The sequence below is a fragment of the Paenibacillus sp. Y5S-9 genome (assembly GCF_036894235.1).
GTDB lineage: Bacteria > Bacillota > Bacilli > Paenibacillales > Paenibacillaceae > Paenibacillus.
Genome location: NZ_CP145887.1, coordinates 6,401,530 through 6,459,200 on the forward strand (window position 1 = coordinate 6,401,530; position 57,671 = coordinate 6,459,200).

A 57,671-nucleotide genomic window follows, 5' to 3' on the forward strand; every position below is an offset into this window, starting at 1 on the left:
AACTGCCCTGGCAGACCAATGACACTTTCGGCCATATCGGCCGCACTTCGGAACAACCGATTCTTGATTCTTCCAGCGCTAAAACGTTCCTTGATCAGCTTCCGCCCAAAGGGTTCGGCCATATCTACAATGCTCAATGAAGGATCGAGATGTTCGATTACACCTTCCATCGTCAGCAACGATTTACCGAGCAGCAGAATATCGGCAGGCATGACAACCCGGTGCCTCTGGGCTACGCCGAACAAGTCATTTAACGCCTGACCCACACTAATCTTGGAAAAGGGAATATCGTAATATTTGCTACGCAACTTGTCCAAATCCACATGAAGACCACGCAGGTCCATGTCATCTGGCATCATGCCAAGTTTCTCAATTGCCCGGATCATACTGTCCGTATCTTTGCGCATTAACCCAATAATAAGCGAGGCAAGCTGCTGTTTCATCTCATCGCTCAGACTGCCCACCATACCAAAGTCTATAAAGGCAAGACGTCCATCCTTCAATACCATCAGGTTACCCGGATGTGGGTCAGCGTGAAAGAATCCATGAATAAAGATCTGATTCAATAATGAGTCCACTAGCCGCTCAGCAATATTGTTCAGATCATGGCCGCGTCTGACCAGTTCTTCACGATCATTGAGTTTGATACCTTCGATATACTCCATAGTGAGCACACGTGACGACGTCTGGTCCCAGTAAATTGTCGGGATTTTCACCTTGTTGTCCTGTTGGTATTGCTGTGCAATCTTTTCCGTATTCCGGCCTTCGACCGTATAATCCAGCTCAGCCATCAATGCCTGGGCATATTCTTCTACCATTTGCGGAATTTGATATTGCTTCACCCAATCCCAGCGCTTCTCGGCCATGGCTGTCAGTTCACGCAAAATATCCAGGTCACGCTGCACAATACGCGATATACCCGGCCGCTGAATCTTGATGGCTACCGATTCACCGCTTCGAAGTTTGCCCAGATGCACCTGTCCAATGCTGGCCGCAGCTACAGGGGTATCCTCGAACCGGGAAAAGATCTCCTCCAGCGGTGTATCCAATTCCTGTTCCAAAATACCCCGTGCCGTCTCGGAAGAGAACGGCGGGACCTGATCCTGCAACTTCACCAATTCACGAATGACAGACTCAGGCAATAGATCTGCCCTTGTGCTTGCGAGTTGCCCCAGCTTGACGAAAGCTGGCCCCAGCTCCTGCAGCACAAGCCTGATGCGTTCACTCAGCGTTTTGGTGGTATGTGCTTCACGCGACATCCACCGTCTGGGCAGAGCCAGCAACTGGAACAATCCCAGCTCCTCGACCATATAACCGAAGCCATGACGCACAAGCGCCATGGCAATTTCACGGTATCTGCCGACATGTTTGATTCGCACTGCCATCTACTCGATCTCGTTTCCTTTGAGAGGAGGAGGAACTTCAAGTGGAGCTGGGGATTCATCAGGTTGAAGCTGTGGTGAGTGGCCCAGTTCGGCAAGTTTTTTCTCCAGAACGGCAACGCGCTGTTCCAGACTGGTTACATCGCTTTCGGATGCCACACCAGCTTCCTGAAGCACACGCTTGACCTGTTCCTGAATCATTCTCTTGAACTGGCCTTGCTCTTCATCGCCCCGTTCCAACAGGCGTTCAACCAAAGCTTTGGATTCACCGGGCGCAAGTTCCCCGCGCTTGACCAAATCATCCACGGTTTTCTCAATTTTTTCTTTGCTTACGACAGTAAGACCAAGCCCTAACGAGATCGCCTTTTTGAACAAATCGCTCATTTTTGTCATCCTCCTCTTCGTTGATCTCTATATTATACCCCTTACACTCCGCATGCAAAAATGTCAGTCCGATCAGACGTAACGTGCAGCCCATTTGCCTGCTTGCAGGAGTAACTTGCGGTATGTTTCGTGTGCAAAAGACGGTACATGGTGACCCGGCATCAAATAAACAATACGTCCAACACCATATCGATGAGCCCATACCGCAGGCTTTGGTCCATCTTCGGATTGATATTCCAGCAATATTTTCGTTTCGGCAAAAGAACCAAATTCGAACTGATACGGCTCTTCTTCCATTGTGAAATTCGAAATGCCCTCCGTCACGGGATGGCTTTCCTCCGTTACAGTGAATTCAAGTGGTGCATACGCCGGATGATGCAGGAACTTGGCACCGATCATCTGTTTGAGTTCATAACGATTTTGAAGCGAAATGCCGTTATGTATAATGACCAGTCCACCTCCATTACTTACATAGGACAACAAACCTGCTGTCTGCTGTGGAGAGACTTTCCCCTTCCAATCGTCCATGTATGAGATACATACATCAAACCCGGTTATATTTTCTTGCAGCAGCATATTCCGATTCTCACTGCACTGCACAGTCATAGTATCATGGAAAATTCGGCTAATCTCCGCATCCACACCTTGAAGCGGGTGCCAATCCGGATGTGTATAATCGCCAAGTAGTAATGCTTTTTTACGATGATCCATTCAATCAATCTCCTTTCTTGTTCACCTCACTGTATCAATCAACTACCAGGGGAGCTTCTCGCCCTTGTAGTCTACATATGCGGGTTGATCTCCTTTAAACTGTTCATGGCGGTCGATAAGTACTGCGATATGCTGTGCAGATTGCTCGGGCGTGAGATCCGCAGCAACATCCAATTCACCCCGCATATAACTCTGTACCCAACCGGGATGCACAAGCATCACTTGTCCGCCTTCATCCTTCAGACCATTGTGCACAAGACGGGCCTGCATGTTCAAAGCAGCTTTGGACATACAATAGGCAAACCACCCATCCCGACTGCATTGCTCTATACTTCCAGCCTCGGAAGAGATATCAACAATTAGCTTGACCTGTCCTTGAAGAAGGAGGGGTAACAGGGAATGAGTCACACGCAGTGTACCTAAGGTGTTCACATTAAATACTTCAGCCATCTCCGCCATATTCAACGGCCCGCGGATATGATCCGTAATACTTCCTAGTATAGCCGCATTATTGATCAGCATATCCAAATGATTCGTATCCAGCTTCAATGTCTCCGTGAACAGAGCTACCGACAGGTCGTCCGCAATATCCAGTTCGATGGCGCGCAGATGGTCCGGATATCCTTCTGCAAGCATACGAATTCCCTCGGAATCTTCCACGTCCAGACCGGCCGCATACACAAGGTACCCTCTCTTCAGCATCTGTGCCGTCAAAGCCAATCCCAATCCTCGGGCAGCTCCCGTTACACATACGGTTCTCATCATGATGTCCCTCCCTCGCATAATGATTCTGTCTTTTATTCATTCCACATATTCATCTGAAAACCTTTAATTCAGAATGGGATCGCCAACTTCACGACCAAAGACTCAGGAGGTAAAAGTGAGATTAGAGCCATTTTGCTTATTGAATTCAGCTATCTATTCAAGCTATAAATAGCTGCTATTATCTCTGTATATATCGCTCCTGCCGATAGGCTAAACAATGTTCCACCCATCTTCGAGCGGCTGCTGGGTAAGAGCCCAGATGAACGTGCGTATACCCCGCCACGATGCTTCCTGCGGCATATCCCTCTTGCTTCAAGCCACGTAACCCCTTGGTCTCATACGCATAAGGGATCGTTTCTTCATCACGATAGGTCATTGTCGAATAATGAAATTCATGACCCCTAAGTACTTCACCCTTTTTCAGCAAAAAGGAATCCCGAACGCTACTTGCTTCACGGTAGCCAAGCGCAGCGCGCTTCTTCTGCATCTGCACCTGTGCGGGGATAATGCCCGCCATGTCGAAAGTAGCGCCCTCACGGTCGGTCAACGTTTCCCCGAGCACCATGTAACCACCACACTCGGCAAATAAAGGCATGTTGGATTGTGCCGCCTGTCGAATTCCTTCCAAGAACCCTTGGTTATCGGCAATCTCCGCTGCAAACTCCTCGGGAAACCCACCGCCCAAATAGACGCCATCCACATCTGTTGGAATGCTTTCGCCAGCGAGCGGACTGAAGTAATGTAATCGAGCCCCGGCCGCTTCGAGCAATTCCAGATTATCGGGATAATAGAAATTAAATGCCGCATCGCGCGCAACGGCTATAACAGGCTGTACCGCATATGATACATGTCGATTATTAACGTGGATCACTGAATTGGAATGTGGATCGTAATTCGAACCTGGTTCAGTATTAGCTGAATCTATGTGGGTAGTAGTCGCAGGACTCACTTTTTCTGCATTCAAAGGCGGGGCGCTTGCTGCCAGCTCCAGCAGAAGATCCAGATCGGTGCCTTCCATTAACACATCGGCAGCCCGCTGAAATAATGGTTCCAGTTCACCGCGCTCAATAGCAGGCACTAGTCCCAGATGTCTCTCCGGGATGGACATGTCCTCGTCACGCTTCAGCCAGCCAACCACCGGAATGCCGCACATCTGCTCAATGGCTTTTTTCACAATGGTATAATGACCCGCACTTCCACACCGGTTAACGATCACTCCGGCAATATTTAATTCAGGCTCCAATTGTTGAAACCCCAGTACAATTGCGGCCGCACTGCGAGCCATGCTGCGTACATCCACAACCAGGATGACAGGGGTCTGCGTGACCAGAGCAATCTCTGCAGTTGAGCCTGTATTGCTGAGTGGATCTTTGCCATCATAGAGGCCCATAACGCCTTCTAGAATGGAAATATCATGCCCCGCCGATGCCTTCTCGAACGTATCTCTCACATACTCAGGCGATGTCATCCATGCATCCAGATTACGTGACGGTCTGCCTGTGACAGCGGTATGGTATGTCGGATCAATATAGTCCGGGCCGCATTTGAACCCTTGTACACTTAAACCACGCTGGGCAAGTGCTCTCATCAGCCCCAGGGTTACTGTCGTTTTCCCTGCACCACTTCCGGTGCCTGCAATGATCAGTCGGGGTCTGGTGTTACGATTTGCAATGGTCATCGTCATTTCCACCTTTACTTCGAGATAAGAAAAGCTTCTGATCGAAGCACTATCAAGGATGTACATTCGTGTTTTAGTTGTAACGTATAAATTCTATAATCTAAACAAAACCGCATCATATAGCGATGCGGTTAAGCTTAATGCACACTCTTTATTCATGAAGCGACGCCAAAAGCTTTTTGTCGAACTGATCTAAAAGCAGGCCACTAATCTCTAATCTTGGCCGCACGCCCTGCTGCAAAGTAACGTCCAAGCTCAACGATGAGTGCGCCCATCTTTTCTTCCTCCGGAATGACCAGCGCCTCAATGCCTTCTTCACGCATGGAGTTTGCTGTAACTTTACCTACAGACGCAGGAATTACACCTTGTCTGAAGGCTGCAAGCATCGGCTCAAGCTTGTCCTGAGAGGCCGCATATTGGGTCAGAAATCTGACCTGCGGTCCACTCGTGAACGCAACAGCATCTACCTCGAACTTTAGAATTTCATTCAATAACTGTTCCAGCTCTGCCTCTTCTGGCGGGACATGGCGGTAAGGAAGCACTTGTCTGACGATTGCACCTTGTTCTTCCAACCATGCAACGAGTTTGGGAGTTGTCTCCCCATGAAGCTGCAATATAACCTTTTTCCCTGCGAGATCATGTGGGGCGAATTCTCGAATGAGCCCATCCGTGCTACCGTCATCATCTCGTACCAGAGGTGTTAACTTGCGCTTTTTGAGTGCATTCACCGTCTTGTATCCCCTCGCTGCAATTGAGGATTCCGATAATACATCCAACAATTGGCCTGCGACATCCATATCCTCAGCCATTTCAAACAATGCATCCAATCCCATACCTGTCGTTAACACCGCCCAGTCTGGCGGGTCTGAGATCCAGGATACCAGCCCGTCCCTGATATTCCGATCATCCAGAAATACCGTTCCCTGTGCCGGTCGCACAAGCGGAATACCGCCCATTTTTTCAACCAGTATGGACATTTCTTTCGATTTTCGCGGTCCTGTCAATGCTACACGTACACCTGCCAAATGTTGAGCCATTCATGTTCCCCCCGTTAGTTCAGCCGAATGTTCATCAGTCTGACTACAGTATACAGGGTACTCCTGTGAAGGGAAACTGCGCTTACCCTCTTTTTGCCCATTTCATCTATAACGATTTTTGATGGAATGTATCAGGAAGGCTGGAGTTCTCCACCATGAGAATCCTGCCTTTTTTTCTCTCCATTCTTCTCCGAATCAGAGGCTTCTTGCTTCTCTTTCTTGGACTGGTCTCCCGATCTCTGTTGGGTAGATTCTTTTTTATCCTTTTTGCGAGGACGAAGGAAAAGAAACAGCACCATAGGGAACAGCACTTCAAAAACAATGGCGATCCATGTCCATTCCCGGGTAAAACGATAAAGCTGAATGGCGTTTCTGAAAAACCAGAATGCACAAACAAAGCCTAACAGTGCCACCGGACCTGTCATGACCTTTCCCGAAACGTTCGGGATCATTCGCTTCAGTCCCCAACAGACAAAGTACAGATCAAATGCAATTTTGGTAATCATGGCAGGCAAGGTCGCCGCTGCCAGTGCCAGGTCAAACCGATCCAGAAAATCACTAATTTGCAGCTGCCTTGCCAGTTCATATGAAGGGTATACCAGTCTGGAAGCAATAGGCACACCAATCGACGTGATGGTTTCCACAAGAATCAGCATCATCAGCAATCCCGAGATGATGATGCCCCATAACACAGGCTTGAAGCGAAAATCACTGCCTTTGACGACAAAAGGCAAGGCGATCATCTCTCCATAAAAAGAAAATATGTACCAACTTCCTTTGCCTACACCTGCCACATCGACATGAAAATAGGGCATCAGATTATCCATATTCAACTGCTGGATAAGCATGAAAGGCACAATGATAGAGTTCAACAGGAACAGAGTAACATATAGTTCTGACATTCCGATCAACGAACCCAGCCCACCTCTGACGATAAATACCGCCATAATCATGAGTGACAATACCACAATGGATATCGGCGTTGTCTCTAGCAAAGTTATACTTACATAATCACCAATTAATCGGATATCTCTAGCGAATATGAAGAAAAAAAACAAAATGTACATTACGCCTGCGAGTCTCCCCATAAAGGGAAACCGCTCAACAAGCGCCTCAAATAGATCCTGATTCGGAAATCTTCGCTGAATTCGGCTTACCATCAACATGGATATAATCATCACGAGAACAACTGGCACATACGAGAGATAAGCGTGCTGCTCCGCATAAAATATGGCCTGTGCATGGGGTTGAATCAACGTGCCCGTCATACTGAGCAGCATCACGAGCAGTGCAATCTGTCGAGAAGTCACACTTTGATTCATACCATACCTCCTTTCTATCATTTAATTGGTACTCCGCACCATTTCTGGTCCGTATCTATGGAAGCGGTAAGAATCGCTGGATGACATGGCTGATCCATACCGCTACAAAAAAGGTTTTACTTAAATGGGTTACATAGAACCAAAGGCCAGTTCCTAATGCAATCAAGCCATAGGATAACCAGCGATTAATGACCGCCGCCTGCTTCAGATGTCTGAAATCCATCACAATGACGATGATGACCATCCCCAGATAGGTGAACAACAGTGGTTTAATCATGTACGATATCCTCCTCCATGACACCGATCGGTTTATTGACTACCCCTACATTTTCAATAATGACGTGGGGGACAACATTCACCTCAACATCAGGATAGATAACATCCCATCGATCCTTAAGTTTGTCCCATTCTTTAGGCAATTGTTGATGGATCGACCGACCAATCCCGAGAATATCGGCATGATATTTTTGCTGTATTAATCGAACCCCTTCAACGATATCCTCTTTTATTTTTTTGTGGATCGCGTCATTTAATTTTAAAATCTCTTTTTCACGCAGATCACCGTAATTGGATTCGTTATCTACAACCACACCTTTGGCATACAATTGAACGGTCACAGTAACCTTGTCATTCTTGACACTGGGGTGCAGTGAAGAATTGTTCTCGTTCAATTTGATGAATATATCTCCATCTCCGCGCGGAGCCTTGACCATAACTTCTGGTGCATTGGCTTCCCCCATGGCGAGAATCAGGGCATCAGCGGGAGCCTTGTCAATCATGCCAACCAGTTTATCCTTCTTGAAAATGGCCAATCCATCCAACTTGATGTTGGTTTTGGTGTCCTTCCAACTTTTCGGAACATTGTCCACTTTCGAAGCAACCGGCAGGAATGGATCTACGCCTTCACTAAGAATGGAATCGGTGAACGTTTTAAGAGAACGTGGATTACGCATATTTAGAAAGCACAACTCTCTCACCATCTCGGATGGAAACTTCTCTATAGGTGCATCCGTATCCATGACTTCATATGCCGCACCTTTCGTAACAACAGGTAATGCAGAGAATCGGTTGAGTGGGTACCGCGTAAACAAATCGAGCATCGGAGCCACGCCATCCCGGGCAAGGTCCTCTCCAATAAGCAGGGTACGACGATGCGCATAATAAATCGTTCGTGAGAGTGCTTTTTGGCCTTCAAGTGTAGTCCCCCTCAGTGTCTTCGCGGTGTTGGACAACATGAACCATGATTTGTCCCCGCTTGTACCACCGCCACCTCCCGAACTGCCGGTAGTACCGGATTGACCGGGAAGTGCAATCTGGAGACTGGATCTGTAATTGTCGTCCTCCTTATCAACAGCTACGCCAATCACAAAGGCAATATCATTAATTTCCTTACGATCCCAACATCCTGCTATGAAAAGGGTACACAGCAGTAACATCAATGCAGCGCGGAATTTACGAATAAGAAACATGTGTTCACCATCCTTCCTCAGCTTCAGGCGAACCATTGATCTTGTCTTTCATCCGTTTCTGGTTATCCTGAACCGTAGAAGGACGATTGATCATTTTCCACCACGGCACACGAATAAGAATATCCTTGGTATCTGTTTTACTGTACGGGCTAAGACCTGACAGATAAGGCACACCAAACGAAGTCATCTGTGTCAGATGCACCGAGATCAGGACCAAACCGATGACGATGCCATATAGTCCAAGCATACCTGCCAGTAACATGATCGGAAATCGGAGCAAACGCACGGTAATCGCAAAGTTAAACCGCGGAATTGTAAATGAAGCTATACCTGTCATGGATACGATAATAACCATTGGTGCGGACACAATCCCTGCCTGAACTGCGGCCTGCCCAATCACGAGCGCACCGAGAATACTTACTGCCTGACCGACTGTTTTTGGTAACCTGACCCCCGCTTCGCGGAGGGCTTCGAACGACAGCTCCATGATGAGAGCTTCAACCAGTGCCGGAAAAGGAATAGCTTCCCGTGCCCCGGCAATACTCAGTATCAATGTGGTTGGCAGCATGTCCTGGTGAAATGTCGTAATAGCGATGTACAGCGCTGGTAGAAATAGAGCAATGGCTACGAATAAAAAGCGAATCCAGCGTACCAGATTACTGATGAAGAATCGTTCATAGTAGTCCTCACTGGCCTGAAGCATCTGCCAGATCGTGACTGGAGCAATTAACGCGAAGGGCGTGCCGTCTACCATAATGGCAAACCGCCCTTCCAATAGGTTGCCTGCTACTGTATCCGGACGCTCGGAATAGTGCATCTGCGGGAATGGAGAGTACGGGTGGTCTTCAATCAGTTCCTCGATATACCCCGTCTCCAGAATGCCGTCGATCTTTATTTTTTCCAGACGTTTCTTCACGTCCCGGATCAACTTCGGATCAGCAATATCGTCCAGATAAGTCAGAACGATATCGGTCTTGGTTTCTGTGCCTAGTGTCATACTCACCATCTTGAGAGAGGGAGTTTTCAGCTTGAACCGCAGTAAAGCCGTATTCACACGGAGCGTTTCGGTAAATCCCTCCCGCGGTCCCCGAATCACGGATTCTGTCTGCGGCTCCTCCACACCACGTCTGACGCCGCCTTTGACATTGAACATCCAGGCTTTACTATTTCCATCGATCACCAGAAGGGCTGAGGATGCCAGTACCCCTTCTGTCGCAGCAGCCCAAGTGTCCACTCGCTTCACCTGTGTCAGCTCAACGGTTGTATCATCCAGTGGAACATCAGGTTCATCTGTACGTTGCTGCACCAGCCCTCGAATAATCGGACGCAGCATATGCTCCTGGATATCAGCCGAATTGACAATGCCTTCGATATAGACCAGAAGTCCTTTCACTTCAGGCGTAATCATAACGTTGCGAAAAACCACATCCGAGCAATCGGAGAATATCTCCTTTACCGCTTGAATCTGAGTTTCATGTACTGCACTAATCGGCTGCCGTAGAAAAGGCGGGGACGGCAGTCCCAAAGGGATATGTTTTTTCTCTTCTGAAGCTCGTCCCGGTTGTCGGGACTTGTCTTTCCCAGATGTTTTGTTCGCCATATGCCGCCCCTCCGTTCTTGTTTTTTATACAAGGTAGCTTGTGCCAGACAGCCGGGAATTATGTGGTCTTTTTTGCAAAATTACGATTAAATCCTCTGAGTTTTCAGACAGCAAAAAGGCCTCTGTATTTAACAGAGACCTTCCTGACACCCAACGCATACATTGTTACTTCACTTTAGTTGATACTTGCGTCCACTTCTTTAATCATTTCTTGAATGGATTCCAATCCACCACCAGACAAGTACCAGTAATTCGGATCCAGATAGACAATATGTCCTTCTTTATATGCTGTTGTATTCTTCACCAAATCGTTCTCGATCACTTGTTTTGCCGGAGATGCCTCACCGTTACCTGCAACCACTGCACTGCGATCAACGACAAAGAGGTAATCCGGATTCTGCTCCATGACATATTCAAATGAAACGCTCTGCCCATGTGTGGATACTTCAATGTTCGCATCTGACGGAGTAAAACCAAATACGTCATGAATAACGCCAAAACGGGAACCGGCACCATAGGCGCTCAATTTGCCTTCATTTGTCAGGACTATTAGCGCATTTTTACCTGCAGCCGTTACTTTGTCACGTAGTGCCTTAACCGATGTTTCAATCGATGCAATGGCTTCTTCTGCTTCTTTTTCTTTACCAAAGATGTCCCCGAGGGTCTTCACGTTACTGGTCAGAGAATTCATATAATCTGCCGTATCTACCGCCATATATATGGTTGGTGCAATCTCACTCAGTTCTTCATACGAATCCTGGAGTCGTCCCGAGATTATGATCAGATCTGGTTTCATCGCATTGACTTTCTCAAAATCAGCTTCTTTCAGACCACCAACATTGGTGTACTTCGCATCATTATACTTGTCCAGATAAGGAGGTACACCTTCCTGCGGAACACCTGCAACTTCTACGCCCAGCTGATCCAGTGAATCCAGTACACCGTAGTCAAAAACAACGACCTTCTCTGGATTTTTCTTTACTGTTGTTTCACCCAGTTTATGTTTGATAACCACTTCTTCACTTGCTTGATCTGCGGGTGCAGCAGCTTCTGATCCTGTGCCACTGCTTGCACCTGTTTGATCTGACGCCTTATTCCCACCACAAGCTGCCAGTACAACCGACAACACCACGAATAACGTAAACAACCAACCCTTTTTCATGAATAAACACCTCTCGCTCTCTATATTGGACTCCCTTTTCACTCACGCAAAATACACACAAATCTTACGTCCATCAATCCATTGCACAGGAATGTGCATGTCATAGACACTCTGCAATACATCCGTATCGATGATGTCTTCCGTCTTGCCTTCTTTCACTACGCGTCCATCCTTAAGCGCAACAATATAGTCGGAGTAACAGGAGGCAAAATTGATGTCGTGAATGACAATGACAATCGTTTTGCCGAGTTCATCCACCATTCTGCGCAGCACTTTCATAATCTGAACAGAATGTTTCATATCCAGGTTATTCAAAGGTTCATCGAGCAAAATATACTCGGTGTTCTGGGCAATCACCATGGCGATATATGCCCGCTGCCGCTGTCCGCCACTCAGTTCATCCAGATACTTCTTGCGGAATGGGGCCAGTTCCATATAGTCGATGGCCTCCTGAATCCACTGTTGATCCTCTGGTGTGAGCCTTCCTTGTGAGTACGGGAACCGGCCAAAAGCCACAAGATCCTCCACAGTTAACCGAATATTGATGTGATTGGACTGTTTGAGGACTGATATTTTGCGCGACAAGTCCTTGTTCTTCCAGCTTTCAATCTCGCGTCCTTCAATCAGGACTTGTCCTGTATCCTTGCTGATTAGCCTGGTAATCATGGATAACAAGGTACTTTTCCCAGCTCCATTTGGACCAATAAATGATGTAATCTTTCCTTTGGCAATGTTCAGTGATACGTCATCCACTACCCGGACGCCGCTGTATTGTTTGGTAACATTTCTGACTTCTACCACGACTTATTCTCCTTTAGCAGTAAATAGATGAAGTACACGCCGCCTATAAAGTTAATAATGACACTTACTGTAGTTGCAAATGTAAACACTCGCTCTACAATGAGTTGTCCGCCAACCAATGCTACGACTGCGATCATGACCGAACCCCAGATCAGCACTTTATGCCGATGTGTCCGGAATACCTGATGCGCCAGATTCACGACCAGCAGCCCCAAAAACATAATTGGACCCACCAGCGCTGTGGAGATCGAAACCAGAACCATCACCACCAGCAGCAGCCTCTTCACAATGTAATCGTAATCCACCCCGAGATTCACTGCGTGATCTTTGCCGAGAGACAATACGTCGAGATATTTGGTAAACTTCTGCGCGTACAGCAGGATCAGAATAATCGCAGCGATTGAGATAATCAGCAGATCCGTATTTACATTGTTAAAGCTCGCAAACATTTTGCCCTGCAGCACAAGGAACTCATTGGGGTCAATCAGTACCTCCATGAAGGAAGACATGCTCTGGAACAGCGTACCCAGGATAAGACCCACCAGCAGCAACAGATAAATATTACGCCCCTGTTCCCTGCGAAACATGAACTGATGCAGTAGTAGAGCAAACAACGTCATGAGCAGGACAGATATTGCAAAATTAAGATTTTTGTTCACAAAGCTGATATGTGTGCTTCCAAAGACAAACACGGCAAACGTCTGAAACAGCATATATAAGGAATCGAGGCCCATGATGCCAGGTGTCAGAATTCGGTTGTTGGTTATCGTTTGGAAAATAGCTGTAGAGTACGCAATGCAGGCACCTGTCAGTACAATGGCGAGAATCTTTTTTCCTCTTCGAGGCAATATGTAATCCCAGTTCCCTCCGGATTGAATGACCAGAAATATGCCGATCAATACTACTGCCGCTGCAATTAACAAGACCAACTTCCATGTATTCGCCGTATATTTCATTCTCATGATCCATAAGCCTTTCTTCGAAGCAGTAAATACAGGAATAATACACTTCCCACAACTCCCACCGTCAGACTGATCGAAAGTTGATAAGGATAAATAATTAATTGACCCAGAATATCGCAGACCAGAACGAAGATCGCACCAAGCACTGCCGTATGAGGCAATGTATCACGTAAGTTATCCCCTTTGTACAGTGTTACGATATTGGGCACGACTAGGCCCAGAAACGGAATTGTACCTACCGTAATAATCACTACCGCTGAAACCATCGCCACCAGGATCAGTCCGATATTCACAACTCGTCGATACGCCAGTCCAAGGTTGGTTGAGAAATCTTCGCCCATCCCTGCGAGTGTAAAACGATTAGCAAACAGGTACACGATAATGAGCAACGGAATACTGATATAGATCAGTTCATAACGTCCCTTCATGATGGTGGAGAAGTCACCCTGTAACCAAGAAGAAATGTTCTGGATCAGGTCGTTTTTGTAAGCAAAAAATGTTGTCACGGAGCTTACAATGTTGCCAAACATAAGACCTAGCAAAGCGATATATATCGTATCCTTGAACTTGACTTTCTCCAGAATTCGCATGAAAATCAGTGTTCCCGCCAGAGCAAAGGCAAAAGCGACCAACATTTTTTGCAGAGGGGATGCTCCCGGGAACCACATTAACGTCACAAGAATACCCAATCTGGCGGAATCCATCGTTCCAGCTGTTGTTGGGGAAACGAATCGGTTGCGTGTCAGCTGCTGCATAATCAGTCCGATTACACTCATGCTGATCCCGGCGACAAGGATGCTGATCAAGCGGGGAAACCGGCTAACTTGTAATACCTGTAGCTGGACAGAGGACAAATGAAATATATCCAATGGTGAAATGTCTGAATTGCCAATAAATATGTATACGATAGACAATACAGCCAATACGATCAACATATAACGTAACTTCATCTCTCTACTAATCCCCTTACCGATCGCCGTAAAACATTTGTAGTTGCTCTACCTCGCATCATTTGATATTGATACTCATTATCAATTAAACAAATTATATCGATATTAAATTCATCATGTCAACCTTCGATTGCTTCTTTTTTCTTAAATTTCATGAAACAACCTGAAATACATATACTATAAGATTAATAATATATAAGGAAAAAAGCCTTCCAAGTGGAAGGCTTAATATTTATATAACGTGTAGTTAATCCGCAAAATAATCTTCAGGCACATAACGAATCTCCGACTTCGCATAGATGCTTAACGTGTGACTCTCCCTGTCGTATACTACCCGTTCACCATCTACGTAGTACCAGTGTTTCAAAAGGGGCTGATCCTTGCGTTGGACGAAGCGAAATACGTTTAGCTCCTGTCTAAGCTCCATAATCTGTTCCACAATCTGCTTGTCCAGGCCCGTCACGGTAAATATGAAACCAGTACCCTCCTGTTGGAATCGGTAGGACAGGGAATCTGTTTTGCTATTAGCCAATCCTCGCCCGGTCACCGCATGTTTGACCATAAACCATTCCTGTTGCGCCATATGTGTATATCCTCCTTCATCTTGGAGTTCATTTCATCAGCCATCTACGGCAAATCAATAATCATATAGAACGTATCTTCGTTTCCTTGCAGTTCGATTGAATCCCGCTGTTCCACACGAGCCGTGTCGCCTTCGTTCAACAGGTACTCTCCATCCAATCCCAGCTTGCCTTCGATGGAGAAAATGTACATTCGGCGGCCTGCATCCTGATTAAAGGTTAACGTTTCGTCTTTGGCTAATCGGCCAAGGTAGATCGTCATATCCTGATGAATGGTCGCAACTCTTGGTCCCCCATCTGGCGATACAATCGGCACGAGTGCTCCTGCCAATGCCGCTGGATCAAATGATGTCGTCTCATAGGAGGGCTCCAACCCTTTTGTCTGTGGCATGAACCAGAGCTGAAGCAAACGTACTTCTTCGGTATCGGATGCATTATGTTCGGTATGAATCATGCCGCTGCCTGCTGACATCCGCTGGATACCGCCAAAGCCTGTAACGGCTACATTGCCCAGATTATCTTCATGTCGCAACTTGCCGCTGAGTACGATCGATACAATCTCCATGTCACTATGCGGGTGAGCCCCAAAACCGCGACCAGGCGCAATCACATCGTCGTTCGCTACCCTCATCGGTCCAAACGCCGTATTCTCCGGGTCTTGATATTCTCCGAAAGAAAAGCTGTGACTACCACGGAGCCAGCCTCGATCGAAGCTGGAGCGGGCATCGGATGGAATGACGTTAATCATAAAATGCATCCTCCTTATTTTTTCTTAGTAGCATACTTATTCTCATTGTAACAAACCAAAGGCATGTCGTCCAAACGAAAAAAGTTCTCTACTGATCAGCCCGGTTCGCAGATACAATTCCCGAACCGGCCTGGCCAATAAAGAACCTCGTTACAGGACTCATCCTGCACTTCATTATTTTTTAGTAATCGTTAGTCAATTCAAGCACTCACATTCTGGCGAGCGCTCCCCTGTCTGGAGAACAGATAATCCACGGCCAGGAAGCGGCTTCCTGTGAAGAGCAGTGTCAGGGAACCCGCCAGCAGCAGGTAATCTAACTCGGTACCACTCAGGAACGGCTCACCCATTTTGGCTGTAAACAGAACGCCAACCATCACGATGGCAAACAGGGCAGCAAACACACGTGTTCCCAGACCCAGAATCATCGCTGCACCACCCACCAACTCAATAATGGCTACAACGGATGCAAGAAATCCGGGAATACCGATACTTTCGAAAAAACCTACTGTACCGCTGATTCCACCTTCGAATTTACTCCAGCCATGTAATACAAAGATCAATCCGATCATAATCCTTGAGAAAAATAATCCAATCTCTACACTTTTATTATTCATGTTCATCATCCTTCCTAGTGTTATACTCGAACTCACATTTAGCTAAGTTGATTCATCCAATGGACCAAACAAACAAGATAGACAGCAACAGGAAAACAGTAGCCGACATCAGAACGGCGTAGCGTGGTAACCTCAGCGTCACGTCCTGTTCTGGGTCCAGCAGACGTGAAATTCGGACATTCACCGACGTATCCGCAAATGAGGATTGAACGGTCAGTTCTTTGGCTCCCCAAGGTTCAGGACAAGCACGGAGCAGCTTGAGCAAAGCACTGCCAATGCCTGCCACATTACCTGTACGCTCAATGGCCTCATTGTCTGCCAGAATTTCTCTAACGATATTGTAATGTTTCGAAGTATGCTTCAATACGGGAATATACGGCATCATGATTGCAAATACCGATAACAGTGTCGTCTTCAGTGGGTCACGGTGCCACAGATGATGGACTTCGTGATACACAACTGCCGTCTCCTCTTCTGTATCCAGCATCGTCAGAAGCCCCGTGGAGAGTACGATACAAGGCCTCCATAAACCAATTGTAAATGCAACCGGAGAATGCTTGTCCACGACAATGAATCCTGGCTGTCCGAGATGGTGATACTTGGACTCCAATTCGCGGGACAATGCACGCACCTCCATGGAGCGGAGTTTACGTACGGCTGCTCTCGTTTTCATCATACGGACCGTTAGCAACCAGCCTGTTCCCGCAAATGTCAGCAATACCAGTGCCAGCAGGAAATGTCCCACAGATAACCATCCCAATCGACTCATCCAATGATTGCAGAGCCAGAGCAGATTAAACGGGATATCCCAGCCAAAAATTTTGTACATCGCGTACATGAACATCTGCATGAACACGAGTAACGGAATGCCAAACCCGACGGTAAACAAAAGTTTCGAGCGGGTCTTCCACATATTAATCGCTATCCTTTTTCCATTGTTTGATCTTCTGTTCCAGGCGTTCAATCAGACCCGCATCTGCTTCGTCCAGCGCATCCAGCATATGATTCAATGCCAAAGCTCCGAATTCATCCACCAACTCATGTGACAGTTCCTTGGATTGGTCGTTCATAAACTCCTCCTTACTCTGTACCGGTTGGTACAAAGATGTTCTGCCCTTCTGAGACTTTCCGAGAAGTCCCTTGTCCACGAGCCGGTTCATCACGGTCATGACTGTATTAAAATTGACGTCTTTGTCTTGTTCAAGTGCGGTCTGCACTTCACGGATGCTGCTGCCAGGACGAGCCCATAAAATGTCCATGATCTTGGCCTCCAGCGGACCGAAAAATCGGTTGAGCCCACGCTCACCCACTTTGAAATTGTGTATTCTCATGTTCTGACACCCCTCACACTACCCATTGTAGTGCCATCAAATGAGAAGTCAACCTCTATGTCAGCTATTTTATGTAAATGATTTGTAAATTTGTTTTCCATTTCAGCAAAAAAAAGCGAAGGACCGGGAAATTCCGCACGTTCACGGTTTGCCCGGTCTTCACCGAATATCAGTCCATATGATTTTGTGAGAATATGGTCACACTGTACTTCATTTTCCATCCTGTGACGGCATATGTGCAGAAATATCCACGCCGAGTCCATGAGCCAAACGTCCGCCAAGCTGTCCATCCGCCCGGAAGAAATGGCACAGGGCACGCATTTGAATATCGACAGATACTCCCTTAAGGTCATTGATCAGATTATCCAGCAAATGCTGCTGCTCTACAGGGGTAAATGAACGGAAAAGCTCTCCTGACTGCGTGTAATCATCCGTTTTCTCGATTTTCTCGCGTGTAACATGCCCTTGCAATGGAGCCTCACTGTCCCGGTATGCCGGATCTTCCTGCGGGCTGGTTCCTGAACTGTTGGGTTCATAGTTCACCGGAGATGGATCTTGATTCACATTCATAAGTCCATCACGCTGATGATTACGAACAGGTGCATACGGGCAATTCACCGGAATTTGCAAATAGTTCGTACCAAGCCGGTGACGCTGTGTGTCCGGATAAGAGAATAAGCGTCCTTGCAGCAATTTGTCTTCGGAAGGCTCAATTCCAGGTACAAGCGCACTAGGAGAAAAGGCAGCCTGCTCCACTTCAGCAAAGAAGTTTTGCGGATTCCGATTCAGGGTCATGGTGCCCACCGTATGGAAAGGCAATACATCTTCAGGCCAGGTTTTGGTTGGGTCGAGCGGATCAAAAGAAAAATCATCCATCTGCTCAGGCTTCAACAGCTGTACCTGAAGCTTCCACTGTGGGTACTGCCCGTTCTTGATATGTTCATGCAGGTCCCGGGTAGCATGATTAAAGTCTTGCCCCTGTACTTCGGCAGCTTCCTGACGAGAGAAGCCTCGTACGCCCTGTGCAGACTCCCATTTGTATTTCACATAATGGACCTGCCCTTGTGCATTAATCCATTTGAAAGCATGTACGCCGAAACCATCCATCTCCCGATAACTTGCCGGTGTGCCCAAATCTGAGAACAACCAGGTCATCATATGTGTTGATTCCGGTGAGAGGGTCATAAAGTCCCAATAACGGGCTGGTTCCTGAATGTTTGTATCCGGAGCCGGCTTCAAGGAATGCACCATGTCGGGGAACTTCATCGCATCACGAATGAAGAACACAGGCAGATGGTTGCCGACGAGATCATAGTTACCTTCCCGAGTGTAGAATTTGACAGCAAATCCACGTGGATCTCGTGCAGTCTCTGGTGATCCCGTACCATGAATAACGGTTGAGAAACGAACCAGTACATCCGTCTCCGTACCCGGATCTTGCAGGAAGTCCGCTGTTGTATACTCCTTCATGCTCTGCTCCAGCGTGAATACGCCATGAGCACCTGCACCTCTTGCATGTACGACTCTTTCTGGAATACGTTCACGGTCAAAGTGGGCAATTTTTTCAATGAGATGGTAGTCTTCAAGCAGTGTCGGCCCTCTTCTGCCTGCTGTGCGGGAATTCTGGTTGTCACCTACAGGTGCGCCCTGATTGGTTGTCATACGTTCTGTCATCATGTCGTCCTCCTCTAATGGGTCTCACGGCTGCTATATATCTACTATTAAAATCATATTCGGCTTCGAATTAAATATACATTTAGACTTGATCTAACTGTTAAATTGATTCTAACATGTCCTGCTCTGCTCTTGCATGAGGTTCACATGAGTTTAAGATGAGGTTCTTCAACACTTCATGAATGAAGCATGAACATGTTTTTAAGGGAATGATTCTGATTTGCCTATCTATTAGGTAGTACCCGAAAAAGCATGGAGTGAAAGATAAAATTTAGGCAAAAAAAAGCGGACTAATCCGCCAGGCGGTAGCCCACTCCTCTTACTGTTACAATATATTGAGGCGAAGACGCGTTATCGCCCAATTTTTTGCGCAAGCTTTTGATATGAACATCGACCACATTACTTCCGCCCGTAAAGTCTGTCTCCCAGATATCACTGAGCATCTCCTCACGGGAAATGACTGCACCTTTGGCATCAATCAGCTTGAGTAACAGATCATATTCAGTCTTGGTTAGATGAATCCGGGTATTATCGCGTTGCACACTCATCCGTTCACGATCGAGCCACAGATCCTTGAATCCAATACGATGCCCTTCCTCAGGCAAAAAACCACGTTTGGGCAGAGCAGGACTGTTGCCAATCATGCGCTGCACCCGGTAAAGTGCTTCCTGCGGGCGTGCAGGCCACACCAGCAATTCCTCCTGAAGCATCGGTCCACTCGCGCTGCCAATCATCTTCTCACCGACCAGATACAGACAAGGCGTGGTATGTTCCGCCTCCCGGTTCAATCGGCTGCTGATCCCAGCGAATGCATCTATGGTTCCGGCAACAGACAGATCATAGATCAACAGATCAAAGACAAGACGCTCATGCAGATCCGGTTCCCAGCGATGAAAGACCAGTACATCAAAGCAGCTATCCGTTAAGGCTTTTACCAGTTCATGAACCTGCCCCGGCATCGGGCTGATCAGAATAACACGCCTTGTAACAGGACAATTGTCCACAAGGGGTGTTGAGTCGGACAAGGCTGGTTTAACCCTAAGGGGTAAACGGCGGCCAGGCAGTTTTATTTTTACTTGATCCGTTTGTTTCTGCATTCCCCGCAGACACCTCCAAAGACCACATGAGCATGATCGATTGCATATCCGGTTTCTTCAGCTACCTGTTTCATCCATTGTGGAGGAACCTCCGTCATCACCTCGTCCACTTTGCCGCACACTTCACACATAATGTGCTGATGATCATCCATACGGGCATCGTACCTGCTTGCTGTCTCTCCGAGTTTAAGTTCCCGTATCAATTCTTTGTCCGTCAGATAACGAAGCGAATTATACACCGTACCATAGGCCAAATTATATCCTTGTTCCACGAGTCGATTCATGACATCAGCAGCTGTCGGGTGATCCTCCGAATGGCGCACCACATCGTATACCGCTTGCCGTTGTATCGTCAGATTTAAAGTTCTCACAACCATTTCTCCTTTATTATTGATCCATTTTATATGAAATCAGACACTGATCTTCTATTTATGATGGTCTTCCCAAAAAGAAGGAATACATTTTGATTTAGATTAAGTATAAATCTTATTGTATATTGAAGTCAATATCGCTCTAACATCCTGTATATGCAAATAAAACACCTTTCCCAGCAATCCCCTCATAAATTTGGGATAATATGGTTCGCTACAGCACCACTTTTCAGATAAAATATAGGGATGTGCGTATAAAGGGGGAATGTCGGTTGTTTAGCACTTTTTTCATTAATATCTGTGTCATGATTACATTTATGTATGTGTCCGGGATCATCGCGAAGTTCTATAGTATCCGATTGCCTTTTCCCTCGTTACGTGTTCAGTTGATCGGCGGCTTATTATTCGGTATATATGGCACAGTACTCATGAACTATTCTTTTCCTTTGAACGAGACTACGATTGTAGATCTACGGCATCTGGCCATCGTTACCGCAGCGGTATATCTGGGAGGATTGGCTTCGGTCGTTACGGGACTAATGATCTCGATCCTTCGTATTCTGATGTTCGGCTTATCTTCCTCTGCCATAGATGCAGGATTTGTCATGACACTGATCGGACTGTCCGGTGTATACTTCACCTATGCTCCCTGGTCCAGACTGACCAAAATAATTACAATGAATCTGCTTGGCATAACATTAATCTTTATCATCCTTATGTTGAACACGGACAGCATGAATTCATTAATGAAGGTATATCCGTTACAAATGACCATTTCCTTTGTCGGTGGATTATTTATCTATTTCATCGCAGAATTCATTAATAAATCCAATGAAATGTTATTTCTATTGGAGAGAAGAGCATCTACCGATCATCTTACCAACCTGAGCAATCGACGACAGTTCGAAAAATCACTTCAACTGGAACTTCAGCGTGCGAGGGATTACCAACAGAAGCTTTCCTTGCTTGCCATTGATATTGACCGATTCAAAAAGGTAAACGACACCTATGGTCATTCCGCCGGCGATGCGGTCCTGAAGCAACTTGGACAACTGCTCGTTGAGCATGCGCGTTCTGCTGATATTGTGTCACGAAACGGTGGGGAAGAATTCGCCATTCTCTTGCTCGACTGTGGACACCGTCAGGCCGTAGCTACCGCCGAATCTATACGGCAGGCTGTAGAGAAATACCATTTTGCTCTGCCCGATGGACACACGACACGTCTAACCATTTCCATCGGTGTAGCCGTGTATCCCGATCATTGTGATGATCATGACGATGACGATTTCTTCGAACAGGCCGACCGTGCTTTATATGAAGCGAAGAATACAGGGCGTAACCGTGTGTGTGCCTTATCTTTTCGTTCCTTGCCTCTTACACTTTAAAGTAAGATCTAACCTTTCAATAAACTAACCTTTTCAACCTTCTCAAAAAAGGGATGTCTCGCTCGCCTATTCAGGCGCACAGGACATCCCTCTTTTTATGGATCATTACATATCATCTCAGCTTGTGTGCTGACAGGAAATCAAGCAAGAATGCTCTCAATCTCTTCGATAATGGCAGCATCCAGCTTCACGCCAGATGCAGCCGCGTTCTCTTTTACCTGCTCGGGACGACTCGCCCCTACAAGTGCACTGGATACATTGTTCTGGCGCAGAATCCAGGCAAGGGCCAATTGGCCAACCTTCAGATCCAGCTTGTCCGCCACTTCAATCAGTTGACGAACTTTCCCGATGCGATCCGCATTGATCTTTCCTTCGTCCCATCCTAGCTTAGCCGCACGGCTATTCTCTGGGATATCGGAAACGGACGTATATTTCCCCGTCAATAGACCTTGAGCAAGCGGGGAGTATACGACTTGTCCGATGCCTTTACGCTCGCCGAGCGGGATAATCTCATTTTCAATATAACGGTCAAACATGTTGTACACCGGCTGATTGACCACGATACGATCGAGGAGCAGACGATCTGCTGTACCTAATGCATCTTCCATCTGAGCCGCAGTCCACTGGCTGACGCCAACATATAAGACTTTGCCTTGGCGTACCAGATCATCAAGAGCGCGGAGTGTTTCTTCAATTGGTGTTTCAGTATGATAACGATGGCAGTAATAGATATCCACATATTCAACGCCAAGGCGTTTCAAGCTGGCTTCACATTGCTCCTTGATATGTTTGCGAGACAACCCCTGGTCATTCGGACCATCACCCATTTTGCCAAATACTTTGGTTGCAAGTACATAAGAGTCACGGGAATATGCTTTGAGCGTCTGCCCCAGCAGTTCTTCTGCTGCACCCCGTTCGTATACATTGGCAGTATCAAAAAAGTTAATGCCTTCATCAAATGCAGTTTCAATTGATTTCACCGCATTCTCACGTTCCACATACCCTCCGTACGTCAGCCAGCTTCCCAGGCTGATCTCGCTCACTTTCAGTCCGCTTCCACCTAATCTGCGATAATCCATTGATTGCATATCCTCCTCTGTTGGTTATAAAGATGAAGTTCACTTTCTATTGTAACGTAACCAGCTCGGAATAAAAGGGCTTTGGCTCAGAAAATGGAAAATGGAAAATGCAAAGAAGCACACCTATAACAGGTGCGCCAATTATATCCCTTCATCTGTCTGCTCGTTTAAGGCAGCGTAATACTCAATGCATTCAACAGATCAGCCTGTCTGACTGGCTTTGTCAGAACAGCATCAAAGGCTTCTGCTTCATGCAATTCAATGTGCATACCATAAGGAACAAGAACAATGACGGGCAGATTCTCCAGTCGCTGTTTCAGTTCATGTACAAAGTCGACTGCGCCGCCTTCCAGTAATCCCATATCCACAACGGCTACATCCGGCATGAATCCTTCCTTGATCCAATCATGCGCTAATGTCAAACCCGAGGTCATGTGTACATCCATCTCCCACCTACGCATCAGGGAAGAGACGCCTTGCAGAATGTCAGGGTCCTTGGCAAGCAACACCTTTTTCCCTTTTAACCGCTGCTGAACACTTGCGAGTTGAGGTAACTCCCAGTATCTGCGTAACGGAAGGGAAATGTTGAATTCCGTCTCATTTTCCTGCACACTACTCACCTGAATACGGCCATGCATGAGAATGGCAAGATTCTGGCTTACAGCCAAACCCAGATTGCTTCCAATCAGTTTTTGAATATTCAAATTTTCATCTTGGCTGTTAAAGGTTTGTGTCTTCTTGTCCGATAACATCTGACCCGTGTACTTCACCTTGAGCAGAAGTGTACCGTTCTCTTCCAATTCTTCTCCATTCACTACTGCTGTGATCAGAACGGAACCTTCACGCGTTGAATCGAGAGCATACTGAATGACGTGTGCAAGCAACTGTCCAATCTTGACTTCATCACCAACGAACACTTGAGATACATTCAGTTCAAGATTTAATCCCAGCTCAATATTCTTGCCTGTCGCAATACCGGCATAGAGATACACCGTATTCTCAATGGTACCTACCAGATCAAACGGATCATCATGTATAACCGTTTTACCTGCTTCATTAATATTGAAATTCATCATATTATTAAGCAAGGAAAGCAGAATATTGCCGCTTGTCTCAATCATGTTCACATATTCGGACTGCTCCTCGGGCATATCCGGTGTGCGCATCAGATCTGTCAGTCCCAAAATACCGTTCAAGGGATTGCGAATCTCGTGACTCATCAACTTCAACATCTGTGTTTTGGTCATCGCCTCAGATTCGGCTCGTTCTTTCTCTGCCTGGAGCTGTTCTTGCATTTGTTCCGAATCACTCAATTTCCGCTCCTGAACATGCAGCGTACTTTCCAGATCGACAACATAACCCAGGAATACAGCCATCGCCTTCAGTGTCTTCATATCGGTTTCGCTGATCACATACCCAGGATCATCCATCAGACAGATGGTGCCAAATGTTTCGCCCGATCTTCTCATAATAGGCACGCCCACGAAGAAACGATTGCCAAGTCCGCTCGTAACGCCCATGGATCGTGTCATCGGATGTTCACATGTATCCGGGATCGTAAGAACACTCCCGTTGTCTCTTAATACCAAGCTGCAATATGAATCCGTAAATGGAAGTGCACTGCCTTTAACAACTAACTCTTCCGTACGATTAAAGGCCTCCAAAATGACATTCGTTACCCCGTCATTGGTGGCAACGAAGATGGTATTAACCTTCAATATACCGCTTAATACGTCTACGATATGGGCCGCAGCCTCCTTAATATCTTCATAGAAGCCTCTCGTAATGCCTTCTGCCGTCCCCATGATCCACCCCTTTTGTCTTAGCTGCACTTTCAAATCTGTATATCAGAATGTTTAATCACGTACAGGGGTTCATCAAGAATCCGAATAACTGTCACAATCTATACTTATATGATTAACACCGTAGAAGTAAAAGAGAATCATACTCCCTGCCTATAGCCTGTTTTTGGACAAAAGCAGGTCTTGAGTTGATGGTTTAACAACCAAAAATGGTTTGCAAATCGCCTTTTCAGATGGATGAAAGTCCATCTTGTCTCACTTCGAATATTATCCTTGCAGGATAACTAGAAATTATACGCTTCTACTCAGACTTTGGGAACCTTTATCCACAGCAATTAAAGGAAAGTCCACGTTGCCCACTACGTTGTGTGACCATTATCACACCCAAAAAACCACATATAGTTTATAAATGGATAATATGAATCTACATATAGTATTTAACGCGAATTGAATGATACCCAAAATCATTTTAGGAGGAACCTTACATGAACATGCTTGAGTATGCCACTCCACCGGCATCCGATCTATTATCCGACCTGGGAAGACGAATTATTGGCGCAGAAGACGCCGATACGCTGAGGGAAAATGCGAATCTGAACGGAGACTCCTTCAGCGGCAAGATGAGCAGGCTCGGTTCGGAGACAGCCAAGTGGCATGCTCTGCGTCATGTGTTGCCGGAAGAGCTTGCCCAAGCTGTGGAGAACGGGGATCTGTATGTACACGATCTGGATCAGTATGCGCTTGGAACAACCAACTGCATCTTTATCCCGTTTGACCGTCTTCTTGCTGCGGGTTTCAATACAGGCAACGGATCGGTTCGCACACCTCAGACGATCATGTCTGCAATGGCCTTGGTTGCGATCATCTTCCAATCCCAGCAGAACAGTCAATATGGCGGTGTATCGGCCAATAAGATTGACTGGGATTTGGCCCCTTATGTACAACGATCGTTCCGCAAACATTACCGCAAAGGGCAACGCCTCTTTGGTGAGCATGCCCTGCTTGAGGATGAACAGCTTTATCTGGACAATATCGAAGCAAAGAATCAGTGCCCACGTGCATATGCCTTCGCCTATGAAGAGACTGAACTGGAGACAGGACAAGCTGCCGAATCACTGATTCATAACTTGAATACAATGAGCAGCCGGGCAGGTGGTCAGATTCCATTCACTTCACTGAACTATGGATTATGTACTTCAGCGGAAGGAAGGTTGGTATCGCGTTCGTTGCTGGAAGCAACCATCCGTGGCCTGGGCAACGGGGAGACTCCCGTGTTCCCTCAACATATTTTCCAATGTAAACAAGGGATCAATCAGGCTCATGGAGAGCCGAACTATGATTTGTTCCGCCTCGCAGTCACCTGTTCATCCCGGCGGATGTATCCTAACTTTGTCAATGTGGATGCTTCGTTCAATCTGCCTTTCTATCATCCGGAAGATCCGGATACGATCATCGCAACTATGGGATGCCGCACACGTACACTGGCAGACCGGTTTGGTCGCAATCGTCAAAGTGGTAAAGGTAACCTGTCCTTCAACACTATTAACCTTGTTAAGCTCGGCATCCGGTTTGGCATCTGCCAAGGTGCCAGAGCTGTCGCTGACCGGGCCGGATTCTATACTGCTTTGGAGTCGGTTATGCATAATGCCGCTTCCGGCCTACTGCACCGCTACCGAATTCAGACAGCACAGCCTGCCAAGGCATCGGACTTCATGATGCGGGAGGGTGTATGGGAAGGTGGAGAACAGCTTGACCCGAACGAGCCGGTTGCCGATCTATTAAAGCATGGAACGTTATCTCTTGGTTTTATCGGTCTCGCAGAATGTATGACAGCTCTCTATGGGCGCCATCATGGGCAGGACCCTCATGTACACCGCGAAGCGCTCAACATTATTCGGACCATGAGAGAGTTCTGTGATCGGATGAGCGAGCAGCATAACTTGAATATCACACTGTTTGCCACACCTGCTGAAGGGTTATCCGGCAAATTCACGAAGATCGATAGAGAACGATACGGCCTCATTGCCGGAGTTAACGATCGTGAGTATTATACGAACTCATTCCATATCCCGGTATACCACACTCTTCCAGCTTATCGGAAGATTGAACTGGAGGCCCCATTCCACACTTTATGTAACGCAGGAGCAATCTCCTATGTGGAGCTTGACGGGAACGTTCGAGCCAACACCGCAGCTTTCCTGCGAATTGTACAGTATGCACTGGCGCAGGATATCGGTTATTTCTCCATTAATCATCCGATTGATCGCTGCCCTGCATGTGGTTATGAAGGCGTCATCGGGGATGTATGCCCAGGCTGTGAAGCCCACGAGAACCATGTGCACTTCCAGCGGTTACGCCGCGTAACCGGTTATCTGACTGGAGATTACAAAGTACGCTTCAATGCTGCGAAGCAGGCCGAAGTGCGGGATCGGGTGAAACACCGGTGAATCTATATGGTTACATTCCGGAATCGGTAAATGAAGGGACAGGCTTACGGGCCGTGTTGTTCATCAGCGGATGCCGACACGCCTGTCCGGGCTGCTTCAGTCCGGATTCATGGAGCTTTCGAGCGGGTGAGCCTTTTACAGAGGATCGGCAGCAGCAGATTCTGCATGAAGTGACGACCCATCCGCTGCTGGATGGCGTTACGTTATGTGGTGGTGATCCCTTTTTCTCAGCAGCAGAATGTACGTCATGGGTTCAGCAGCTCCGCGCTGCACGTCCTGATCTGACGGTATGGGCATACACGGGATTCGAATATGAGGAGCTGGTCACCGACCCTGTGAGAGCGGAGCTTGCCCGATTGTGCGATGTGATTATCGACGGGCAATACGTTGAAGCAGAGCGTGATGTCTCCCTGCCCTTCCGCGGCAGCCGGAATCAACGTTTGATTGATGTGCCTGGCACAATGGCAAGTCACACCATTGTGACGCACACACTCATATGAGGCAGTATATTATCCAAACCATGGCGAAGCGAGTACAACCGCTGTAATGAACAGCAATTGAAGCATCAGACGTGGGAAAACTGGCCACACAGCTTTGCCGCCTATGGTTAACTTCTCACGGGCCGCATGGACATTAGCCGGGAACATGACAATGAGCATGAGCAGCAACCCTGTAGAGGCAATCCATGCAACACCAGGTATAAGTAAACCAACTGCGCCTGCGATCTCCAGGATTCCAGTCCACGTGACGATTTTCTCCTTGTGAACTAATCCACGAGGAACCATCTGAACCAAATCGGATCTGCGTTTGCCCCAGTGTGCGGATGCGCTCAACAAAAACATGACGACAACCGCACCTTGCAACGCAGGATGCCAATGATTAAACATCGGAACTCCAAGCCAGCCGATCCCGCGAAGTATCATAAAAGTTGTGCATAATGCAATAAGTGGTGCCATTTCTTATCCTCCTTCATCATCTTTACTATAAAAAGATCCGTATCAGTCTTGTTGCTTAAGCATGGTAGACATGAAGTTAGCTATATCTGCAGAGTTCAAGTGTGACCTTCCGCTTGTATGCATTGAGGTGCGTACCCGCAGTCCCATGGAGAGCAGTACAAAAAGTTCTCCCATCTGCTCTGCATTAATCGAGCTATCTATCACACCATGTTTGATTCCCAACTCAATCCACTGCATCGAATAGTTGACCGACCTATCGTGAAATTGCTGTAGTGCTTCGGACACCTGAGGTTCGTCCTCTTTGCCCAGCAAATAAAGCAAGACCTTATTGGTCATTGATCCCTGCTCCTCCAGACCGACTAAATTCGCAGCGATAATCTGCATCGGACCTTCAAACGTCTTGATATCTGCTTTCGCAATGGTAGACAGAACGGCAGAGTGCACCGTCTCCAGATGCTCCATCAGAACCCAGATAAATATTTCGTCCTTGCTTCTAACGTAATGAAAAATCGCCCCTTTGGACAATCCCGAGCGTTCCATAATCTCTTTTAAGGTAATCGCATGGCAGGCTTTCTCTTGTAACAGTTCCTTGGTAGCTCCCAATAACTGAGCCGTTGTATGTTTCCGTCTGTCTTCATTCTTCAAGTACGTTTCCTCCCTTGTTTACTCCTCTACTCTTTAAAAGAATTATACAAACCGACTATCGGTTTGTAAATAAGAATAGTAATTAAGCAATCTTTAACTGGTTCTCGGACCATTTCCCGCATAATTGAAGCATTCGTAGAGACCTGCCTTAAAGAAATAGGTTTTATCCATTCTCTCTACTTTCTTCTCTATTGCATGACGATATATTATATAGGTAGTTAGTAATTTAGCATTTAAAATTTAACCGTTTACATAAGGTAGCTAGGGAGGAATCATCTTTTATATGGATATTGTTCAAGCATTAATTACATGTATGCCTTTCTTTCGAGATACGATTCGTCAGGATGTAACCCTCTCCGTTATTGATCATGAGAAATTCCTATATTTCTCAGCAGGGGAATCGTTAAAACAACTGAATTATCAACCCGGCGACCCTCTATTGGATGGAAATCGAAATTTTGCTGATCTCAACGGCGGTACAGTCAAACGATTTGATCACTACCCTAAAGATTTATTCGGTGTTCCTTTTGACGTGGCTTTTATCCCCATTAAAAATGAGAAAGGTGAAGTCATCGCCCTGTTTAACCTGCTCTACAGTATGGATGACCAGGACCAGCTGCAACAGCTCATGGATGCTACCGAAAATCTGACCAACCAGTTAATTGACAGTGTACAGCATGTAGCCGCACACTCCGAGGAACTCAGTGCCACAACCGAAGAGATCAGGAACAACTCCAAACAAGCCGTACAGAAATCAGGCAATGTAACTCAGGTTGCCAGTTTCATTCGTGAAATCTCCGAACAAACCAATCTGCTCGGCTTGAATGCAGCCATTGAAGCGGCTCGTGTAGGTGAAGCAGGTGCAGGTTTCGGCGTAGTAGCCAAAGAAATTCGCAAACTGTCTGTCGATACCAAAGAAGCAACGGCCCGTATTGAAGATTCTCTTCTCTCGGTTCGGCAATCCATTCAAGGCATGGAGAATGAACTTGGTGAGATCACTGCAAGCTCCCAAGAGCAGGCTGAACTCGTAAATAATTTCATGAGCACAATTGAGCAACTAAATGAAACCAACAAACAATTGAAGCAATTTGTGCAAAAAATGATTACGTTTGACGGTAAATAAAAATACGTTTAATGAAACAATAAAAAATGCGTTTGATAGCAAACAATAAACAAAAGCCTCCGAATAAGTTCGGAGGCTTTTTCATGAGTTATTTGACTTAACGAATCTCGAAGTGACTGATACGTACACCTGCGGACAGCACAATGTATACATCCTGCGCACCTGATGCACCCGTGAGTTCCGCCTTCACGGTAGACCACTGCTGGGCCTCACCTTGTGCCAGTTCCACACGTCCTGCGAGCGTACCGTCCGGTGAACCGAGTCGCACTTCCAACACCGCACCTGCTTGTTCTGCGGAGACACGCGCTTCAATTGCTGCTGCCCCACTACCCAGATCGGCATCCTTGAAAGCAATCCATCCTTGCTCTCCAACTACACGGACAGCACTTCCGCCCTCTTTGCTCTCATCCAGATCAACACCCAGGTAAGCATCATAATTCTCGGCACGAGTAGCCACACCCAGATTACGGGCAGGGATCGTCTCTCCTTCCACCGTCAGGTCTGCAACCAGTTGGACATCAGAGGATGACTTGGCAACCATGATGGAGTAAGTTCCACTTTCCACGACATACCGATCACGAGTTACATCCCAGATTGCCAGTTCCTGAACAGGCAAGGTGAAGCTGACTTTCGCTGTAGCTCCCGCTTCGATATGAAGACGACGGAATCCTTTTAACGTTTTGAGTGGACGTTTCACCCGGGATTTGCCTGCACGAACGTACAACTGTACAACTTCGTCACTGGCGATTGAACCCGTATTGCTCACATCTACAGTTACCGTAACGTTGCCCTCTGTACCCACTTGAGCTGGGCTAAGTTCCAAATTGCTGTATTTAAATGTTGCATACGTCAGACCATGTCCAAACGGATACAATACATTACCTTCAAAATATTGATATGTCCGACCGGATTGAATGATATCGTAATCCTTGATGTCGGTCAGTTGATCTGCTGATTGTACCCATGTCATGTTCAAACGGCCTGCTGGCGCATAGTCGCCATACAATACGTCTGCTACTGCGTTACCCAGTTCCTGTCCTGCGTGTGAAGTGTACAATACCGCCGGGATGTTCTCCTGAACCCAATTCGATGTGAATGGATAACTACCCACGATGACCACAACCATATTCGGGTTCGCGGCATAGACCGCCTCAACCAAACGTTGCTGGGATTCAGCCAGATCCAGACTTGGACGGTCAATCTCTTCTTTACCATTTACAAGCGGATTGTTACCAACAAAGACAATTGCCGTTTCCGCAGCCTTGGCAGCTGCTACCGCTTCCTCCAGTCCATTCACAACCACATCCTGCTTGAACGTCTCCGTGGCACCAAATGTTTTCAGTTCTTCGGACACCGCAAATGCATCGTTTCCACCATTAGGTGAAGTCACCGTTTTGCCATTCCAAGTCGTCAGACCTACACTTCCGTCCTGTTGTGGCAACAGGTGGAATACTTCCTTCACAAACCAGCCGTACACTTCATCTGCAGAAGCCGTTACGTTCTCTTCATCTGTGGTCAGATATTTGCCGTTGCTTTCGGCCTGCAAGGTATAACTTCCGAAGCCCCAGTCGGACACCATAAATGTCTCCGCTTCTCCTGAAGCAATGACAGGTGATTTCTCACCATCCGCCATTCCAATCTTCTTCCCATTGGCTACAGAAGTTAACGTAATACGGTCATTACCATCCTTGAACGATACTTTATCACTGCCTACTTTGCCACGGATCGCTTCAAGTGGGGATACGTTATACGGCATGGTGCCTGCATACCAGTCACGATAGACGGTTCCGCCCAATTGACCAATCACAGCCACTTTACCAGCTTTTGTTTTGTCCAGCGGCAGTGTGCCTTTGTCGTTTTTGAGCAATACGACTTGTTCTCTTGCGGCTCTGAGCGACAGTTCTTTTGCTTTCTCTGTCATCATGGACTCTTCACCAATAGCAGCGTACGGGTTGCCTTCTTCCGGATCAAACTCGCCCAGACGGAAACGCACACGGAACGTATTGAACAACGCCTTATCGATGTCATCCATCGTGAGTGTACCTTGTTCCAATCCTTCACGTAGTGCCTGTTTGGACAGTTCGGCATCATCGGTGATGCTATCAATTCCTGCCTTCACAGATTCTACCGTACCCGGTGTGTGGGAATCATAGTATTTATGATCGTTCTTGATGCCCATTACATCGCCTGCGTCGCTGACAATGAAACCATCCATGCCCCATTCGCCTTTGACAATCTCGTTCACAAAAGGATGCAACAACGCTGGCGTACCATTAATGGAGTTGTACGCCGTCATCATGGACTGTGCGCCGCCTTCCTTAAATGGCTTCTCGAACGCTTTCAGATAATATTCACGCATGTTGCGCGGATCAATGCTGGACGAACCACTTCCGCGATCCACTTCGTTATTATTCGCAAGAAAATGCTTCAAGGTAGCGACCGCTTTGTAATACTTCGGATGGTCGCCCTGAATTCCTTTGACCAATGCTGTTGTCAGCTCGGCTGTCAGTTCTGGATCTTCACCATACGCCTCTTCATTCCGTCCCCAGCGCGGGTCACGTTCCATATCCACTGTAGGTGCCCACAGCGTAAGACCGTTCACTGCCGGATTTCGTTTATAAAATACACGTGCCTCGTCTCCGAGCACGGAGCCAATCTCCTTCATCAGATCTGCATCCCATGTGCATGCTAGCCCCACCGGTTGTGGGAAAGATGTTGCTTCTCCAAGCCAGGCCAGGCCGTGTGCCGCTTCTGTTCCGTGTTTGTATGCAGGCACACCCAAGCGTTCTACTGCTGGCTGATATTGCAGCATGGATTCAATTTTTTCATCTTCCGTCAAGCGGGATACAAGGTCCTTCACACGGGTGTCTAACTCTAGTGCTGTATCCTGAAACGGATATTTCGTTTGGTTGGTCGTCATATGGAATCTCCTTTGGTTATCGGTAGTTAATTAAAATGATAGCGAATACATATCTTATGAAAAAACGGGGATTAATTCAGATAAAATCTTACTTCAGATGGATAGATTAATCCTTTTATAATCAACGTTTACAGGTATAAAACTTGATCTCCTTTTCAAAACCTAAAACGGTTTCGGTAATCTTATCATATAGCATGTTTAACAAAAAAAACAGAGGTTCTGCGCAGGAAATTGTGAACATCCCCTCTGCAAAATCTGAACAACACCGTTTTTTCCTGGCATAGTCTGGCAATCATGAATAAGAGTACAACGATGTGCGCTGAACGACAACCGATTCAACCGATTGAAGATGATCAAGGAGGAAGACAAATGAGCGACAATCAGCAGCCCAAAACGGGTCTGCCCCCGGTCCCCGAATCACTGTGGCGTGCTACGCATGAATTCGACGCCTATCCTAAACTGACTGAAGATATCACCGCGGATGTAGCAATTATTGGTGCCGGTATTGCAGGCATTACTACCGCTTATCTGCTGGCACAGACGGGTATGCGTGTGGTCGTGTTGGAGGCTGGAAAAGTATTGGATGGCACGACCGGTCATACCACCGCCAAGGTATCTGCACAACACGGCGTCATATTTGATGAAATTATGCATCACTTCGGACAAGAGCAGGCTCGGATGTACTATGAAGGTAATGCCGATGCCGCCAAGTGGATGCGCAATCTGGTGAAGGAAAAACAGATTGATTGCCAATGGGCAGAGGAAGATGCCTACGTCTACATTCAGTCGGAGGAAAACATCAAAAAACTGGAGATCGAGCTGACCGCCTATGGCAAACTCAATATCCCTGGTGAGTGGGTAGATCCACTCCCTATTCCAGTTCCCGCAAGGGCAGGTATTTGCATGCCGGGTCAGGCACGCTTTGATCCACTGGCCTACCTGCACTACTTGCTCGATTCCGCTGTGAAACAAGGGGTGCGTATCTATGAGCACACCACCGTAACCGATGTAGAGGAAGATGCTTCACTACATGTCAGAACTTATGGAGATGGTCCATCCGTAACAGCGGAACATATTGTCGTGGCTTCTCATTTTCCCGTCTATGATCCCGGATTTTATTTCACACGATTACACGCCGAGCGATCGTACGCCGTATTAGTCGAACCGGAAAAACCGTATGCTGGTGGCATGTATATCTCGGACGATACACCGTACCGTTCCTTGCGTACCGTCTTGCATGACGGTAAGGAACTTATCCTCTTCGGCGGCGAAAATCACAAAACCGGACAAGGCATCTGCACCTTCGGTCATTATGAACGCCTGGAGCAATTCGCAGCGGAGACATTTGGTATCCGCAACATTCCTTTTCGCTGGTCAGCTCAGGATCTGATCTCCATTGACAAGGTGCCTTACATTGGACCGATTACCGGAAGACATGAACGTGTCTATGTGGCGACCGGGTTTGCCAAATGGGGAATGACAACGGGCACGATGGCAGGACACATTCTTGCGGATCGTATCAGTGGACGTGACAATCCTCATGCCGCTATATTCGATCCAGCAAGATTCAAGGCCGATCCTGGCATGAAACATTTTATTGTGGAAAATGTGAATGTAGCCAAGGAATTAATCTCCGGTAAAGTAGGCATTGTGCACAAAAACGTTAGTGATATTGGCGAAGACGAAGGAGCTGTCGTTCGTCATAACGGCAAACGTGCTGGCGCCTATAAGGACACCAGTGGCAAGCTGTTTCTGGTGGATACCACCTGCACCCATCTCGGGTGCGAAGTCGAATGGAACGAGGGCGAGCGTTCGTGGGATTGCCCATGCCATGGTTCACGCTTCGATTATGCAGGCCATGTCATTGAGGGCCCTGCTGTGGAAGACCTTAAAGTTCTGGATGCACAAGAATAACCGACATTTAGCGATTAACCTGTAAACCAAAGAAACAAAAGTTCATCTCACAGACCGGATCGGAATCCGCCTTCAGACGGAAGTAACCGATCCGGTTTTTACGTATGCTGAATTATAGCTAAACAGACAGCTTCAGCTAAGCGTCAGTATTAAACGAACTTCTTATCGATAAATCGTGATACGGAACTGTTTTAAAGTCACTACCTTGCATTAAACAGTACTGAATGCTATGATGACTTCACTACTACTGAACAATATACACTAGCGATAAATGAAGCTACGAAGGAGGAACCTGTGTGAATGTGAACATCCAGTTCAAAAAAGGAGTATTGGAGCTGTGCGTCCTGGTATTAATTAACCGCCAGGATCGGTATGGCTACGAACTGGCTCAGGCGGTCTCCAAACATATCGAAGTTGCTGAAGGTGCACTGTATCCCTTGCTTCGCCGGCTTGTGAATGACGGTTACTGCACTACCTACCTGCAAGAATCAACTGAAGGACCGCCGCGCAAGTATTACCGACTGTCCGAGACAGGTCGCGACTACATGTCGGCACTGACGACAGAGTGGAATGATTTTGTGCGCAATGTCGCAAATCTGATTGAGGAAGGAACTCATAATGAATAGACAACAATTTATGCAGGCCATGGAAATTCATCTACGGCCGATGGAACCGCAGGAACGGGCTGAATTGCTCGCAGATTATGATCAACATTTCCAGCTTGGACTACGAGAAGGCAGACTGGAAGAAGAGATCGCTCGGGAGCTGGGACAGCCGGAAGAGATCGCCAAGGAAGCACTCGGTGAGCGTTATGACATTCATACACCGGGTTCAGATGCGTTTTATGCACCGACGTATCGCGAAATGCGATCCCCAAGAAACAGCACCAGAGCCACTCGCAACTTTTTCACTGCCATCGGCCTGTTATTCCTGAATCTGATCCTTGGCATTCCTCTTGGTCTCATGATGTGGTCGGTATGGCTTGTTATTGCCAGCCTTTCCTTGCTGGTATTGGCTCCTGTGGCAGCAGTTGTGGACTTTGTATTCCTGGGCCAACTCGATAAACCGGAAATTTTCGTTGCGATTGGCGCTTTCGGTGTCGGCATTTTGTTTGCCATCGCATCGAAGTATGTCTTTAGAGCCTTCAAAATCGTCACTCTTCAATATATTAGATGGAATAAAAACACGTTGAAAGGAGATGTTTCCGCATGAGTACCAAGAAATGGCTTGCGCTTGCCGTGATATGTATCGGAATAGGTTTACTTGGGACATCCATTTATGGCGTTCAGTTCGGGGATGAACGGGAGCATTATTCTAAACGATGGGATTTCAAAGCAGATGAATTGCAGAACATTATCATGAATGCTAATTTCAGTGCAGATATTGAATTTGTCATAAGCCCGGATTCGAATGGTTATATCGAAGTGGATGGTAAATGGGACCCTGCCGTAGTCAAAAGCTTCGAACAAGCCACCTTATCCAACGATACATTCCAACTGTCACAGACAGAGCGTGAACGATTGCAATTTTTCACCCTGTACTGGAATGATCAAGATTCCACAATAACGATTGCCCTGCCTGAAGGACATCAGTTAAATGAGGTTAAGCTGGACTCCTCTTCAAGTGACTGGGATCTAACGGATCTGAGTGCCAATAAGCTTGAGCTGAATAACACCTCCGGTTCCATACGTCTGGCAAACATCAAGGTACCCAATATTGAGTTGGCTCTGACTTCGGGGGACATTACCGCTTCCATGATTAATGGAGACATGACCGTGAAACAGACATCCGGAAGCTTCACTGCTGATCAGGTAGTTGGTCAAGTAAACAGTAAGATTAAATCAGGAGATATTGAAATCACTGAATTAAACGGCGCAGCCGATGTTCAATTCACTTCGGGTAGCATTCATATTGAACAGTCCCATTCCGCCCCAATTAATGCGTCTGGAACATCAGGAGATATTTTCATTCAAGCTGCACCTGATTTTGACGGGATCTACGATGCTAAGGCTACTTCCGGAAGTGTGGATGTACCTGAATCCCCAATGGTAAGCCGGGAAGTGATTAAAGCCCGCACCTCTTCTGGCAGCATCGAGATTACCAAATAGTGATGAAGCAAATTTCCGAACTGTGGGTAATATAGTATAATCAAATGCCAGTCCAATTCTAAGGAGGAATTACCCACATGGAACTTAAAAATAAAACAGCTGTCATCACAGGTGCCGGTAAAGGTATCGGCCGTGCCATCGCTGAAGCACTTGCCAAAGAAGGTGTGCACCTCGGCCTTATCGCACGTACCGCTTCCGATCTTCAGGCTCTGCAACAGTCACTTAGTCAAGAATACGGCGTTAAAGTAACCAGTGCTGCGGCAGATATCTCGGATCGCACACAGGCGGAAGCCGCTGTAGCAGCCATTGAGATGGAACTCGGCGCAGTGGATATCCTGATCAACAATGCAGGTATTGCAAGCTTCGGCACATTGCTGGATATGGACCCGGAAGAGTGGGAACGCATCCTGCATGTTAACGTTATGGGTACATATTACGTCACACGTGCTGTCCTCCCAAGCATGATCAAGGAAAGTAGCGGCAGCATTATCAATATTGCTTCCACTGCAGGTGAGCGCGGATTCGCTACAGGTTCGGCATACTGTGCATCCAAGTTTGCGCTACTCGGCATGACCGAATCTCTGATGCAGGAAGTGCGCAAATCCAACATTCGTGTAACGGCACTGACACCAAGCACAGTGAATACGGAGCTTGCGACCAATGCCGGACTGAAAATTGGCGACGAAGATCGCATGATGCAAGCGGAAGATGTAGCTGAACTTGCACTCGCAACGCTCAAGCTGTCCGACCGTGTCTTCGTTAAAGCAGCAGGCATTTGGACGACCAATCCGCAATAGACAGTGTGCTTCTGATTTTTCTAACGAATCTCTGCGACGTTATTTCGCCAGAAGTCTGTGGAATGTAGCCAAATTACACGCACAAGAGTGAATAAAGCGTCTGAGATTCGTTAAATCTTGATGTCTGCTTAAAATCATCTAATAGGGCTCGCTCAGTTCGTTAGAAATATAAAAGGACGTTTCCCATTGTACATGTATGCATGTTCGCATGTTCATGACTTGGGAGCCGTCCTTTTTTTTATTCTACAAATGATCCAGACCCAATTCTTTGGACACCGCAATGAGCACCACCGCAGGATCCTCACCGATATTGGTCACTTCATGGGGCACGATCGCATTCCAGGTAAACGAATCACCCGCTTCCAGAATTTCCACATCTTCACCTTGTTGCGCACGAATCATGCCCTGCAATAAAAGATGACTCTCTTCTCCCGCATGTTTGCTTACCCCGGTCGATGCACCTGGCGGCAACTCCACAATGGACATACGCATCGCACCTTTGGCTGTAAGATGCTGCACTTTGATCTGTCCGCTCCCTGCCGTTGTTTCCTTACGCTCGTTCTTACGTACCACATTCATCCGTTGCTCCGGTGTCAGCAGCAAATAGGGAAGTGGCACTTCCAGATAATCCGCAATACTTTCAAGTGTAGCAATGGAAGGTGACGTTTTGTTATTTTCCACGTTGCTGATAAAACCTTTGGACAACCCCGTTCCCTCGCACATCTGCATGATCGTAATCTGTTTCTGCTTGCGGATCGTACGAATAGCCAAGCCGATATCCATATTGCGTCCCTCCCCTTCTATTGATCTATTTAAGACACCAGTCGTCCGCGTCGCTTCTTCAGGTTATCTATTCGCCACGTGTCTCAACAAATATAATCCGATTGCCAAACGGATCTGTCACGGTCATTTCCCTTGAATTCCAAGGGGTCTCCTCGATACCGGGTCTCGCATGTTTGTACTCTTTCTGACGAAGTGCACCATGGAATGTATCCAAGTTATCCGTATCCACACGTAACGCAGCTCCAGGTGTACAATCTCCATGATGTTCGGACAGATGAATCACGATGGAATCGAGCGAAACCTGCATATATAAGGGCATATCTTGCTCAAATCGATGTTCCCAATCCAATTGGAAACCCAGGTATTCAAGGTAAAACTCTCTAGCTTTATTTTCATCAAATATTCTCAGAATAGGCACGATACTCTTTAACATCCTGATCACGTCCTCGGGAATAAGATATAAACCATGCGTAGCGATACTTCTTTTAAAACTCTTCAAGGTTTCTTATACACAACATATATTCATCATACAAAAAAAGTATTGACCCTACAATGAAACCATGATAAATTTTGTTCATAAATAAGAATATTTATTTCATATTTGTGAACTTTATTGTCTAAGCTATATATCTAACTCAATCCTCATCAGGTGGTGTTTTCAATGAATTCTCCTTATATACATGAAATCCGATTACCGTCTCATTACAATCCAGATCAACGTTATCCCGTAATCTTCGCCTTACATGGCATGGGATCAGATGAACAGGATATGCTTCGTTTAATGGAGCCTATGCAGTCTGATTTTATTATTGTTGCCATCCGTGGGCCTATCGTTCAGGGTAGTGGTTATGCTTATTTTCAGATCAAAAGCATTGGCAACCCCATCCGCGAATTGTATGATGCCTCCGTGCTGGGACTGCAACAGTTGATTGTTGATCTGTCCGCCAAATATGCTATTGATCCCACGCGGCGTTATATCGCCGGATTCAGCCAGGGCGCCATTATGGCAATGACTCTATCGCTGATCATGGGAGATGCAATTAAAGGCATTGTAGCGATGAGTGGGTACATCCCGCAATTTGTGAAAGACGAGTACAAGCTACAACCCGATTCGGAGCTGTCTGTGTTCATATCGCATGGGGATCAGGATCATCTATTCCCGCTCCAGCTGGGCGAAGATAACGCCAATTTCTTCCGTCAACATACCAATCACGTCACATATGTTCCTTACAACGGTGGACACCAGGTGACCCCCGATCTATATCAACAATTCCAACAATGGCTTCGCACGGATGCGAACCTGACTTCCGATGACTCGAAAGGACTGAATTTATAATGATGCCATCCCTGTTTATTGCTCACGGTGCCCCATCACTAGCACTGGAGGAGAATGTGTACACCGATTTTCTGCAGAAACTCGGACAAGAACTGCCGAAACCCAAAGCAATTATATTGTTCTCTGCTCACTGGGAATCCACAACTCAGCTTGTATCCTCGGTAGCCAATTACGAGACCATCTACGATTTTGGCGGTTTCCAGCCTGAATTGTACCAGATTAAATACCCCGCTCAAGGACATGCAGAGACTACAGCCGAGGTGGAGCGTCTATTCGCGGAAGCCGGGATTCCGGTACAAACGGATGATGTTCGTGGCCTGGATCACGGCGCTTGGGTTGTGCTACGCCTGCTCTACCCGGATGCGGATATTCCCGTAGTTGCCTTGTCCGTGAATCGCTATCTGACAGGTGAGCAGCAATATCAGGTTGGACAAGCGCTCGCTTCCTTACGTGAGCAAGACATTCTTGTGATCGGCAGCGGCGGAACCGTTCACAATCTGCGTCGATTGAACTGGGAAAGTAACGGCGTTGACCCGTGGGCATCGGAGTTTGACAACTGGCTGCATGACAAGCTGGTGAGTTGGGATACGGCGTCTCTCTTCTCCTATGATAAACTGGCACCTTCAGCTCAAGCCGCCGTGCCTACCCCGGAGCATTTTGTACCACTGTTGCTGGCGATGGGTGCGGGAGATCAGAACAAGCGAGCATCGCTCCTGTTCAAAGCCTATCAGTATGGCAACCTGAGCTTGTCCTGCTGGAAGTTTGAATAAAGAGGACTATATAAAAGGTTAGTTTCATTTTATATAGTAGATAAATAACTAGCGTGAGTTACAGGGAATGCCCCTGTTGCTCACGCTTTATTTGTTGTTACCGTCCTTGAATAATGAGACCATTGTAGTATATAAAGCAAGGACTCCGGTTTCTTGTGTGCTTTCCCGGATTATAACTATAATATGAGGTGAAATCAGGCACAGTTTGCTCGCATATCACTCACCATATTATCTGAATAGCTCATACGGAGGGAATTGGATGCCAGAACAGCGTATATATGAATTGATGGATGAACTGGATATGTTGCTGGAGGAGAAGGTACAGGATGAGGAAAACCGGGAACTCTTGGAGGCTTATCGCCAGTTTGAAGGCGTGACGGATGGGCAGCTCGACGCATTCGAGCGTGAACAAGGTATTCGTTTGCCTGCTGATTTTCGTGCGTTTTATAAACGTAAAAATGGGAGCGGTTATGCCTTTCACGTCTTGTATCCAAGCCTTGAGGATGGACAGGAATCCGAACCATTTTATCTGTTATCCCTGGAAAAAATTCAAAAGGAGCAGTCCACGCTGGTGGAGAACCGCATGGATGATTATTTTACCGAAGAAGAGATCGGTGAGCTTGATCCCCGAATCAAACCCTACCTTTTTCAAAAGAAATGGATCACGTTTGGCATGCTTGGAGGTGGCTCACTGTATCTGATGTTCGATTTTGATCCGACAGAGCAAGGAACGGTTGGGCAAATTATTATGTATGTACATGATCCGGATTTTGTATATTATGTCGCTGGCACGTTTACGGAACTATTGGAACAATCCAACCGGAATTTACGTGCCATTGAGGCCATCGAGTACTGAGAAAGTATAACGTATCCACACTGGCATCAGCCTACTCCCTATGGATCACATGATCAACATGATGATATGACCTTTTTTGCATAATGCTGGGATATGTCAAAGCGGTTATAATAACATTTAGTGGAAATGCACATGCTGTATAGATAAAATGCCTTTTCTACACCTAATACATTGATCTGGGAGGAACACACGAAGTGGCTGAACAACCGAAGTCTGAGAGCTTTATGTCTCTCGTCAAAAAAGGAAACACATCCTCCGCCGTAGCGATGGCAGGTAATGCTGTTCTTGCGGTGTGCAAAGGGGGAGCCTTCCTATTCAGTGGCAGTGGTGCCATGTTCGCTTCGGCGATGCATTCACTCGCTGATGCCATTAACCAAGGGTTTGTCTTTGTCGGAAGTGTGCTGTCCGAGAAAAAACCTACACGCCGCTTCCCGACCGGATTCGGACGGGTCATCAACATTTTCTGTATGATCGCCGTTATTGTCGTGACGATTATGGCCTATGAGACCATTCATGAGGGGATTCACCTGCTCCAGCATCCTGTTGGTCATACCGGCGGTCTCTGGATTAACATCGGAGTGCTTGTTCTGAACATTGTCATTGACGGGGCCATCCTGATCAAAGCCATGAAGGAAATTCTCAAAGAAGCACGCGCACCCAAAGCCGCCGGATTTGCCTTGGTCCCTGCTGCCATCAAAAATGTAGGCCGTGCTGCGCCACCAACCCGTCTCGTATTCTACGAAGATGTTGTAGCAGTACTCGGTGCGACACTCGCCTTGATCTCCGTTGTAGTCATTGCATTAACCAATTTTGCATTGCTCGATGGCATTGTGACAACGATTATTGGATGTCTGATGATCGCTGTAGCCTTCCGTGTCGGTTACGATAATATGATCGGATTGATTGGTGTAGCGGCTCCACAGGATATTGAGGACAAAGTGTCCCAAACCATTCTGGCAGACACACATGTTGCTGACATTCAGATGATGCGTATTATTCAGGAAGGCCGTTATTATCATGTGGAAGGTCTGATTGAACTGACCAAAGGACTCAGCCTGGCTGATGCGGATGACATCAAGTTCCGTATTCAGGAGAAACTGATGACGAACCCCGATATCGCCGACGCTGCCATCTCCATTATTGAGGATGACGGTGTGAACAGCTGGGGCAAGAAACATTCAGATGTGGTGAAATAACAAGCTTCGTTTTGGATAAAAAGAATGACAGAACCCACTCTTCAACAGAGTGGGTTTTTAGTATGTTCAACTACACACTCATCTACAAAGAGGTAGTTGCCCAAATACTTACCTAGACTTTGGTCTAGGTTCACTTTAACTCCAAAGACGGAGGATAGACTTTTCCAGTTCATGGTATGCTGTGAATAACGAAAGTAATTGCTCTACATACAACCGTTCGGAAAATTGATCTTGTATTAAGAAGGAGAGATATTATGGCTAAACGTACGATCCTGGCGCCTGTTCTCATTTTACTGGGCGTGTACCTGATTCTGAACCAGGGAGGTTCACTCGGTCCGGGTACGATCTTTGCGACTTTCTGGCCCACATTGTTCGTGATTCCACTCGGACTGTTCTTCCACTGGCTGTACTTCTCCATGATTGGCAGAGGGGTTGGACTTCTGGTTCCTGGTGGGTTGCTGCTCACGGTTGGTATCGTCTGTCAGATTGCCATGCTATTTAACAACTGGGGTACGATGTGGCCGGGCTTCATTCTTGCTGTTGCTGTTGGTTTGTTCGAATTGTATTGGTTCGGTGGTCGGAACAAATGGTTGCTGATCCCCATCAACATTCTTACGGTGATATCATTGCTATTCTTCGCTGTGATGTCGATTGGCACGATGCTGAGCAGCTTGAGCTTTATTCAACCGTTCGTGGCGATTGTGCTGATTATGGGTGGGGCATGGATCATGGTGGGTCGCAAAAAGCGCATGTAGTGTCGTTCATATAAGATGATTAGGTGGGATCAACTGAGCCACTACGGTGACAGAACAACTTCGGATCGCTGTTATCCCCGGATTTTTTTGAATCCCAATCTAGCAATGGGAAAATCCGTTGATAAAGGCGAGCGCTTCACTTCCTTCGTTTGTTCTGTCCCCTCCGTTAACGTGTGATCTTAAATGTTCATCTTATATGGCACTTCAAGCGCTATTGCTCTGAAGCAGGTAATAGAAAAGGGTTGCTGCTCATCATTTCACTTGAATGACGAGCAGCAACCCTTTTTGTTTTTTTCAGAATCTAACGAAATGTGCACACGTTATTGGCGGTTATTTACTGTGCATTTTAAACTCCAGGAACAGGTCGTTATAATGCGAGAGCATTTTTTTTCCCAGATTATCGTAGACCTCCAGCTTGCCTGTCAGTGTCTCGTCCGGATAGAAGCGTTCATCCTCCGAGATGTCCTCTGGCAGCAGCTTAAGCGCCTCGGCGTTTGGTGTGGAATACCCGACATACTCCGCATTGCGAGCGGCATGATCCGGGTCCAGCATGAAGTTGATAAACTGGTGTGCTCCTTCAATATTACTCGCTGTCTTCGGAATAACCATGTTATCGAACCAGAGGTTCGAGCCTTCTTCAGGCACCATGTAATCCAACTTGTCGTTCTCATCCATAATCTCGGATGCATCCCCAGACCACACGAGTCCAACCGCTGCCTCCTCGTTCGCAAGCAGCATCTTGATCTCGTCTCCGACAATTGCTCTGACGTTTGGCGTCAGTGTAGACAGCTTCTTCAGCGCTTCTTGCAAATGGTCTTCGTTGGTATCATTCAGAGAATACCCAAGACTGTTTAATCCCATCCCAATGACTTCACGTGCGCCATCAAGGAGCAGGATTTGGTTTTTCAGGCGCGGGTCCCACAGGTCGTTCCAGCTATCAAACGTCAACCCATCCACCAGTTCAGGATTGAACACAACCCCCACTGTTCCCCAGAAATAAGGGATCGAGTACTTGTTGCCTTCGTCAAAGGACAAGTCCAAGAACCGCGGATCGATGTTGCTCAGGTTAGTCAATTTGCTTTGATCAATTGGAACGAGCAGGTCTTCCTCTTTCATTTTGCTAATCGCATATTCGGAAGGAATCGCCACATCAAACGTAGTACCGCCCTGCTCAATCTTGGTCAGCATCGCTTCATTGGAGTCAAACGTCTGATAGATAACCTTAATGCCAGTCTCGTCCTCAAATTCCTTGAGCAGATCTGGGTCGATATAATCGCCCCAGTTATAGATGGTCAGCGTGTTGCCGCCAGAATAACCCTGACTCTTGTTCAGATACGAAGCCAGGATCATCAGGGCAAACGCGGCCACAAAAACAATCGCAAATGTCCGTACCAGTTGCTTCATGGACGCAGCCCCTTTCCTCCGGGTGGTATCCGTGTTGCACGGCGGTTAATGAAGTAATATCCGACCACCAGCAGCACCGTGAGCAGGAACAATAGGGTGGACAGGGCATTGATGGACAAGGATACACCCTGCCTTGCTCTGGAGTATATCTCTACCGAGAGTGTAGAGTAACCATTACCCGTAACAAAGAATGTTACTGCAAAATCATCGAGCGAGTACGTCAACGCCATGAAGAATCCGGCAAAAATACCTGGTTTCACGTATGGCAGTACCACACGCGTCAGAATCTGCCATGAACCAGCACCCAGATCGCGCGCTGCATCCATCAGTGTTGGACTCATCTCCTGCAGCTTCGGCAGTACCATGATTACAACAATCGGTACACTGAATGCGATATGAGACAGCAGGACGGAAGTGAAGCCCAGTTTGATGCCAATCATGGTGAACAGAATCAGGAATGACGCACCAATGATGACATCCGGACTAACGATGAGCACGTTATTGAGTGACAACAGCGTGTTCTTGGTCCGTTTGCGACGCACATGGTAGATCGCCAGTGCTCCTGCTACACCAAGGATCGTTGAGATCGCTGATGACAGGAGCGCAATGATAAATGTATTCAGCACAATGATGAGCAGCCGAGTATCAGCGAATACCTCTCTGTACCATTCAAGCGTGAATCCTTCGAAGCTGCGCATGTGGCCGCCACTATTGAAGGAATAGAAGATCAGATACGCAATCGGTGCGTACAATATGGCGAATACAACGGCTAGATAGACGTTAGACAGCTTTCCGTTTCTTCCCATTACGCACCTCCTTCTTGCCTGATCCAGTCAGGAACATAATAATCGCCATCGCAATAATCAAAAAGACGGCAATCGTTGAACCCATCCCCCAGTCCTGGGTGACGAGAAAATGCTGTTCGATCGCTGTTCCCAGCGTAATTACACGGTTCCCCGCAATGAGGCGGGTAATCATGAACAGAGACAGCGCAGGAATAAATACAGCCTGACAGCCTGACTTCACTCCACTAATCGTCAGTGGAAAGATAACTCGGCGGAATGTCAGCCACGATGAGGCTCCCAGATCACGCGCCGCATAGATCAACGATGGATTCATCTCTTCCAGCGCATTGAAGATCGGCAGAATCATGAATGGAATGAAGATGTACACCGAGACAAAAATAAAGCTGAAATCGGTGAACAAAATCTGCTGTGTACCAATACCCACCACTTCAAGCAGGGAGTTGGTCAGACCGTACGTTCCGAACAGGCCGATGAAGGCGTACGCTTTTAACAAAAGATTGATCCAGCTTGGCAGAATGATCAGCAGCAACCATAGCTGCTTGTGCTTCGTCCGGGTCAGCATATACGCCGTTGGATACGAGATCAGCAGTGAGAACGCCGTAATCAGAAATGCATACCAGAACGAACTGAGCGTCATCTGCAAGTACACCGGTGTGAAGAATCGGGCGTAGTTGCCAAACGTGAAGTTACCCTCCACATCAAAGAACGAATAATAGATGACCAGCAGAACCGGCGCCACAACAAACAACACCATCCATAATACATATGGAATCAGATACGCATTGCGTGTGCTGGCCTTAGTCTGCATGAGCGGCCTCTTGGTAGGCTTCGAGTCGTTTGTCGAACTCTTCTTCGGTCTCGTTAAAGCGCATGACGTGTACCGCTTCCGGGTCAAAATACAGTCCAATCCGTGCGCCGACAACGGCTTTCTTGGTTGAATGAACAAGCCACTCATTGCCCGCATCGTCGTACGTGGATATCTCGTAATGCACCCCGCGGAATAACTGGGAATCCACATTGACCTTGAGTTTGCCTTGGTCTTCGGTTGTAATCTCCAGATCCTCTGGGCGAATGACAATCTCTACCGGCTCGTCCCGCTGGAGACCCTGATCGACACACTCGTGCTGTGCGCCAGCAAACTCTACCACAAAGTCCTGCTTCATTTTGCCTGATACAATGTTCGATTCCCCGATAAAGTCTGCCACAAAGCGGTTAATTGGCTCATCATAGATATCATTCGGTGTACCGCTCTGTTGAATCACGCCTCCATTCAGGACAAAGATCTCATCCGACATCGCCAAGGCCTCTTCCTGATCATGTGTAACAAAGATAAACGTGATGCCCAGTCGCTGTTGCAGCTCCCGTAATTCATACTGCATCTCAGTCCGTAGCTTCAGATCGAGTGCTGAGAGCGGCTCGTCCAGCAGCAGAATTTCAGGTTCGTTCACAATTGCGCGTGCAATCGCAACCCGTTGTCGTTGTCCGCCGGACATTTCACCAATTTCACGGTTCTCATAACCGGACAGATTGACGAATTTGAGGGCTTCCAACACTTTGCTGCGAATTTCAGCCGTTTTCATCTTTTTGATCCGCAAACCAAAAGCTACGTTCTCAAATACATTCAAATGTGGAAATAACGCATAATCCTGAAATACGGTATTCACCTGCCGCTGGTGGGCAGGCACCCGGTTGATGAGCGCACCGTTAAAATAAATACTGCCCTGTGTCGGCTCCGCAAAACCGGCAATCAGCCGCAATATCGTTGTTTTCCCGCAGCCCGATGGGCCAAGAAGCGTATAAAATTTACCCCGCTCAATCTCAAAGCTGACTGCCTTCAATACGGCTTCATCCTGATCGTATTGCTGAGTCACCGCTTCGAAGCGGATAATCGGTTGTTGTTCTGACATGCTTCACATCGCCCCCTTATACTTGAGGTACCTCTTAATTCTGTACACTTTCGTTCATGCATCCTTATAGATAACCCATCTATTATATATGATTCAGGTATATCCGCAATGGTTTTGATGTAAACGCCGCGTGTCATTTCTTCTTATTTTCAAAAATTCTGCATACATTACGGGTAATGTCGATAATACGTACCCATATGGAGTAAATGAAGGATTTTTAGGATTCCATTTTATGTGTGAGAGGAGTCTTGGCTCTTGGATATTCGTCGTAACCTGCCTTTGCTGATGACCATTTGTTTCCTAAGTCAGATGGGCGGATTCATGATCCTGCCCCTGTTTCCTTTGTTTATTGAGGAATTCGGCCTGTCCGGCTGGATGATGGGGGTTATTTTTGCACTTTTTTATGTAGGGAAAGTGATTGGTGGTATACCTGCTGCGGCAATTTATAGAAGGCTTGGAGGGAAAAAGGCGCTCATCCTGATGCTGATCCTGCTGGCTGTCTGCATGGGCGGCTTCGCGGTGTCTACTGCTGCGGTATTATTCGGCCTGCTCCGACTTCTACAGGGGCTCGCTTCCACGGGCCTTACCGTGGTCGTACGTTCCATCATCGGGGATGGGGGTAATGTAGACAACCGCGGGCTGTACAATGGGTATATCAGCAGCAGTGAAGGCGGCGGTATGGTACTTGGCCCAGTCATTAGTGGCTGGCTTGCGCTGCACTGGCCATTGTCGGTGCCTTTTTTACTCGTTACCGTATGTTGTCTGATGGCCGTGGTCGCTGCGATGGGGATAAAGACGACGGCACAAGCTAGAGCTACTCATGAATCCGGAAGTACGTTAAGTGATCATCCATTAGAAGATCCTTCTACTACGGTGACACAAGAACCTCTGGTCAACTCAGCACACTCAGTACTCCACACGGATAAAGTTGTAGACTCCACTACAAGTGACTCCCACCCTCATACTACTGTATCGACTGCGCCTCCTTTATCTTCATCACCGTCTGATGCAAAGCATACTCAAGATTTGTCTACAAAGCTCACACAGCGGCAACAGCTTCTCGGCTACGGCACAGTACATTTTTTGGAGATGAGCGCCTATGCGGTATTCCTCACCTATTTTGCACTGTATGCAGCTCACATCATGCATTGGGACCCCTTTGCAACCAGTCTCGCCTTCACCGTATCCGGGATTTCTACGCTTGCCGCTGCCCCCTTTGTTGGTTATCTCTCTGACCGGTTAGGCGATCGTCTGTTACTCTGTATGCTCGGCATGTTCCTGATTGGAATCGAAGTTGTTGTATTTCTAAGCACGTCCTCCCATCTATGGGTCTACGTTGGCATGCTCATTGGCGGGGTTGGCGGTGCATGTTACATGGATTCGTTCTTTGCTCATATTGGTGATCATATCCCGGACGAGAGTCGAAGCTCTGTTATAGGCAAAATTGTCTCAGCTGCCGAGATCGGCTCCATCGTATCTCCACTGGTTGCAGCGCTACTTATGGAAGTTGGATCGCTTTACTCCGTGTTTGTGTTCAATCTGGTGCTGATTGCTGTTGCCATTGTAGTTCAGGCCGTGATGCGCAGTCGGTACAAGACAAAACCGGTGTAAATGCAAAAGGGAGATGTCCACAAGTCATAAACACGACGGAGGACATCCCTTCATTAGCATAATTTTTTTCTAACGAACCGCACAAGTGTTATTCGCTTCAATTTCCACAGGACAGTATTTTAACGAATCACAGAGGCGCTATTTCCTTGATTTATTGCTCCTGCATCGGTTTCAGGCAGGTTAATGCCGATATAACGCCACTGATGTTCGTTAAATTATAATTTCACAATTAATCAGCCCTATAAGGCGCGCTCGGTTCGTTAGCTCTACAACTCGTGAGAGAAACCATTTCGGTGGCAACCTCTCGATTATGCTTTTCCTAATAATGTTGCTATATTCTCTGCATTTTCTTGGATTTTTCTTTTTAAGTAAGGGTCGGTCGTGTCAGGTAATTCTGTTGGTTTATAAAACCTTGCTTCAAGAACTTCTACCCCATCCGGCTTTAATTCTCCCTCATACTCCGTGCAAATATAACCAATGACCACATTATAGTATTCATGCCCATTTCTTAATTTCGTATATAACTCTTTTCCTGAGAAGACACCATACAGATGAAGTTTCTTGATCTCTATCCCAATCTCTTCTCTGACCTCTCGCATTGCAGACTCTTCCACCGATTCGCCGAGCTCCATATTTCCACCTGGTACTCCCCACGTATCATCCAGATGTCGAACTAATAGAATCTCACCTGTCTTATTCAAGATCAATATACTCGGTCTAACCAAAATAACAGGAGCATTGCCAACCATTCCTCGCAACGTTTCAATATAACCCATGAATTGTTCCCTCCCCTATGTGAAGTCAAAGTCATGGCTTCATTATAGGTGTGTTATATATTTCCATATAGAGAAAGAATATTTTCATTTTTTTCCTATTTTAAAGCCCTTCGTTTGATAAAAAAGGACCACAAAAAATAACCCGCCTGCACAATTTAATGTGCAAACGGGCATTTCATTGGTGCCTCACCAGCCTGTGGCTGGGGATGCTCTACCTGTGCATTCTGCTGCTCGCTGCTTCGCGGCTCCACGGCAGATGCCACACCATCTTTCAGGGTATACGCCTGATCCTGATGGAAAAAGTTCGGCTTCACAATCTCATTGCGATAGGAGCTGTGGAAAATATGCGTTGTCGCCGGAGACACTGGCGGAATCAGCCACACCCAATCCCCGGTCAGCTCACGTCCAGCCTTCTCTTCCCGCTGTTCAAACATAGCAAATTGCGCTGCCGCTGTGTGGTGATCCACAATGCTCACGCCTGCTTTTTTGAACGAATGCAGCACAGCCACATTCAGCTCCACCAAGGCCCGGTCCTTCCACAATGTCGTTTCACTAGATGTTTTCAATCCGAACGCTGCCGCCACCGCAGGCAATTTGTTATACCGGAACGTGTCCGCCAGATTACGGGCGCCAATCTCAGTACCCATATACCAGCCATTAAACGGCGCTGCGGGGTAGGATATACCTCCAATCTCCAGACGCATATCGGCGATCATCGGCACACCATACCAACGCATACCCAGTTCAGCAATCTCCTTCTGCTCCGGGTGCTCAATCATCACTTCCACAATCTCTTCTTCGGGTATAACATACCACTCTGGCGCTTGTCCTTGTGCCTGAATAATGAGTGGTAACACATCATATGAGGTGCCTGCTCCTTGCCAGCCAAGTGACATCGCCGACTTGGTCAGTTCCACCGAAGCAGGATCTCCAATAATGCCTTGCTCCGTCTCATATCCTGCATAACGAATAAGCTGATGATTCCAGACACGTACCGGAGCTCCATTCGGCCCATCCGGTGGAAGGATCGTAATCATCGGAATCACTTTACCTCCGTTGGATGCCACATGAATATGATTCATCACCGCATCCGCTGCCGTTCCTGCCGTATCGGCATGACGGGCATCCACGATCCGAAGTTTGTCCCAGAACAGCCGCCCGATGCAGCGATTACTGTTCCGCCAGGCCATTTTGCACCCCTGCTCCAATTCTCCTGTGGTATGCACATAGGTACCCGTTGCTTCGATCTCTCCCATAACGGCAACAAGCCGGGCCTGCGCGTCTTCACGCGAATGGCCCAGCTCTTCATAACATGTATATATAAACCGTTCAGCTTCTTCCTGCAATTGTTCCAGGTCTGACCGCATCATTCATTCCACCATTCTGTACATCTTGGATGCCATCATTATACGGCAAGCGCACTGGATTTGTAAGCGAACGGACACTTTGTTCACGGACTCTACATATCGTTGTCAGGATGAAGGGTAACCTTGCTTATTTGCCCATAAATGCGTTTAACATCCAGACCTCTTTATCCAGCACAGCGGTAAATCCAATCAGCATATCTTCCGTTGCGTTATCCTCTGCTTCTCCCGCTTCGTGAATGCCTTGATGAATCACTTCCACCATTGTACGCAGATCAGCAACCACCGACTCTACCATACGCTCAGCAGACAAATGCCCTTGTGCTTCTTCAATTGGAGAAAGACGCAGCTGTTCAGCCATTGTAGCCACCGGACGTCCACCAATAGCCAGCAAACGTTCTGCAACTTCGTCCATATTCGCCGTAGCTAAATTGTACAGCTCTTCGAATTTGGCATGCAGTGTGAAGAAATGAGGTCCTTGAACATACCAGTGGAAGTTATGCAGTTTCGTGTACAGTACAGACCATCCTGCGATCTGACGGTTCAGAACCTCTTGAAGTGCTGTGGCGTTGTTGGCAAAAGTGTTGTTTCTAGTTTGGATTGTGCTCATGGAATTTATCCCCTCTCGAATATAAAAATAGAATTTGAATTTTATGATGGATTGCTTTGGTTTGCTTCTTTTAATTTAGACTTAATCTAAATCTTGTTTTAATTATAACACTGCATATCCTGTTTGGGAAGGCTTTTGCACTGTCTTGTAAATGAAGATTCCATGAAGTACAGCTTCATAGAAACGTTGGCACACACAACTAACAAAATGGTGAAGGTAAGCAAACTGTTCCTAAACGATTGGAGCTATGATAGACTCATCTGATCAGATTAACCATAAATTAGTCAAATAGGATGATACCCATCATAAAGATAGTTACCATTATAGGAAGTTAACTTAGTCACTATTGCGGAGGTAAACATGAGGATATTTCAATTTAAACAAGAGTCAGGAAAAAAGATTACCAAATTCGAATCTAATTTTGTAATGTCACGTATTACGCAGACTAACAAAGCAGCTCATATCGGATGTATGCACTTGGCTGAGGGTGGAATAGTAGGTTATCACCAAGCTGTGGTTTCTCAACTCCTTTTAATCGTAAGTGGAGAGGGTTGGGTTAGAGGTGAAGCAAATGAATACATCAAAGTGCATTGTGGCGAGGCCGTACTCTGGGATAAAGATGAATGGCACGAAACCAAAACTGAAGCTGGACTCATGGCAATTGTAATTGAAAGCGAGCAGTTAGACGCCTCATTATTGTTGCCTTTATAGAAGGTATAATATAAAAAAGCAGACCTGCTCCTAAGACGGTAACAGGACTGCTCCTTTAAACATAAATCTCCTTAAGCTTGAACACACTCAAAAGTCAGAATACGACTGATCTCTTCATAGCTTGATGCTACAAAATGAGGTTGATGATCGGACTCCGGCAGCGCCGCCCGATGGTTGAACCAGATAACTGTCCAGCCTGCATCCACTGCACCTACCACATCATTACGCCACGAGTCTCCAATGTAATAGCTGGAACGGGGATCTGTCCCAGACTGCTTACTCACATATTCAAACAACCTGCGATCTGGCTTGGCATAACCAGTCATACCGGAGATGAAAATCAGATGCTCGTCCACGAGACTGAGCACATCCAGTGCTTCAAGCTTGCGCCGCTGATGCTCTCCTTCTCCATTGGTGATCAGACCAACGGTATGACCTTCTGCCTGAAGCCTTCTTATCAGCTCATATGCTCCTTGAAAAGGTACAATCTCGAACTGTCTGATCAGATACTGAGCTTGCAGTTCTTCAGCCTGTCCCGATTGTAGGGGAAGTCCAAACTCCTCCATCGTCAACTCAAACCTTCGACGGCGCATTCTCTCCACCGCATCCGGCTCCGGTACAGCAGACAGATCTTCTTGTGCAGACAACCAGTCACTATAATAGCGAAAACGGTGGTAGGCCTCAGCATAAGGGAACTCATCCGGCAGGCCGAGAACTTCCTGCAACGCGCCACGAAGCGGCTGCAAGTGATCATATAAAGTATCATCCACGTCGAAAAATATGGTTTTAGCATTATTTATCTCATTCATAATCGTTGTCTATCCTCCTGCTTTGAGTCCAAACATTCTCTTCTTACTATATATCTATCCATTGGTTCCGTCCAAACAATGAAACATCGTATTATAACGATCAGATCATTACATATGAGCGTAAGCCTACACAGACAGGTATATAAGCAATTGTCTTATTCCAGTTAATGGAATATAATATATTAAAGACTCTTTTAAAGATTAAAAAGGTGGGATGAATATATGGATATTTCTGAAAAGAAATGTACTGATTGTGGAGGAACGTCTTTCGTACAAGCAACGGATTTCATCAATCTTCGTCCATTGGATAAGAAATTGGCGCTTGGCTCGGAAAGAGTATTCACGGTTTGTTTGGATTGCGGAGAGGTTCTTTCAATTAAAGTGAAAAACCCGGAGAAATTATTATAATTTAACAATGAAGCAACTGGTATAAAACATATAAACATAGCCCACTGAAAATCGCTAAGTTAGCGGTTTTTTTATTTTATGAGGACAAGTTCTTCTCCTGAGTCAAATAAGGATAGGCGAAATCGAGCGTTAGCTATATAAAGAAAAGTTCGTGGCTCTTTTATATAAATAAAGAACACCCCTTTCCACAACATACATCGTTGTGAACTGAGGTGCCCTGCTTTATCTAATCCAAATTACTCCACTATCACACAATCCAATTGAAGGTACATCACAGAATGTGTGTATTCTAATTAGATTACTAACGATACAACCTTACCTGCATTCACATCAATCAGGCCATGGTCCGTGATCTTCAGTGCCGGACTTACCGCAAGAGAGTGAGTACTGATCGACATGATCGGGTTGTAATGCACATACCCAAGAGACAACATCGCTGCTCTCAGTTCCTTCACTTGATGGGACACCACTGCAAGTGGTTCTTCCGTCAAAATGCCACCTACGGGAAGTTCCAGATGGGACAGCACCTTGCCGTCTTCCACCACACAGAAGCCACCCTGGCTCGAAATTACTGTGTTAGCTGCCAATATCATATCTTCACGATTACGTCCTACAACCAACAGGTTGTGATTGTCGTGTGAATATGTCGTTGCAATGGCGCCACGTTTGATGGTGTCTCCACCGATCAGACCATGTGCACGATTGCCGTTCACGCCATAACGTTCAAAGGTCGCGATCTGCGCATATCCGCTTTCTTCCCATAACAATTCACCATCCGCAGACTGAATCGGTGCAATATGTTCTTCCACAAAAGTAGAGCCATCCTTCACCATCATGACACGGCATTGGTACTCGCCTTCATCAGCGAGATCAACACCTGCTCCACTGACTTTTGGGTCTGACAACTGAATTGCAAAATCTGCTACGCCAAGCTCCTCCAACTGCACACTCTTATAGAAGTGAGGTGGGAATTGCCCGGTTACTCGTTCTTGCTTATACGGTTCGGAATTGTCATAAGCTTTGCGGCCGTTTTTGTACACCTGATCAATCGAAAGCTCCTCCAGGTTGGATAGCAACACATAATCGGCCACCTTGCCTGGGGCCACGCTGCCACGATCGGTCATTTTCATCCGCGAAGCAGGGGTAGATGTTGCTGCATAGATTGCATCTTCAGGACGCATCCCCATCTGAATTGCTTTGCGTACGATGTGATCCAGATGACCATGCTCCACCAGTGAATCCGGCATCACATCATCCGTTACGAAGCAGAAATGCTGCGCCACATCATGTTGAATCAGGTACTCCATGACTTCCGGGGTCATCGATTTCTCCTGAATTTCAATAAACATACCTGCCGCAATCCGCGCCTGTAATCCCTCAATGCTCTGATGGGTATGGTCGGAATCAATACCTGCGTAGATCAGTCGATGCAGATCAAGTCCAAGCAGTTTCGGTGTATGACCTTCGATCACCAGATCGGGATAGTTTTTGCGAATATGCTGTAAAATCTGGTTCGTCTTGCACTCCGGATCACGGATGACATCGACATAGTTCATGATCTCGCCGAGACAGATAATCTCGCCAGTTGCGAGCAACACATCCATATCTTCAATCTCAATCGAACCACCTGTTGTCTCCATCGGGGTTGCTGGAACCGAGCTTGGGATCGCATAGAACATGTCCACCGTCGTCTCGCGACTCGCAGCCATCATCTCCTGCACACCTTCAAGACCAAACACATTTGCCATCTCATGCGGTTCTGCGACAATGGACGTTACTCCACAGCCAATCAGACCATGGGAGAAGGTTTCAGGTGTCACCATCGTACTTTCGATATGCAGATGGATATCGATCAAGCCAGGAATCATGTATCTTCCCCGCGCATCAATGACTTCGTCTGCCTGAATCATCTCAGATCCACCGGGTCCAACATACAGGAATCTGCCGTCGAGTACAGCAACGTTGTTCATTTCAAACCGTTTATAATAACTGTTATACACATGTACATTCATAATTAGTTGATCTGCACGCATGGGGCATAATCTCCTTCTTCACAAACATTTCACCGCGATCCGGACTAGACAATGAACCTGTACTTTAATCTGACAATGCACTTGATTGCGTACCACTGCCTCGTCCGGAATCATCGTATGAATTGTCTTCTTTACTGCTCTTATCTCCTCAAGCTACTCCCTACATTCACGACTACTCTACCAATACAAGCTTGTCCTGTGGGAAAATCAAGCTAACACGCTGCCCACTAAGGTACGGTGTTTCCATCTCCTGATTTGCTGTAAAGTCACCCAGCTCCGTCTCAATTACATACTGATAACTGCGTCCCAGATACGTGCTTACTTTGATAATGCCCGGCAAGGCGTTCACGACATCCGCAGAGGTATCTCCACTAACGATCAGATCATCCGGGCGAATCGCGCCTTTACGTGCACCGGGACGTGCTGTTCCAGGATGCGCTGTTGCCGTAAATGTGCGGCCACCTGCATGCAATGTGATGAGTTCACCTACATCGCTGCGATCCGCAAATTCAATGAAATTATGGAACCCGATAAATCGTGCGACAAACTCCGTTGCCGGATATTTAAAAATCGTTTCCGGGCGGTCGAGCTGCTCGACCAAGCCTTTGTTCATAATCGCTACCTGATCCGAGATCGAGAAGCACTCTTCCTGGTCATGAGAGACATACAACGTTGTAATGCCCAGCTCTTGCTGAATCCGGCGAATCTCCACCCGCATGTTGAGGCGCAGGTTGGCATCCAGGTTACTGAGTGGTTCGTCAAACAAGAGCAGATCAGGCTCAATCACCAATGCGCGGGCAATCGCCACACGCTGACGCTGTCCACCAGACAGTTCTTGTGGAAAACGTTTCTCAAATCCATTCAGGTTAACGACTTCCAGGATTCGCATCACACGGGAAGAGATATCCTTGTCTTTCACCTTGCGCATCCGCAGGCCAAAGGCCACGTTGTCATAGACAGACAGATGCGGGAATAACGCATAACTCTGAAATACAAATCCGAAGTTCCGCTTGTTCGCTGGAACCTTCGTATAATCCTTGCCGCCGAACATAAACTTGCCCTGTGATGCTTCCAGAAATCCGGCGATGAGGCGCAGCGTAGTTGTTTTGCCGCAACCGCTCGGTCCGAGCAGGGAGAGCAGTTTACCTTTTTCCAGCTCCAACTGAAAATCCTTCAGGATTGTCTGCTTATCGTATGCCACGGATACGTGGTCTAATGTCAGCAATGCCATAGCGTTCTGCGCCTCCAATTAACGTTTAGTAAAGTATGAAAATCCGCCCATGATCCGTTCGATCACGAACATTAAGAGTCCGGTCAGTACCATCAACAGCACGGAAATCGCTGCAATCGTTGGGTCAAAATAATTCTCCACATACGTCAGCATCTGGATCGGTAATGTGCTTACCCCTGGTCCGGTCATGAACACCGAGATGTCCACGTTGTTGAAGGACTCCAAGAAGGCAATCAGCACGGCAGCGATAATTCCTGAGCGGATGTTAGGCAGCACGATCGTGAAGAACGTTCTTACCCGTCCCGCACCAAGACTCAGCGCAGCTTCTTCCACTGCAAAGTCAAAGCTCGACAGACTCGATGCGATAACCCGAATGATAAATGGAAGCATGATAATCGTATGACCGATCAACAGTCCAAGATACATTGGCAAATGGTAGATTACGATCAGGTATTTCATCAATGTAAAACCAAGCACGATTCCCGGGATC

Annotated in this window: 57 protein-coding genes (2 of these 57 only partly in view); 17 read left to right on the forward strand and 40 right to left on the reverse strand. The window is 46.9% G+C overall.

The window, feature by feature from the left end; all coding sequences use genetic code 11:
• The 22 genes from V6669_RS28070 to V6669_RS28175 all read right to left on the reverse strand — a co-directional run.
• Positions 1-1,385, reverse strand: the 5' portion of a protein-coding gene (locus tag V6669_RS28070) for an AarF/ABC1/UbiB kinase family protein (protein ID WP_338588880.1). Its footprint begins 286 nt before the window's first position; the window shows 1,385 of its 1,671 coding nt (coding positions 1-1,385); the start codon lies at positions 1,383-1,385; the stop codon falls past the left edge of the window.
• Positions 1,386-1,766 (reverse strand): phasin family protein, encoded by a 381-nt coding sequence (locus V6669_RS28075; RefSeq protein WP_091012767.1) that lies wholly within the window; start codon positions 1,764-1,766, stop codon positions 1,386-1,388.
• Positions 1,767-1,838: 72 nt separating this feature from the next.
• Complete coding sequence (locus V6669_RS28080) at positions 1,839-2,477, reverse strand: ThuA domain-containing protein (RefSeq protein WP_338588883.1); 639 nt, start codon at positions 2,475-2,477, stop codon at positions 1,839-1,841.
• Between the two features lie 42 nt (positions 2,478-2,519).
• The gene (locus V6669_RS28085) at positions 2,520-3,242 is read right to left on the reverse strand and encodes an SDR family oxidoreductase (protein WP_338588885.1); all 723 of its coding nucleotides are present in this window, start codon (positions 3,240-3,242) and stop codon (positions 2,520-2,522) included.
• Between the two features lie 178 nt (positions 3,243-3,420).
• Positions 3,421-4,920, reverse strand: coding sequence for a cobyrinate a,c-diamide synthase (locus tag V6669_RS28090; RefSeq protein ID WP_338588888.1), 1,500 nt, complete (start codon positions 4,918-4,920; stop codon positions 3,421-3,423).
• Between the two features lie 206 nt (positions 4,921-5,126).
• Complete coding sequence (locus tag V6669_RS28095) at positions 5,127-5,957, reverse strand: uroporphyrinogen-III synthase (RefSeq protein WP_338588890.1); 831 nt, start codon at positions 5,955-5,957, stop codon at positions 5,127-5,129.
• A gap of 131 nt (positions 5,958-6,088) precedes the next feature.
• Positions 6,089-7,279 carry an endospore germination permease gene (locus V6669_RS28100; RefSeq protein WP_338588892.1) on the reverse strand — a complete coding sequence of 397 codons (1,191 nt, stop codon included), beginning with the start codon at positions 7,277-7,279 and terminating at the stop codon, positions 6,089-6,091.
• Positions 7,280-7,334: 55 nt separating this feature from the next.
• A complete protein-coding gene (locus V6669_RS28105) occupies positions 7,335-7,556 on the reverse strand; it encodes a hypothetical protein (RefSeq protein ID WP_338588895.1) in 222 nt (73 codons plus the stop codon).
• Complete coding sequence (locus V6669_RS28110; RefSeq protein WP_338588898.1) at positions 7,549-8,748, reverse strand: Ger(x)C family spore germination protein; 1,200 nt, start codon at positions 8,746-8,748, stop codon at positions 7,549-7,551. The genes V6669_RS28105 and V6669_RS28110 overlap by 8 nt, the downstream gene beginning before the upstream one ends.
• Before the next feature lie 4 nt (positions 8,749-8,752).
• A complete protein-coding gene (locus V6669_RS28115) occupies positions 8,753-10,348 on the reverse strand; it encodes a spore germination protein (RefSeq protein WP_338588900.1) in 1,596 nt (531 codons plus the stop codon).
• A 175-nt stretch (positions 10,349-10,523) separates the two neighbouring features.
• Entirely contained in the window at positions 10,524-11,510 is a 987-nt protein-coding gene (locus tag V6669_RS28120) for a siderophore ABC transporter substrate-binding protein (RefSeq protein WP_338588902.1), read from the reverse strand.
• A 42-nt stretch (positions 11,511-11,552) separates the two neighbouring features.
• Positions 11,553-12,311, reverse strand: coding sequence for an ABC transporter ATP-binding protein (locus V6669_RS28125; protein ID WP_338588904.1), 759 nt, complete (start codon positions 12,309-12,311; stop codon positions 11,553-11,555).
• Positions 12,305-13,273, reverse strand: coding sequence for an iron chelate uptake ABC transporter family permease subunit (locus tag V6669_RS28130; protein WP_338588906.1), 969 nt, complete (start codon positions 13,271-13,273; stop codon positions 12,305-12,307). Before V6669_RS28130 ends, V6669_RS28125 begins: the two co-directional genes overlap by 7 nt.
• Positions 13,270-14,223, reverse strand: a complete 954-nt coding sequence (locus V6669_RS28135) for an ABC transporter permease (RefSeq protein WP_091036063.1) — start codon at positions 14,221-14,223, stop codon at positions 13,270-13,272. Before V6669_RS28135 ends, V6669_RS28130 begins: the two co-directional genes overlap by 4 nt.
• A gap of 247 nt (positions 14,224-14,470) precedes the next feature.
• Positions 14,471-14,806, reverse strand: a complete 336-nt coding sequence (locus tag V6669_RS28140) for a hypothetical protein (protein WP_338588910.1) — start codon at positions 14,804-14,806, stop codon at positions 14,471-14,473.
• Positions 14,807-14,850: 44 nt separating this feature from the next.
• On the reverse strand, positions 14,851-15,552 hold the full coding sequence (locus V6669_RS28145) for a pirin family protein (protein ID WP_315937470.1): 702 nt from the start codon (positions 15,550-15,552) through the stop codon (positions 14,851-14,853).
• Between the two features lie 200 nt (positions 15,553-15,752).
• Entirely contained in the window at positions 15,753-16,166 is a 414-nt protein-coding gene (locus V6669_RS28150; protein WP_091036057.1) for a DoxX family protein, read from the reverse strand.
• A 52-nt stretch (positions 16,167-16,218) separates the two neighbouring features.
• Positions 16,219-17,079 (reverse strand): M56 family metallopeptidase, encoded by an 861-nt coding sequence (locus V6669_RS28155; protein ID WP_338588917.1) that lies wholly within the window; start codon positions 17,077-17,079, stop codon positions 16,219-16,221.
• 1 nt (position 17,080) lies between these two features.
• Complete coding sequence (locus V6669_RS28160) at positions 17,081-17,497, reverse strand: BlaI/MecI/CopY family transcriptional regulator (RefSeq protein ID WP_017691824.1); 417 nt, start codon at positions 17,495-17,497, stop codon at positions 17,081-17,083.
• 210 nt (positions 17,498-17,707) lie between these two features.
• Entirely contained in the window at positions 17,708-19,171 is a 1,464-nt protein-coding gene (locus V6669_RS28165; protein WP_338595072.1) for a catalase, read from the reverse strand.
• 290 nt (positions 19,172-19,461) lie between these two features.
• Positions 19,462-20,268: a winged-helix domain-containing protein gene (locus V6669_RS28170; RefSeq protein ID WP_338588920.1), complete on the reverse strand. Its 807-nt coding sequence runs from the start codon at positions 20,266-20,268 to the stop codon at positions 19,462-19,464.
• Positions 20,244-20,639: a transcriptional repressor gene (locus V6669_RS28175; RefSeq protein ID WP_036612807.1), complete on the reverse strand. Its 396-nt coding sequence runs from the start codon at positions 20,637-20,639 to the stop codon at positions 20,244-20,246. Before V6669_RS28175 ends, V6669_RS28170 begins: the two co-directional genes overlap by 25 nt.
• Before the next feature lie 272 nt (positions 20,640-20,911).
• Here V6669_RS28175 and V6669_RS28180 point away from each other — a divergent pair, with 272 nt between their 5' ends.
• Positions 20,912-22,024, forward strand: coding sequence for a diguanylate cyclase (locus tag V6669_RS28180; RefSeq protein WP_338588924.1), 1,113 nt, complete (start codon positions 20,912-20,914; stop codon positions 22,022-22,024).
• A 140-nt stretch (positions 22,025-22,164) separates the two neighbouring features.
• On the opposite strand, the gene V6669_RS28185 is transcribed toward V6669_RS28180, so the two are convergent.
• The gene (locus V6669_RS28185) at positions 22,165-23,103 is read right to left on the reverse strand and encodes an aldo/keto reductase family protein (protein ID WP_100528312.1); all 939 of its coding nucleotides are present in this window, start codon (positions 23,101-23,103) and stop codon (positions 22,165-22,167) included.
• Between the two features lie 167 nt (positions 23,104-23,270).
• Complete coding sequence (locus tag V6669_RS28190) at positions 23,271-24,908, reverse strand: histidine kinase dimerization/phospho-acceptor domain-containing protein (RefSeq protein ID WP_338588928.1); 1,638 nt, start codon at positions 24,906-24,908, stop codon at positions 23,271-23,273.
• A 482-nt stretch (positions 24,909-25,390) separates the two neighbouring features.
• Here V6669_RS28190 and V6669_RS28195 point away from each other — a divergent pair, with 482 nt between their 5' ends.
• Positions 25,391-27,352 carry an anaerobic ribonucleoside triphosphate reductase gene (locus V6669_RS28195; RefSeq protein WP_338588930.1) on the forward strand — a complete coding sequence of 654 codons (1,962 nt, stop codon included), beginning with the start codon at positions 25,391-25,393 and terminating at the stop codon, positions 27,350-27,352.
• Entirely contained in the window at positions 27,349-27,852 is a 504-nt protein-coding gene (nrdG, locus tag V6669_RS28200) for an anaerobic ribonucleoside-triphosphate reductase activating protein (RefSeq protein ID WP_338588933.1), read from the forward strand. Before V6669_RS28195 ends, nrdG begins: the two co-directional genes overlap by 4 nt.
• A gap of 9 nt (positions 27,853-27,861) precedes the next feature.
• Here the strand turns inward: nrdG and V6669_RS28205 are convergent, their stop codons facing one another.
• Entirely contained in the window at positions 27,862-28,308 is a 447-nt protein-coding gene (locus tag V6669_RS28205) for a DoxX family protein (RefSeq protein ID WP_338588935.1), read from the reverse strand.
• Positions 28,309-28,350: 42 nt separating this feature from the next.
• Positions 28,351-28,953, reverse strand: a complete 603-nt coding sequence (locus V6669_RS28210; protein ID WP_338588937.1) for a TetR/AcrR family transcriptional regulator — start codon at positions 28,951-28,953, stop codon at positions 28,351-28,353.
• 283 nt (positions 28,954-29,236) lie between these two features.
• On the opposite strand from V6669_RS28210, the gene V6669_RS28215 reads away from it, so the two are divergent.
• Positions 29,237-30,076 carry a methyl-accepting chemotaxis protein gene (locus V6669_RS28215; protein WP_036612816.1) on the forward strand — a complete coding sequence of 280 codons (840 nt, stop codon included), beginning with the start codon at positions 29,237-29,239 and terminating at the stop codon, positions 30,074-30,076.
• Positions 30,077-30,173: 97 nt separating this feature from the next.
• Here V6669_RS28215 and V6669_RS28220 read toward each other — a convergent pair whose 3' ends face one another.
• Positions 30,174-32,996: a glycoside hydrolase family 3 C-terminal domain-containing protein gene (locus tag V6669_RS28220; RefSeq protein ID WP_338588940.1), complete on the reverse strand. Its 2,823-nt coding sequence runs from the start codon at positions 32,994-32,996 to the stop codon at positions 30,174-30,176.
• A gap of 369 nt (positions 32,997-33,365) precedes the next feature.
• Here V6669_RS28220 and V6669_RS28225 point away from each other — a divergent pair, with 369 nt between their 5' ends.
• The 5 genes from V6669_RS28225 to V6669_RS28245 all read left to right on the forward strand — a co-directional run bounded on the left by V6669_RS28225 (position 33,366) and on the right by V6669_RS28245 (position 37,815).
• The gene (locus tag V6669_RS28225) at positions 33,366-34,910 is read left to right on the forward strand and encodes an FAD-dependent oxidoreductase (protein ID WP_338588942.1); all 1,545 of its coding nucleotides are present in this window, start codon (positions 33,366-33,368) and stop codon (positions 34,908-34,910) included.
• A 296-nt stretch (positions 34,911-35,206) separates the two neighbouring features.
• A complete protein-coding gene (locus tag V6669_RS28230) occupies positions 35,207-35,536 on the forward strand; it encodes a PadR family transcriptional regulator (protein WP_338588944.1) in 330 nt (109 codons plus the stop codon).
• Positions 35,529-36,122, forward strand: a complete 594-nt coding sequence (locus tag V6669_RS28235; protein WP_338588946.1) for a DUF1700 domain-containing protein — start codon at positions 35,529-35,531, stop codon at positions 36,120-36,122. Before V6669_RS28230 ends, V6669_RS28235 begins: the two co-directional genes overlap by 8 nt.
• On the forward strand, positions 36,119-37,018 hold the full coding sequence (locus V6669_RS28240; RefSeq protein WP_338588948.1) for a DUF4097 family beta strand repeat-containing protein: 900 nt from the start codon (positions 36,119-36,121) through the stop codon (positions 37,016-37,018). Before V6669_RS28235 ends, V6669_RS28240 begins: the two co-directional genes overlap by 4 nt.
• A 77-nt stretch (positions 37,019-37,095) precedes the next feature.
• The gene (locus V6669_RS28245) at positions 37,096-37,815 is read left to right on the forward strand and encodes a 3-ketoacyl-ACP reductase (RefSeq protein ID WP_338588950.1); all 720 of its coding nucleotides are present in this window, start codon (positions 37,096-37,098) and stop codon (positions 37,813-37,815) included.
• 243 nt (positions 37,816-38,058) lie between these two features.
• On the opposite strand, the gene V6669_RS28250 is transcribed toward V6669_RS28245, so the two are convergent.
• Together V6669_RS28250 and V6669_RS28255 are read right to left on the reverse strand one after the other, a co-directional pair.
• Positions 38,059-38,598: an XRE family transcriptional regulator gene (locus V6669_RS28250; RefSeq protein ID WP_338588952.1), complete on the reverse strand. Its 540-nt coding sequence runs from the start codon at positions 38,596-38,598 to the stop codon at positions 38,059-38,061.
• Between the two features lie 67 nt (positions 38,599-38,665).
• Positions 38,666-39,031 carry a glyoxalase superfamily protein gene (locus V6669_RS28255; protein ID WP_338588954.1) on the reverse strand — a complete coding sequence of 122 codons (366 nt, stop codon included), beginning with the start codon at positions 39,029-39,031 and terminating at the stop codon, positions 38,666-38,668.
• Between the two features lie 228 nt (positions 39,032-39,259).
• On the opposite strand from V6669_RS28255, the gene V6669_RS28260 reads away from it, so the two are divergent.
• The 5 genes from V6669_RS28260 to V6669_RS28280 all read left to right on the forward strand — a co-directional run bounded on the left by V6669_RS28260 (position 39,260) and on the right by V6669_RS28280 (position 43,511).
• Positions 39,260-39,934 (forward strand): alpha/beta hydrolase-fold protein, encoded by a 675-nt coding sequence (locus V6669_RS28260; RefSeq protein WP_338588956.1) that lies wholly within the window; start codon positions 39,260-39,262, stop codon positions 39,932-39,934.
• Positions 39,934-40,704 (forward strand): class III extradiol ring-cleavage dioxygenase, encoded by a 771-nt coding sequence (locus tag V6669_RS28265; RefSeq protein ID WP_338588959.1) that lies wholly within the window; start codon positions 39,934-39,936, stop codon positions 40,702-40,704. Before V6669_RS28260 ends, V6669_RS28265 begins: the two co-directional genes overlap by 1 nt.
• Positions 40,705-40,963: 259 nt before the next feature.
• Positions 40,964-41,560 carry an SMI1/KNR4 family protein gene (locus V6669_RS28270; protein ID WP_338588961.1) on the forward strand — a complete coding sequence of 199 codons (597 nt, stop codon included), beginning with the start codon at positions 40,964-40,966 and terminating at the stop codon, positions 41,558-41,560.
• A 194-nt stretch (positions 41,561-41,754) separates the two neighbouring features.
• Positions 41,755-42,756, forward strand: coding sequence for a cation diffusion facilitator family transporter (locus V6669_RS28275; protein WP_091036009.1), 1,002 nt, complete (start codon positions 41,755-41,757; stop codon positions 42,754-42,756).
• A 254-nt stretch (positions 42,757-43,010) separates the two neighbouring features.
• On the forward strand, positions 43,011-43,511 hold the full coding sequence (locus V6669_RS28280; RefSeq protein ID WP_017691802.1) for a hypothetical protein: 501 nt from the start codon (positions 43,011-43,013) through the stop codon (positions 43,509-43,511).
• A 330-nt stretch (positions 43,512-43,841) separates the two neighbouring features.
• Here the strand turns inward: V6669_RS28280 and V6669_RS28285 are convergent, their stop codons facing one another.
• The 4 genes from V6669_RS28285 to V6669_RS28300 are packed head-to-tail and all read right to left on the reverse strand — an operon-like array spanning position 43,842 to position 47,628.
• Positions 43,842-44,915, reverse strand: a complete 1,074-nt coding sequence (locus tag V6669_RS28285; protein WP_338588967.1) for an ABC transporter substrate-binding protein — start codon at positions 44,913-44,915, stop codon at positions 43,842-43,844.
• Positions 44,912-45,721 (reverse strand): ABC transporter permease, encoded by an 810-nt coding sequence (locus V6669_RS28290; RefSeq protein WP_062836831.1) that lies wholly within the window; start codon positions 45,719-45,721, stop codon positions 44,912-44,914. Before V6669_RS28290 ends, V6669_RS28285 begins: the two co-directional genes overlap by 4 nt.
• Positions 45,696-46,529, reverse strand: coding sequence for an ABC transporter permease (locus V6669_RS28295; RefSeq protein ID WP_017691799.1), 834 nt, complete (start codon positions 46,527-46,529; stop codon positions 45,696-45,698). The genes V6669_RS28290 and V6669_RS28295 overlap by 26 nt, the downstream gene beginning before the upstream one ends.
• Positions 46,519-47,628, reverse strand: coding sequence for an ABC transporter ATP-binding protein (locus V6669_RS28300; RefSeq protein WP_036612848.1), 1,110 nt, complete (start codon positions 47,626-47,628; stop codon positions 46,519-46,521). The genes V6669_RS28295 and V6669_RS28300 overlap by 11 nt, the downstream gene beginning before the upstream one ends.
• A gap of 255 nt (positions 47,629-47,883) precedes the next feature.
• Between V6669_RS28300 and V6669_RS28305 the strand changes: the two genes are divergently transcribed.
• Positions 47,884-49,239: an MFS transporter gene (locus tag V6669_RS28305; RefSeq protein WP_338588972.1), complete on the forward strand. Its 1,356-nt coding sequence runs from the start codon at positions 47,884-47,886 to the stop codon at positions 49,237-49,239.
• A gap of 308 nt (positions 49,240-49,547) precedes the next feature.
• Here V6669_RS28305 and V6669_RS28310 read toward each other — a convergent pair whose 3' ends face one another.
• The 3 genes from V6669_RS28310 to V6669_RS28320 form a co-directional block, all read right to left on the reverse strand.
• Complete coding sequence (locus tag V6669_RS28310) at positions 49,548-50,015, reverse strand: NUDIX domain-containing protein (protein ID WP_338588974.1); 468 nt, start codon at positions 50,013-50,015, stop codon at positions 49,548-49,550.
• Positions 50,016-50,170: 155 nt separating this feature from the next.
• Positions 50,171-51,382, reverse strand: coding sequence for a nitric oxide synthase oxygenase (locus V6669_RS28315; protein WP_338595074.1), 1,212 nt, complete (start codon positions 51,380-51,382; stop codon positions 50,171-50,173).
• A gap of 127 nt (positions 51,383-51,509) precedes the next feature.
• Complete coding sequence (locus V6669_RS28320; protein WP_338588976.1) at positions 51,510-51,989, reverse strand: DNA starvation/stationary phase protection protein; 480 nt, start codon at positions 51,987-51,989, stop codon at positions 51,510-51,512.
• A 360-nt stretch (positions 51,990-52,349) separates the two neighbouring features.
• On the opposite strand from V6669_RS28320, the gene V6669_RS28325 reads away from it, so the two are divergent.
• Entirely contained in the window at positions 52,350-52,700 is a 351-nt protein-coding gene (locus V6669_RS28325; protein WP_338588978.1) for a cupin, read from the forward strand.
• Positions 52,701-52,771: 71 nt separating this feature from the next.
• Here V6669_RS28325 and V6669_RS28330 read toward each other — a convergent pair whose 3' ends face one another.
• The gene (locus V6669_RS28330; RefSeq protein WP_338588980.1) at positions 52,772-53,509 is read right to left on the reverse strand and encodes an HAD family hydrolase; all 738 of its coding nucleotides are present in this window, start codon (positions 53,507-53,509) and stop codon (positions 52,772-52,774) included.
• Between the two features lie 222 nt (positions 53,510-53,731).
• On the opposite strand from V6669_RS28330, the gene V6669_RS28335 reads away from it, so the two are divergent.
• Positions 53,732-53,917: a hypothetical protein gene (locus V6669_RS28335; protein WP_338588982.1), complete on the forward strand. Its 186-nt coding sequence runs from the start codon at positions 53,732-53,734 to the stop codon at positions 53,915-53,917.
• Positions 53,918-54,210: 293 nt separating this feature from the next.
• On the opposite strand, the gene V6669_RS28340 is transcribed toward V6669_RS28335, so the two are convergent.
• From V6669_RS28340 to V6669_RS28350, 3 genes are all read right to left on the reverse strand, one after another.
• Entirely contained in the window at positions 54,211-55,950 is a 1,740-nt protein-coding gene (locus V6669_RS28340; protein ID WP_338588984.1) for an adenine deaminase C-terminal domain-containing protein, read from the reverse strand.
• A gap of 172 nt (positions 55,951-56,122) precedes the next feature.
• A complete protein-coding gene (locus tag V6669_RS28345) occupies positions 56,123-57,181 on the reverse strand; it encodes an ABC transporter ATP-binding protein (protein ID WP_338588986.1) in 1,059 nt (352 codons plus the stop codon).
• 18 nt (positions 57,182-57,199) lie between these two features.
• On the reverse strand, positions 57,200-57,671 hold the 3' portion of the coding sequence (locus tag V6669_RS28350) for an ABC transporter permease (protein ID WP_017691790.1). It continues 320 nt past the right edge of the window; the window shows 472 of its 792 coding nt (coding positions 321-792); the start codon falls outside the window, past its right edge — the gene reads right to left on this strand; it ends in the stop codon at positions 57,200-57,202.

Coding starts and splice junctions, on each gene's coding strand:
- V6669_RS28165 (WP_338595072.1), bottom strand. CDS start 19,171: ATGACAGAACGTATGACAACCAATCAGGGCGCACCTGTAGGTGACAAC.
- V6669_RS28090 (WP_338588888.1), bottom strand. CDS start 4,920: ATGACCATTGCAAATCGTAACACCAGACCCCGACTGATCATTGCAGGC.
- V6669_RS28325 (WP_338588978.1), top strand. CDS start 52,350: ATGAGGATATTTCAATTTAAACAAGAGTCAGGAAAAAAGATTACCAAA.
- V6669_RS28140 (WP_338588910.1), bottom strand. CDS start 14,806: ATGGCGCAACAGGAATGGTTTATGGTCAAACATGCGGTGACCGGGCGA.
- V6669_RS28110 (WP_338588898.1), bottom strand. CDS start 8,748: ATGTTTCTTATTCGTAAATTCCGCGCTGCATTGATGTTACTGCTGTGT.
- V6669_RS28105 (WP_338588895.1), bottom strand. CDS start 7,556: ATGATTAAACCACTGTTGTTCACCTATCTGGGGATGGTCATCATCGTC.
- V6669_RS28080 (WP_338588883.1), bottom strand. CDS start 2,477: ATGGATCATCGTAAAAAAGCATTACTACTTGGCGATTATACACATCCG.
- V6669_RS28190 (WP_338588928.1), bottom strand. CDS start 24,908: ATGGGGACGGCAGAAGGCATTACGAGAGGCTTCTATGAAGATATTAAG.
- V6669_RS28195 (WP_338588930.1), top strand. CDS start 25,391: ATGAACATGCTTGAGTATGCCACTCCACCGGCATCCGATCTATTATCC.
- V6669_RS28225 (WP_338588942.1), top strand. CDS start 33,366: ATGAGCGACAATCAGCAGCCCAAAACGGGTCTGCCCCCGGTCCCCGAA.
- V6669_RS28155 (WP_338588917.1), bottom strand. CDS start 17,079: ATGTGGAAGACCCGCTCGAAACTTTTGTTTACCGTCGGGTTTGGCATT.
- V6669_RS28250 (WP_338588952.1), bottom strand. CDS start 38,598: ATGGATATCGGCTTGGCTATTCGTACGATCCGCAAGCAGAAACAGATT.
- V6669_RS28280 (WP_017691802.1), top strand. CDS start 43,011: ATGGCTAAACGTACGATCCTGGCGCCTGTTCTCATTTTACTGGGCGTG.
- V6669_RS28265 (WP_338588959.1), top strand. CDS start 39,934: ATGATGCCATCCCTGTTTATTGCTCACGGTGCCCCATCACTAGCACTG.
- V6669_RS28320 (WP_338588976.1), bottom strand. CDS start 51,989: ATGAGCACAATCCAAACTAGAAACAACACTTTTGCCAACAACGCCACA.
- V6669_RS28130 (WP_338588906.1), bottom strand. CDS start 13,273: ATGAGAATGAAATATACGGCGAATACATGGAAGTTGGTCTTGTTAATT.
- V6669_RS28315 (WP_338595074.1), bottom strand. CDS start 51,382: ATGCGGTCAGACCTGGAACAATTGCAGGAAGAAGCTGAACGGTTTATA.
- V6669_RS28295 (WP_017691799.1), bottom strand. CDS start 46,529: ATGCAGACTAAGGCCAGCACACGCAATGCGTATCTGATTCCATATGTA.
- V6669_RS28340 (WP_338588984.1), bottom strand. CDS start 55,950: ATGCGTGCAGATCAACTAATTATGAATGTACATGTGTATAACAGTTAT.
- V6669_RS28185 (WP_100528312.1), bottom strand. CDS start 23,103: ATGGATTATCGCAGATTAGGTGGAAGCGGACTGAAAGTGAGCGAGATC.
- V6669_RS28285 (WP_338588967.1), bottom strand. CDS start 44,915: ATGAAGCAACTGGTACGGACATTTGCGATTGTTTTTGTGGCCGCGTTT.
- V6669_RS28170 (WP_338588920.1), bottom strand. CDS start 20,268: ATGCAGAAACAAACGGATCAAGTAAAAATAAAACTGCCTGGCCGCCGT.
- V6669_RS28115 (WP_338588900.1), bottom strand. CDS start 10,348: ATGGCGAACAAAACATCTGGGAAAGACAAGTCCCGACAACCGGGACGA.
- V6669_RS28260 (WP_338588956.1), top strand. CDS start 39,260: ATGAATTCTCCTTATATACATGAAATCCGATTACCGTCTCATTACAAT.
- V6669_RS28220 (WP_338588940.1), bottom strand. CDS start 32,996: ATGACGACCAACCAAACGAAATATCCGTTTCAGGATACAGCACTAGAG.
- V6669_RS28290 (WP_062836831.1), bottom strand. CDS start 45,721: ATGGGAAGAAACGGAAAGCTGTCTAACGTCTATCTAGCCGTTGTATTC.
- V6669_RS28255 (WP_338588954.1), bottom strand. CDS start 39,031: ATGTTAAAGAGTATCGTGCCTATTCTGAGAATATTTGATGAAAATAAA.
- V6669_RS28120 (WP_338588902.1), bottom strand. CDS start 11,510: ATGAAAAAGGGTTGGTTGTTTACGTTATTCGTGGTGTTGTCGGTTGTA.
- V6669_RS28345 (WP_338588986.1), bottom strand. CDS start 57,181: ATGGCATTGCTGACATTAGACCACGTATCCGTGGCATACGATAAGCAG.
- V6669_RS28330 (WP_338588980.1), bottom strand. CDS start 53,509: ATGAATGAGATAAATAATGCTAAAACCATATTTTTCGACGTGGATGAT.
- V6669_RS28270 (WP_338588961.1), top strand. CDS start 40,964: ATGCCAGAACAGCGTATATATGAATTGATGGATGAACTGGATATGTTG.
- V6669_RS28205 (WP_338588935.1), bottom strand. CDS start 28,308: ATGGCACCACTTATTGCATTATGCACAACTTTTATGATACTTCGCGGG.
- V6669_RS28075 (WP_091012767.1), bottom strand. CDS start 1,766: ATGAGCGATTTGTTCAAAAAGGCGATCTCGTTAGGGCTTGGTCTTACT.
- V6669_RS28160 (WP_017691824.1), bottom strand. CDS start 17,497: ATGAGAATACACAATTTCAAAGTGGGTGAGCGTGGGCTCAACCGATTT.
- V6669_RS28135 (WP_091036063.1), bottom strand. CDS start 14,223: ATGAAGTTACGTTATATGTTGATCGTATTGGCTGTATTGTCTATCGTA.
- V6669_RS28095 (WP_338588890.1), bottom strand. CDS start 5,957: ATGGCTCAACATTTGGCAGGTGTACGTGTAGCATTGACAGGACCGCGA.
- V6669_RS28150 (WP_091036057.1), bottom strand. CDS start 16,166: ATGAATAATAAAAGTGTAGAGATTGGATTATTTTTCTCAAGGATTATG.
- V6669_RS28240 (WP_338588948.1), top strand. CDS start 36,119: ATGAGTACCAAGAAATGGCTTGCGCTTGCCGTGATATGTATCGGAATA.
- V6669_RS28215 (WP_036612816.1), top strand. CDS start 29,237: ATGGATATTGTTCAAGCATTAATTACATGTATGCCTTTCTTTCGAGAT.
- V6669_RS28235 (WP_338588946.1), top strand. CDS start 35,529: ATGAATAGACAACAATTTATGCAGGCCATGGAAATTCATCTACGGCCG.
- V6669_RS28100 (WP_338588892.1), bottom strand. CDS start 7,279: ATGAATCAAAGTGTGACTTCTCGACAGATTGCACTGCTCGTGATGCTG.
- V6669_RS28335 (WP_338588982.1), top strand. CDS start 53,732: ATGGATATTTCTGAAAAGAAATGTACTGATTGTGGAGGAACGTCTTTC.
- V6669_RS28145 (WP_315937470.1), bottom strand. CDS start 15,552: ATGATTAACGTCATTCCATCCGATGCCCGCTCCAGCTTCGATCGAGGC.
- V6669_RS28085 (WP_338588885.1), bottom strand. CDS start 3,242: ATGATGAGAACCGTATGTGTAACGGGAGCTGCCCGAGGATTGGGATTG.
- V6669_RS28300 (WP_036612848.1), bottom strand. CDS start 47,628: ATGTCAGAACAACAACCGATTATCCGCTTCGAAGCGGTGACTCAGCAA.
- V6669_RS28245 (WP_338588950.1), top strand. CDS start 37,096: ATGGAACTTAAAAATAAAACAGCTGTCATCACAGGTGCCGGTAAAGGT.
- V6669_RS28310 (WP_338588974.1), bottom strand. CDS start 50,015: ATGGGTTATATTGAAACGTTGCGAGGAATGGTTGGCAATGCTCCTGTT.